The 56348-nt window shown below is 66.2% G+C and carries 48 protein-coding genes and 1 tRNA gene (2 of these 49 only partly in view); 29 read left to right on the forward strand and 20 right to left on the reverse strand.

Translation table 11 applies throughout. The features are described 5' to 3' along the window. The 3 genes in view from QZ471_RS18870 to QZ471_RS18880 are tightly spaced (at most 22 nt apart) and all read right to left on the reverse strand, a layout consistent with a single transcriptional unit that may run on beyond the window. Positions 1-142, reverse strand: partial view of an N-acetylmuramidase family protein gene (locus QZ471_RS18870; RefSeq protein ID WP_295466622.1) — the start only. The gene continues 671 nt to the left of window position 1, outside the view; only the first 142 of its 813 coding nucleotides appear in the window; its start codon is at positions 140-142; its stop codon lies beyond the left edge, outside the window. Beyond that, positions 139-453 (reverse strand): phage holin, lambda family, encoded by a 315-nt coding sequence (locus QZ471_RS18875; protein WP_295466783.1) that lies wholly within the window; start codon positions 451-453, stop codon positions 139-141. The genes QZ471_RS18870 and QZ471_RS18875 overlap by 4 nt, the downstream gene beginning before the upstream one ends. Before the next feature lie 22 nt (positions 454-475). Beyond that, positions 476-700, reverse strand: a complete 225-nt coding sequence (locus QZ471_RS18880) for a tail protein X (RefSeq protein WP_295466624.1) — start codon at positions 698-700, stop codon at positions 476-478. A 235-nt stretch (positions 701-935) separates the two neighbouring features. On the opposite strand from QZ471_RS18880, the gene QZ471_RS18885 reads away from it, so the two are divergent. After that, the gene (locus QZ471_RS18885) at positions 936-1208 is read left to right on the forward strand and encodes a HigA family addiction module antitoxin (protein ID WP_295466626.1); all 273 of its coding nucleotides are present in this window, start codon (positions 936-938) and stop codon (positions 1206-1208) included. Positions 1209-1716: 508 nt separating this feature from the next. Here the strand turns inward: QZ471_RS18885 and QZ471_RS18890 are convergent. After that, positions 1717-1790: transfer RNA gene (locus QZ471_RS18890), tRNA-Gly, on the reverse strand. A gap of 132 nt (positions 1791-1922) precedes the next feature. On the opposite strand from QZ471_RS18890, the gene QZ471_RS18895 reads away from it, so the two are divergent. Then, positions 1923-2984 (forward strand): M4 family metallopeptidase, encoded by a 1062-nt coding sequence (locus tag QZ471_RS18895; protein ID WP_295466628.1) that lies wholly within the window; start codon positions 1923-1925, stop codon positions 2982-2984. A 12-nt stretch (positions 2985-2996) separates the two neighbouring features. Next, positions 2997-3332 carry a protealysin inhibitor emfourin gene (locus QZ471_RS18900; RefSeq protein ID WP_017640065.1) on the forward strand — a complete coding sequence of 112 codons (336 nt, stop codon included), beginning with the start codon at positions 2997-2999 and terminating at the stop codon, positions 3330-3332. A gap of 4 nt (positions 3333-3336) precedes the next feature. Here the strand turns inward: QZ471_RS18900 and QZ471_RS18905 are convergent, their stop codons facing one another. Continuing rightward, positions 3337-4368, reverse strand: coding sequence for an MBL fold metallo-hydrolase (locus tag QZ471_RS18905; RefSeq protein ID WP_295466631.1), 1032 nt, complete (start codon positions 4366-4368; stop codon positions 3337-3339). Between the two features lie 50 nt (positions 4369-4418). On the opposite strand from QZ471_RS18905, the gene QZ471_RS18910 reads away from it, so the two are divergent. After that, positions 4419-5033, forward strand: a complete 615-nt coding sequence (locus QZ471_RS18910) for a pseudouridine synthase (RefSeq protein ID WP_295466633.1) — start codon at positions 4419-4421, stop codon at positions 5031-5033. 10 nt (positions 5034-5043) lie between these two features. On the opposite strand, the gene QZ471_RS18915 is transcribed toward QZ471_RS18910, so the two are convergent. After that, positions 5044-6009, reverse strand: a complete 966-nt coding sequence (locus QZ471_RS18915; protein ID WP_295466635.1) for a HAMP domain-containing protein — start codon at positions 6007-6009, stop codon at positions 5044-5046. 62 nt (positions 6010-6071) lie between these two features. Further along, positions 6072-6671, reverse strand: a complete 600-nt coding sequence (locus QZ471_RS18920) for a LysE/ArgO family amino acid transporter (RefSeq protein ID WP_295466637.1) — start codon at positions 6669-6671, stop codon at positions 6072-6074. Between the two features lie 98 nt (positions 6672-6769). Between QZ471_RS18920 and QZ471_RS18925 the strand changes: the two genes are divergently transcribed. The 3 genes from QZ471_RS18925 to QZ471_RS18935 all read left to right on the forward strand — a co-directional run bounded on the left by QZ471_RS18925 (position 6770) and on the right by QZ471_RS18935 (position 9872). Then, on the forward strand, positions 6770-7654 hold the full coding sequence (locus tag QZ471_RS18925; protein WP_295466639.1) for a LysR family transcriptional regulator ArgP: 885 nt from the start codon (positions 6770-6772) through the stop codon (positions 7652-7654). A gap of 82 nt (positions 7655-7736) precedes the next feature. After that, positions 7737-8681: an NAD(P)-dependent oxidoreductase gene (locus QZ471_RS18930; RefSeq protein WP_295466641.1), complete on the forward strand. Its 945-nt coding sequence runs from the start codon at positions 7737-7739 to the stop codon at positions 8679-8681. Between the two features lie 336 nt (positions 8682-9017). Then, positions 9018-9872: an ATPase gene (locus QZ471_RS18935; protein ID WP_295466643.1), complete on the forward strand. Its 855-nt coding sequence runs from the start codon at positions 9018-9020 to the stop codon at positions 9870-9872. Here the strand turns inward: QZ471_RS18935 and QZ471_RS18940 are convergent. The 4 genes from QZ471_RS18940 to QZ471_RS18955 form a co-directional block, all read right to left on the reverse strand. Continuing rightward, positions 9853-10911, reverse strand: a complete 1059-nt coding sequence (locus tag QZ471_RS18940; protein ID WP_295466644.1) for an ion transporter — start codon at positions 10909-10911, stop codon at positions 9853-9855. The genes QZ471_RS18935 and QZ471_RS18940 overlap by 20 nt on opposite strands. Continuing rightward, entirely contained in the window at positions 10908-11468 is a 561-nt protein-coding gene (locus QZ471_RS18945; protein ID WP_295466646.1) for a cob(I)yrinic acid a,c-diamide adenosyltransferase, read from the reverse strand. The genes QZ471_RS18940 and QZ471_RS18945 overlap by 4 nt, the downstream gene beginning before the upstream one ends. Before the next feature lie 19 nt (positions 11469-11487). Next, positions 11488-13509, reverse strand: a complete 2022-nt coding sequence (locus QZ471_RS18950) for an ATP-binding protein (RefSeq protein ID WP_295466648.1) — start codon at positions 13507-13509, stop codon at positions 11488-11490. Between the two features lie 203 nt (positions 13510-13712). Continuing rightward, the gene (locus QZ471_RS18955) at positions 13713-14627 is read right to left on the reverse strand and encodes a putative 2-dehydropantoate 2-reductase (protein ID WP_295466650.1); all 915 of its coding nucleotides are present in this window, start codon (positions 14625-14627) and stop codon (positions 13713-13715) included. Between the two features lie 123 nt (positions 14628-14750). On the opposite strand from QZ471_RS18955, the gene QZ471_RS18960 reads away from it, so the two are divergent. Beyond that, positions 14751-15230 carry a YajQ family cyclic di-GMP-binding protein gene (locus tag QZ471_RS18960; protein ID WP_059225930.1) on the forward strand — a complete coding sequence of 160 codons (480 nt, stop codon included), beginning with the start codon at positions 14751-14753 and terminating at the stop codon, positions 15228-15230. A 96-nt stretch (positions 15231-15326) separates the two neighbouring features. Continuing rightward, positions 15327-16199 (forward strand): mechanosensitive ion channel family protein, encoded by an 873-nt coding sequence (locus tag QZ471_RS18965; protein WP_295466651.1) that lies wholly within the window; start codon positions 15327-15329, stop codon positions 16197-16199. A 27-nt stretch (positions 16200-16226) separates the two neighbouring features. On the opposite strand, the gene QZ471_RS18970 is transcribed toward QZ471_RS18965, so the two are convergent. Continuing rightward, complete coding sequence (locus QZ471_RS18970; RefSeq protein WP_295466652.1) at positions 16227-17948, reverse strand: AmpG family muropeptide MFS transporter; 1722 nt, start codon at positions 17946-17948, stop codon at positions 16227-16229. Between the two features lie 28 nt (positions 17949-17976). Next, positions 17977-18315: an MGMT family protein gene (locus tag QZ471_RS18975; protein ID WP_295466654.1), complete on the reverse strand. Its 339-nt coding sequence runs from the start codon at positions 18313-18315 to the stop codon at positions 17977-17979. A gap of 236 nt (positions 18316-18551) precedes the next feature. On the opposite strand from QZ471_RS18975, the gene QZ471_RS18980 reads away from it, so the two are divergent. From QZ471_RS18980 to pncB, 10 genes are all read left to right on the forward strand, one after another. Continuing rightward, complete coding sequence (locus QZ471_RS18980) at positions 18552-19559, forward strand: DUF481 domain-containing protein (RefSeq protein WP_295466656.1); 1008 nt, start codon at positions 18552-18554, stop codon at positions 19557-19559. A gap of 151 nt (positions 19560-19710) precedes the next feature. Next, positions 19711-20169, forward strand: a complete 459-nt coding sequence (locus tag QZ471_RS18985) for an FxsA family protein (RefSeq protein WP_295466658.1) — start codon at positions 19711-19713, stop codon at positions 20167-20169. 189 nt (positions 20170-20358) lie between these two features. Further along, the gene (locus tag QZ471_RS18990; protein ID WP_007161933.1) at positions 20359-20652 is read left to right on the forward strand and encodes a co-chaperone GroES; all 294 of its coding nucleotides are present in this window, start codon (positions 20359-20361) and stop codon (positions 20650-20652) included. Positions 20653-20691: 39 nt separating this feature from the next. Then, positions 20692-22332, forward strand: a complete 1641-nt coding sequence (gene groL, locus QZ471_RS18995) for a chaperonin GroEL (protein WP_058763484.1) — start codon at positions 20692-20694, stop codon at positions 22330-22332. Between the two features lie 252 nt (positions 22333-22584). After that, positions 22585-23259, forward strand: coding sequence for a response regulator transcription factor (locus QZ471_RS19000; protein ID WP_295466663.1), 675 nt, complete (start codon positions 22585-22587; stop codon positions 23257-23259). A gap of 2 nt (positions 23260-23261) precedes the next feature. Then, entirely contained in the window at positions 23262-24551 is a 1290-nt protein-coding gene (locus QZ471_RS19005; RefSeq protein ID WP_295466665.1) for a HAMP domain-containing sensor histidine kinase, read from the forward strand. An 89-nt stretch (positions 24552-24640) separates the two neighbouring features. Next, positions 24641-25327, forward strand: coding sequence for a class I SAM-dependent methyltransferase (locus QZ471_RS19010; RefSeq protein WP_295466667.1), 687 nt, complete (start codon positions 24641-24643; stop codon positions 25325-25327). A 30-nt stretch (positions 25328-25357) separates the two neighbouring features. Beyond that, positions 25358-26056 (forward strand): lipopolysaccharide kinase InaA family protein, encoded by a 699-nt coding sequence (locus QZ471_RS19015; RefSeq protein ID WP_295466669.1) that lies wholly within the window; start codon positions 25358-25360, stop codon positions 26054-26056. After that, positions 26053-26271 carry a hypothetical protein gene (locus QZ471_RS19020; protein ID WP_295466671.1) on the forward strand — a complete coding sequence of 73 codons (219 nt, stop codon included), beginning with the start codon at positions 26053-26055 and terminating at the stop codon, positions 26269-26271. Before QZ471_RS19015 ends, QZ471_RS19020 begins: the two co-directional genes overlap by 4 nt. Positions 26272-26353: 82 nt before the next feature. Next, positions 26354-27556 carry a nicotinate phosphoribosyltransferase gene (pncB, locus tag QZ471_RS19025; RefSeq protein WP_295466673.1) on the forward strand — a complete coding sequence of 401 codons (1203 nt, stop codon included), beginning with the start codon at positions 26354-26356 and terminating at the stop codon, positions 27554-27556. 23 nt (positions 27557-27579) lie between these two features. On the opposite strand, the gene selO is transcribed toward pncB, so the two are convergent. The 3 genes from selO to QZ471_RS19040 form a co-directional block, all read right to left on the reverse strand. Next, entirely contained in the window at positions 27580-29040 is a 1461-nt protein-coding gene (gene selO, locus QZ471_RS19030; RefSeq protein ID WP_295466675.1) for a protein adenylyltransferase SelO, read from the reverse strand. A 185-nt stretch (positions 29041-29225) separates the two neighbouring features. After that, positions 29226-32570 (reverse strand): mechanosensitive channel MscK, encoded by a 3345-nt coding sequence (mscK, locus tag QZ471_RS19035; protein WP_295466677.1) that lies wholly within the window; start codon positions 32568-32570, stop codon positions 29226-29228. Between the two features lie 98 nt (positions 32571-32668). Further along, positions 32669-34408, reverse strand: a complete 1740-nt coding sequence (locus QZ471_RS19040) for a potassium/proton antiporter (protein ID WP_295466679.1) — start codon at positions 34406-34408, stop codon at positions 32669-32671. 129 nt (positions 34409-34537) lie between these two features. Between QZ471_RS19040 and rlmJ the strand changes: the two genes are divergently transcribed. Continuing rightward, on the forward strand, positions 34538-35374 hold the full coding sequence (rlmJ, locus tag QZ471_RS19045) for a 23S rRNA (adenine(2030)-N(6))-methyltransferase RlmJ (RefSeq protein WP_295466681.1): 837 nt from the start codon (positions 34538-34540) through the stop codon (positions 35372-35374). 65 nt (positions 35375-35439) lie between these two features. On the opposite strand, the gene msrA is transcribed toward rlmJ, so the two are convergent. The 4 genes from msrA to aceE form a co-directional block, all read right to left on the reverse strand. Next, positions 35440-36099 carry a peptide-methionine (S)-S-oxide reductase MsrA gene (gene msrA, locus QZ471_RS19050; RefSeq protein WP_295466683.1) on the reverse strand — a complete coding sequence of 220 codons (660 nt, stop codon included), beginning with the start codon at positions 36097-36099 and terminating at the stop codon, positions 35440-35442. A gap of 80 nt (positions 36100-36179) precedes the next feature. Beyond that, positions 36180-38786 (reverse strand): GGDEF and EAL domain-containing protein, encoded by a 2607-nt coding sequence (locus tag QZ471_RS19055; protein WP_295466685.1) that lies wholly within the window; start codon positions 38784-38786, stop codon positions 36180-36182. 270 nt (positions 38787-39056) lie between these two features. After that, the gene (gene aceF, locus QZ471_RS19060) at positions 39057-41042 is read right to left on the reverse strand and encodes a dihydrolipoyllysine-residue acetyltransferase (RefSeq protein WP_295466686.1); all 1986 of its coding nucleotides are present in this window, start codon (positions 41040-41042) and stop codon (positions 39057-39059) included. Positions 41043-41070: 28 nt separating this feature from the next. After that, entirely contained in the window at positions 41071-43713 is a 2643-nt protein-coding gene (gene aceE, locus QZ471_RS19065; RefSeq protein WP_059225911.1) for a pyruvate dehydrogenase (acetyl-transferring), homodimeric type, read from the reverse strand. Positions 43714-44043: 330 nt separating this feature from the next. Here aceE and glnE point away from each other — a divergent pair, with 330 nt between their 5' ends. The 9 genes from glnE to QZ471_RS19110 form a co-directional block, all read left to right on the forward strand. After that, a complete protein-coding gene (glnE, locus tag QZ471_RS19070) occupies positions 44044-47004 on the forward strand; it encodes a bifunctional [glutamate--ammonia ligase]-adenylyl-L-tyrosine phosphorylase/[glutamate--ammonia-ligase] adenylyltransferase (protein ID WP_295466687.1) in 2961 nt (986 codons plus the stop codon). Positions 47005-47116: 112 nt separating this feature from the next. Continuing rightward, on the forward strand, positions 47117-48151 hold the full coding sequence (gene waaF, locus QZ471_RS19075; RefSeq protein ID WP_295466688.1) for a lipopolysaccharide heptosyltransferase II: 1035 nt from the start codon (positions 47117-47119) through the stop codon (positions 48149-48151). Beyond that, complete coding sequence (gene waaC, locus QZ471_RS19080) at positions 48152-49159, forward strand: lipopolysaccharide heptosyltransferase I (RefSeq protein ID WP_295466689.1); 1008 nt, start codon at positions 48152-48154, stop codon at positions 49157-49159. It begins immediately after the preceding gene. Continuing rightward, complete coding sequence (locus tag QZ471_RS19085) at positions 49156-50274, forward strand: glycosyltransferase family 4 protein (RefSeq protein ID WP_295466690.1); 1119 nt, start codon at positions 49156-49158, stop codon at positions 50272-50274. The genes waaC and QZ471_RS19085 overlap by 4 nt, the downstream gene beginning before the upstream one ends. Beyond that, positions 50271-51077, forward strand: coding sequence for a lipopolysaccharide core heptose(I) kinase RfaP (gene rfaP / locus QZ471_RS19090; protein WP_295466691.1), 807 nt, complete (start codon positions 50271-50273; stop codon positions 51075-51077). The genes QZ471_RS19085 and rfaP overlap by 4 nt, the downstream gene beginning before the upstream one ends. Next, complete coding sequence (locus tag QZ471_RS19095) at positions 51077-51808, forward strand: lipopolysaccharide kinase InaA family protein (RefSeq protein ID WP_295466692.1); 732 nt, start codon at positions 51077-51079, stop codon at positions 51806-51808. Before rfaP ends, QZ471_RS19095 begins: the two co-directional genes overlap by 1 nt. After that, entirely contained in the window at positions 51805-52560 is a 756-nt protein-coding gene (locus QZ471_RS19100) for a lipopolysaccharide kinase InaA family protein (protein WP_295466693.1), read from the forward strand. The genes QZ471_RS19095 and QZ471_RS19100 overlap by 4 nt, the downstream gene beginning before the upstream one ends. After that, the gene (locus tag QZ471_RS19105) at positions 52557-53978 is read left to right on the forward strand and encodes a lipopolysaccharide kinase InaA family protein (protein WP_295466694.1); all 1422 of its coding nucleotides are present in this window, start codon (positions 52557-52559) and stop codon (positions 53976-53978) included. The genes QZ471_RS19100 and QZ471_RS19105 overlap by 4 nt, the downstream gene beginning before the upstream one ends. Positions 53979-54192: 214 nt before the next feature. Next, positions 54193-56348, forward strand: partial view of a membrane-bound PQQ-dependent dehydrogenase, glucose/quinate/shikimate family gene (locus QZ471_RS19110; protein WP_295466695.1) — the 5' portion only. The gene runs 247 nt beyond the window's last position; 2156 of the gene's 2403 nt are visible here — the first part of the coding sequence; the start codon lies at positions 54193-54195; the stop codon falls past the right edge of the window.

Genomic DNA, 56348 nt, shown 5'->3' on the forward strand with positions numbered 1-56348 from the left:
GGAAGGCCTGGACGGCGGCCAGGGTCGTTGCGTCGAAAGTGCCGCTGGCGACAAGAGCGAAACCTTGGGCGGCCAGTGCCTGCTGCAAGGCTTGCACTCCCGGGCCCTGGTCGCCCTGGCGCAAAGACGTGGCCGCACTCATTGCAGATCCACCTTGCGGTCGAGGTAGCGATCAGCCAGCTTGCGCACCCCTTCGACGCCGAGCAGGCCGATGATCCCGCCGAAGAACGGCGCCGTGGTGCTGGACAGATTGAACAGTTCGAAGCCGCCACAGGCGCTGACGGTGATCAGACCGCACAGTGGCGCCTCCAATAGCATCTGGCGCCAGCTGCCGCCGCCATAGGCGACGCGCAGGGCGGCGATGCCTGTGCCGATCAGGCCGGCATAGAAGGAGGGCCAGTGATCCTGGAACCAGGCGATCAGAAAGGCCCAGGTATCGGGGCGGTCGGGCATGTCGGGTTTCTCGCGCATGGGATCAATCCCAGAGGTTCACCGGCTGTTGCGCGGCGGTGCCGGCGGTGGCCGTGGTGGGGACATCTGGCAGGGTGACGGGGGTGCCGATGGGCAGGACCGGACCGAGTTCGGCCAGGCCTGGGTTGTGGTCGAGGGCGGCCTCGGTGACGCCGCGGGTGTAGCCGTAGTGCCGCAGGCAGACGAGGTCGAGGGTGTCGCCATGCTGGGTACGCAGAACGGTGGTCATCAGCGCAACTCCTCGGGACGCGGCCGGTTCGGACTGGAGAAAGGGAAAGGCGGAGTGGGGTTGGCCATGCCAGGGTCTCGCAGGCATAGGGGTAGTGCTGGTCATGGTCGAACGGCCACCGCGACGCGGCAACGCGCGGGGGTTGTAGGCCGGAAGGGGACAAGCCGCAGAGAGAGGCGTTACTGGGTGTAAACCCAAAGATCACACTTTCGACTACCACCGACACGGAGGCCCCATGGCCATGCATAGCCCCCCGCATCCCGGCGCCGTTTTGGCAACGGTGCTCGAGGAAACCCCGATCAAGATCGCCGAGGCCGCGCGCCGGCTGCACTTCAGCCGCGTCTACCTGTCCGGCGTGGTGCACGGCCGCAAGCCGATCCGCGCCGACCTCGCCGTGCGTCTGGAGCGTGCCGGCCTGTCCACTGCGCGCTTCTGGTTGTCGATGCAGGCCGCCTACGACCAGTGGCAGGCCGAGCAGCCGGCCGTCGAGCGCATCGCCGCCGCCTGAGCCGAAACGCAAAAGCCCCTGGCAGCCTGAACTGCCAGGGGCTTTTTCATGCCTGGGGATCGCACCGGGATAGGGGGTACGTACGCCGTTACCAGCGTTCCGATCCAGCCTCCGGTTGGGCGTAGACCGCGTCAGGCCTGGCTTCCAGCCCCTGCCGTCGTGCCGTTCCCTCAGCGTTCCCGCGCCCGTTCTCCAGCCGCGAAGCCGCTTGCCAGAGGGGTTCTGAAGAATCCTGAGTAACAGTCTATTTTGTTACTGCAGAACCTTGGATAACGGCCAGGGAACAGCCACGACAAACGGCTCAAAGCCAGGTTAGCCAAGGCGTACAAAGATTTTCGAGCGGTGGGTAACGGCGGTAACGCCAGCCCCTGGCCCGACCCTGAAAAGAGGCTGTTGGCAGGCGGGAGGGTGGATAGAGATCGGTGCAGCGCTGGAAGCCAACTGTCACCAAAACTGTCACCAGCTTGCCTGGCGACCGGCTCTCAACTGCTGAAAGCCGCATGAAATCTGGAGCGGGCGAAGGGAATCGAACCCTCGTCATGAGCTTGGGAAGCTCAGGTAATGCCATTATACGACGCCCGCGTGGGGTGCTTTGTACCAGAAGCTGGCGCCGGGGTGAAGAGGCGGGAGTCGTCTGGGTGTTTTGCGGTCCAAGGAATAGAGGCCGCACGCAGCGGTGACCGGGGACCCTGTCCCCAACGGAGGAGGGCGCGCATGTCTCGCAACCAGGGCACTATCCAGGGGGTGATTCCCCCCTACATTCTTGGCCGCATCATCGATCATGGCGACGAGCACCAGCGTTCCTGCGCCCTGACCACCCTCAGCCATGTCCAGAGCCTGCTGCACAATCCCGGCCGGCCGGGAGTGCGCCAGGCACCGGTCGGCGCCTTGCCGCGCACCGATGACGCCAGTCCGCAGCGCAGCATCTTCGATGCCGGCAATGCCATGCAGTTACCGGGGCGACTGGTCCGCCAGGAAGGGCAGGCGGCGGTCAGCGACGTGGCGGTGGACGAGGCCTACGATTACCTCGGCGCCACCTTCACCTTCTTCTATGAGGTATTCGGCCGCAACTCCATCGATGGCCAGGGCCTGCCCCTGGCCGGCACCGTGCACTATGGCCAGGAGTACCAGAACGCCTTCTGGAACGGCGAGCAGATGGTGTTCGGCGATGGCGACGGCGAGATCTTCAATCGTTTCACCATCGCCCTGGACGTCATTGCCCACGAGCTGGCCCATGGCGTCACCGAGAGCGAGGCCGGATTGGTCTATTTCAATCAGTCCGGCGCGTTGAACGAGTCGGTGTCCGATGTTTTCGGCAGCTTGGTCAAGCAATACCAGCTCAAGCAGACCGCGGCCGAGGCGGACTGGATCATCGGGGCCGGGTTGCTCACCGACCGAATCAACGGCAAGGGGCTGAGATCCATGGCCGAGCCCGGCACGGCCTACGACGATCCGACGCTGGGCAAGGACCCCCAGCCTGGCCATATGCGCGATTACATCGAAACCCGCGAAGACAACGGCGGCGTCCACCTCAACTCGGGCATTCCCAACCGCGCCTTCTATCTGGCGGCGGTGGCCCTCGGCGGCCATGCCTGGGAAAAGGCCGGTCCGATCTGGTATGACACCCTGTGTGACAGCCGCCTGGCCAACGACGCGGATTTCGCCGCCTTTGCTCGATTGACGGTATCCAATGCCGGTCGGCGCTTCGGGGCGGAGTCGGCTGAGGTGCGGGCTGTCGAAGAGGCCTGGGCTGGTGTGGGCGTTACCCTGAGTTAAAGGAGAACGGTGATGCGCGAATTACCTCCGCTGGGCAAGGACACCGTGGTCAGGCTCTCGCGACAGGGCGGCTTTGCCCCCTTGCATGCGCTGAGCAAACCGCGGGAGATCGAATTCGGCCAGTACGACAGCGCACAGCGCGGGCGCATCTGCTCGGTGCTGGAGCGCTGTCTGCCGGAATCCGGCGAGCCGACCCAGGTCGGGCGGGGTGATCAGCGCTATTTCAAGGTGGAGCTACGCTTCCGCCCGCAGCCCGCCGAGCAGGAAGACGAACTGACCCTACTGATCCCCGAAGACCGCGCGCCCAGCGAGCTGGTGCGCCTGTGGGACAAGGGCCTGGTCGAGTAGCCACTCAGGGCACCGACCAGACCTCGCCCGGCGTTGGCGCTCGAAAGTCCGCATCCGCCAGACCATGCAGCGCGCGCGCGTGAGCGAGGTCGCGAGGTGGGGCGAATTGCTCTTCGTCGCTGAGCGGAAAGGTGCCGAAATGGATACCCAGACTGCTACGCGCCTCCAGCACCTGATGGGCCCGTACGGCATCGTCCGGGTTCAGGTGGCTGTCCTTCATGAACCAGCGCGGCTCATAGGCGCCGATGGGGATGGCGGCGAAGCGGGGCGCCCCCAGACGTTCGCGGATCTCCGCAAAATGCGGGCCCCAGCCGGTATCTCCGGCGAAATAGATCGGTCCCTCCGGCGCTTCCAGCACGAAGCCACCCCAGAGCCGGCGATTGGTATCGAAGCGACTGCGCGCCGACCAGTGCTGGCCCGGTACCAGATGCAGGCGCAGCCCCTCCTTTAGCGGCAGGCTTTGCCACCAATCCAATTCAGTCACCGTGACGAAGCCGGTCTCGCGACGAATCAGTTCGGCGTTGCCCAGGGGTGTCACCACCGGCGTCAAGGGCGCGCGCTCGGCCAGGCGCCTCAGGGTCGCTAGATCCAGGTGGTCGTAGTGGCTATGGCTGACGAAGATCAGGTCCAGCGGCGGCAGATCATCCAGGGCCACGCCGGGGGCGTGATAGCGCTTCGGGCCGATGAAGGTGAAGGGGCTGACCCGTTTCGACCAGACTGGATCGGTGAGGATGTTGAGGCCCTGATGCTGGATCAGCAGGGTGGCGTGATTGATGAAGGTCACCCGTAGCTCGCTACCTTCGACCCGCGCAGGAGGACGCGTCGGCACGGCCGGGCCGTCCTGCCATGTCCATTGCGGACGTGTCCGGGTGAACTGCCACTTGAGCAATGTCCAGAGACTCTTGTCCTCGCGTGGTGCCAGATTGTAGAAGCGTTCACCGTCGAAATGGTCGGAGCGCGGACCTTCGTAGGCCGATGAGGCGCAGCCGGTCAGGGCAAGGAGGTGGATCAGCCACAGCGGACGAAAGATGCGCATGGGACCTCGGGCGATTAGACTGGACGGCCCAGCTTACCCCTTAGCTATCCATGCCGCGAAATCCTCGTTCCGCTGCCGGCCCCCGGCCCCGCCGCCAGGCCAAGGCGCCACCGGCCACGCCGCGGTTGCTACTGCTCAACAAACCCTTCGATGTGCTCACCCAGTTCGCCGACGCCGACGGCCGTGCGACCCTGAAGGCTTTCGTTGCAGTGCCAGGCGTCTATCCCGCCGGCCGGCTCGACCGCGACAGCGAAGGCCTGTTGCTGCTGACCAACGATGGCCAGCTGCAGGCGCGCATCGCCGATCCCAGGCACAAGCTGCCCAAGACCTATTGGGCCCAGGTAGAGGGCACGCCCACGGAAGCGCAGTTGCAGCAGCTACGTGAGGGCGTGGAGCTCAATGACGGTCCGACCCTGCCCGCCGAAGCCCGCTTGCTGGCCGAGGCGCCGGTGCTCTGGGAGCGCGATCCGCCGGTGCGCTTTCGCAAGAGCGTGCCCACCGCCTGGGTGGAACTGACCATCCGCGAAGGACGCAATCGCCAGGTGCGCCGCATGACCGCCGCCGTGGGGCTGCCGACGCTGCGACTGGTACGGGTGCGCATCGGTCCCTGGGCGCTGGATGGCCTGGCACCGGGTGAGTGGCGCGAGGTGCCGGCGTCTCTCTAAGTCCTGGGCGTCAGTCCTGACGTTGGGTGGCCGCGTCCTGCAGATCCCGGGCGACATCGGCCAGGCGCCGGCTGACGTCTTTCAGCGTCTGAGTGTCGATCTCCCGCGTTGGCTGGCCGGGCTCGGTCAACAGCTGGGCGGCCAGCAGGGCGCTCAGGGATTCGACTTCGGCGGCCTGGTGGCGCAGGTCGTGGGTGTGCTGCACGGCGGCGTCGCGCAGCAGGTTGGTGCTCTGGGTCAGGCGGCCCAGCTCGTCGTCCCGCCCCACCGGCAGGCGTTCGCCGAAACGCCCACGGGCCAGTTGGCCCAGTTGCCGGGCGCAGGCCACCAGTGGATCGACCAGGCGCCGCTCCACCAGCCGCACACCGAGGAACAGCAGGCCACCGCCGCAGAGCAGCAGCGCCAGGCCACCGAGCAGGATGTCGCGTTGCGCTTCGGCACGGATGGTGGCGACCTGGGCGGCGGTGCGGCCGTGCAGCTCGGCCACCAGGGTGGCGAAGCCATCGGCGGTCTCCCGATCGATCCCGCGGACCTCCGCATCGCCCCGTCGCGGATCGCGGCCATTGGCCAGATAGGCCGCGCGACCGGCGCGATAGCGCTCACCCAGGCGGGCATGCTGGGCACGCAGGGCGGTCAGGCGCGGGCGTAGATCTTCGTCGACGCTGGCAGCCAGGCGTTGCAGGCGCTGGTCGACCTCTTTCTCCTGGGTCAGGAACGCCTGCCAGTAGCGCTCGGCGGTGTCCGGATCGCTGCCGCGCAGCAGCAGGTTCTTCCATTCCTGCACCTGGATCTTGAAGCTCAGGTGGGTGTCATCGATCTCCACCAGCCGCTCCAAGGGCCCCTCGACCAGGCTCTGGTAGCGATTCAACTCGCGGGAGAGCAGGGCGAAGCCGGCCAGGGCGATCAGCAGCATCAGCAGCAGGCTGCCACCGAAAAGCAGCAGGCTCTGACTGCGGAGCGAGCGGGCGAAGGGCATGACGGATCTCGATACGGAAAGCAGAACCGCAGCTTAGGGCTCCCGCGCGGCTAAGGCCAGTCTCAGGCGGAGACCAGTAACTGGGCCGCCACGGCGAACATCACCAGTGCCACCAGCAGATCGATCAGCCGCCATACGTTTGGTCGCGCCAGGTAGGGCGCGGCCCAGGCCGCACCCAGGGCGAGGCCGAAGAACCACAGCAGGGAGGCGGTGGCGGCGCCGAATACATAGGCCAGGGGCGCCGTCTGCTGGCTGCCCAGCGAACCCACCAGCAGCACCGTATCGAGGTAGACGTGGGGATTGAGCAGGGAGACCGCCGCCGCGGCCAGCAGCGCCTGGCGCCGACTACGCGGATTCGCGGCTTCCAGACTGCCCAGGGCCGCTGGTCGCCAGGCCCGGCGCAAGGCCTGGGCGCCATACCAGATCAGGAAGGCGGCGCCGCCCCAGCGCAGGATCACCACCAGCAGCGGACTGTGCTGGATCAGCGCCGCCAGGCCCAGCACCCCGGCGGCCACCAGGATCACGTCGCAGGTCAGGCAGAAGGCGGCGATGGCCAAGTGGTGCTCACGACGCAGACCCTGGGCCAGCAGGTAGGTGTTCTGCGCACCCAGCGCCATGATCAAGCTGGCCATGGTCAGTAGCCCGGTGAAATAGCTGTTCATTGCGGAATGACGCCTTGTCGTCGTGGAATGGCTGCTACCTTGCCGGGTTCGGGGGTATAAGAAAAACCAATATTCCTTATGCAGCATTAGCCAAATCGATGATCGACTACAAATTGCTGGAAGCGCTGGCCGTCGTGGTGGAAGAGGGCGGCTTCGAGCGCGCCGCCCGACGGCTGGGCCTGTCGCAGTCGGCCGTCTCCCAGCGCATCAAGTTGCTCGAAGCCCGGGTCGGCCAGGCGGTACTGGTCCGGGAGACGCCACCCCAGCCCACCGCGCCGGGATTACGCCTGCTGCGGCATATCCAGCAAGTGCGCCTGCTGGAGGCCGACCTGGGTAGCGAGGTCCCGGGACTGGCCGAGGAGGTACCGCAACGCCTACGCATCGCCCTCAATGCCGACAGCCTGGCCAACTGGTGGCCGCTGGCAGTCGGCCCCTGGGTGAGGGCGCAGGGGGTGCTGCTGGATCTGGTGGTGGAAGACCAGGACGTGGTGCTCAGACGCATGCGCGCGGGCGAGGTGGCGGCCTGTCTCTGCGCCAGTGGCCAGCCCCTGGCTGGCGCCCGGGTCAGCGCCCTGGGCGCCATGCGCTATCGGGCCCTGGCCAGTCCGGACTTTCGCGCTCGGCAACTGGCTGGCCTGCCGGACCCCCTGGCGTTGGCGCGGGCGCCGGCCATCGTCTTCGGCCCGGACGATCGGCTACAGCACCGCTACCTGGAGCAGTTGGGCATCACCGATCCCTTCGACTATCACCTTTGCCCCTCCGCCGAAGGCTTCCTGCAGATGACCCTGAGCGGCATCGGCTGGGGCCTGCTGCCGGACATCCAGAGCGCTGCCGCCCGTGCCAGCGGCGCCCTGGTGGACCTGGCGCCAGGTCTCTGGGTGGACGTACCGCTGTTCTGGCACCACTGGCGCAATGGCGGCGCCCCGCTGCAGGCCCTGACACGGCATCTGGAGCGCAGCGCCGGCGACTGGCTGGTACGCTAGCGGCGCCCGTCCGGGGCTTTGGTTACACTGGCCGCCCGGTCGCCACGGCGCGGCCGCGGCACCTTTGGGGAATCCTAGCGACATGCGTATCTTGATCACGGGCGCCAGCGAGGCGCTCGGGGCAGGCCTGGCCTGCGATCTGCTCGACCGCGGCCAACTGGTGCGGGTGCACGGCCGTCCCGGCGCGACCCTGGATGCCCTGGTCGAGCGCGGCGCCGAATACCGGCCGGCACTGCTCGACCAGCCCGAGCAGGTGGTGGCCCTGTGCGACGACATCGATGCCATCGCCCACTGCGCCGACGTGGCGGGCGTACCCACCCCCGCGGCCCTGAGCCAGGGCCATGTGCTGATCGAGGCTTGCCTGCAGCAGCAGGTGGCCCAATTCGTCTACGTCTCTTCCGCTCGTGTCTACGAACGCGGCGGCGAAGGGCTCAAGGAAGACCAGGTACCGGCCAAGCCGCGGGGCAGTGAGGCCCAGCGACGCCTGCAACTGGAGCGCCTGGCCCTGGCCGCCGGGGAATTCGGCCCCCAGGTGACGATACTGCGCCCGGCGCAGGTGCTTGGCCTGGCCGATCGCGACTGGGCGCGCTGGCTGCTCGAGCGGGCCAAGGCCAAACAGCTCTGGCGGCGCGGCAGTGGCCTCAATCGTTGGGACTTCACCAGTGCCGCCAGTCTACGTCAGGCGCTGGTGACGCTGCTGCTGGAGCAACCGAAGGCGGCCAGCGGCAAGGTGTTCAACCTCAGCGACGGCCAGCCGCTGGTGTGCTGGGATGCGGTCAACTTCCTGCTGCGGCGCTTCGAGCTGCCGGCGGTGACCCAGGCGCCGGCCCTGAGTCCGCGCGCCCTCTATGCGCGCTTGCGCACCCCGCGCCAGGAGGCGCGCTGGCCCGCATTGCTGGACAGTCCCTTCACCCTCGACATCCGTGCCGCCCAGGAGGCCTTCGGCTTTCGCCCGGAAGCCGGTTCCTGGGCCGCCTTGGAAGAGTATCGACCACGCACGCGACCCGCGCGCAGCGGTCCCGCCTAGTGCGGTGTTTCAGAAGTTATCTGCACAATTTTGGCGGCGTTTTTTGTCCTTGGACGTCGTTGCCACTCCTCGCCATAGCCCTGCTATGACTCGTCGCGGCGCCTAGCCCATGAACAAAAATCACTCGCCAATTCTTGCGCGAACTTCTGAAACACCACACTAGATCGCGCCCCCCGTCCGGATGCTGCGCCCCTTGATGGCGTATTGATATCGATGCAGAGTGCGTGGCGGTGCACGATCCCGACATGAATCCGCGCCGCCTGCCCCTCGTCTCTCCAGACGTGGCCGCTATACTGGCCGCATTTCCGACTTCCGCTTTCTGGTCATAGGTCTGCCATGCGCAACGATCTTCTCGATGAAATGGACAATGTCCCGAGCCTGACACCGGAGCGCGACGACCGCCGCCCCGTTGGTCGCCGGCCGGTCGAGGCCGACGAGGTCTATCACGAGCCCGCCGCCGTTCATGCTCGCCCGGTCCGGCGCGGCCCTTCCACGGCGCCGCTGTGGGTGCTGGTCGCCGCCCTGACCCTGGCCCTGGCCGGCGTCGCCTGGTGGAGTCACCAGCAACTGGTGCTGATGCAGGAGCAGGTGGTGGCCACCCAGGAAAACTTCGCCCGCATCAGCGAGGATGCCCAGGGCCGGCTGCGTGATATCTCCGGCAAGCTGGTGGAAAGCGAGTCCTCCGGCACCACCAGCCGCGAGGCCTTGCTGCTGCAGGTCAAGACGCTGCAGACCAAGGTCGCCGAGCTCACGCGTCAGCAGCAGGGCGTGAGCGACAACCAGCAGGCTCAGGACAATCGTCTGCAGAACCTTTCCACGGCGCTGCAGACGGTGCAGACCGGCAGCAGCGAGGTGGACACGCGGCTGAAGGCGTTGGCCGACGAGCAGGCCGCGCTGAAGAACGGCGTGGCCCAGGCCGGCAACTTGGCCGAGCAGGTGGCCAGCCTGAACGCCCAGAACAAGGCGCTGCAGGCGGACATCGCCGCGCTGAAGAAGCCGAGCGCTCAGAGCCAGGCGCTGGGCGACATCCAGCAGGATCTGCTGGTGCTGCGCAGCGAGCTGGACGCCCGCCCGGTCGGGCCGGACAGCAAGGAGTTCGACGCCTTCCGCCTGCAGACCACCCGCAACATCACCACCCTGCAGAGCCAGGTGCAGAACCTGCAGCAGCAGATCAGCGCCGGGGCGCGTTGATCGGATCGATCTCGCTGCGCTGCCACTCCTGCGGCCAGAGCTCGCCATCGAGCTGATCGAGCCGACGCTGCAGGACCTTCTGCTTGAACACCTCGAGGATTTCCACCAGCACGTCGTCCAGGGCACTGTCCTGGGCGCCGCTGGGCAGGCTCTGATCGAAACCGTGGTCGGCCAGGCGACTGGCCAGGGCGCGGAAGTCGCGGGTACGCAGACTGGCCGCCGCCTCCCGCACCAGGCCGTTGACGATGTCGGTGAGCACCCCGTCCAGGGTGTCGGCCAGGCGCTCGCCCATGGGTAGCCGCTTGAGGCGGGCCAGGTCGGGATTGTCGTCCAGCGCACGTTGCACCACATCGCCTACCAGGCGCTCCAGGGTGGCGCGGTTCTGCGTGTAACCCTGTTCCACCATGGTCTGGATGCGCAGCGCCATGCCATCGATCAGCCGCTGCTTGCGCGGGCGGATGACACGGTCGATGACGCTCTGGGAGAAGTCGTCGCGGGTGTTCAGCTCGTCCTGCAATTCGCCGCAGATCTTGATCATCACCCGATCCGACAGGTCTTCCATGAGCAGCTGGTAGTAGTGGTCGAACAGCCGATAGGGCTGCCAGCGGCGCATGTCGATCAGCCCCAGGCGCTGCAGGCGCAAGAGCAGCGAGATGATGCGCAGCGCCCGCAGTAGGCGGAAGCCGCCCAAGGGGATGCAACCGAGCACGTCGTACCAATGGATGAAGGGGTAGTGGTACCAGCGGGCATGGCGGCGCTCGATCACCGCCACCAGCCAGCCGAGCAGCACGTCGGCGATGAAGAAGGCGACGAACACCAGGTCGATGCTGGTGAAGTGGGCGTGGATACGTTCGCCATAGAAGGCGTGGAAGCCCGGCAAGAGTGAAGCCAGGGCCCGGTTGAGCGGCCCCAGGGCATAGAGGCTATCGAACAGGATCAGCGCCAGGTTGACGCAGACCAGGATGAGGATCAGGCCGTCCCAGAGCGCCAGCAGGCCCTCGTGGCGACGCGGGGGCGGAGCGGCGGGCGCACTGGTCATGGCCGCGCGGCCTGCCAGAGCACCTCGCTCACGCCCTGGCGGCGGGCGACGATGCGTGCCGCGACGAACAGCAGGTCGGACAGCCGATTGAGATAGGCCAGGCCCTGGCCTTCCAGTGGCTCGACCGCGTGCAGGCTGCGGCAGCGTCGCTCGGCGCTGCGGGCCAGGGTGCGGCAGACATGGGCCTGGGCCACGGCACGGGAGCCGCCAGGCAGGATGAAATTCTCCAGCGGCCCCAGCTCGGTGTTCCAGCCATCGATGACCTGCTCCAGGCGTTCGATCTCCACCGCCTGCAGGGCGCGATAGCTGGGCATGGCCAGCTCGCCACCGAGGTCGAACAGGCGGTGTTGGCAGGGCGCCAGGACCTGGCTCACCTCGGCCAGGCGGGTATCGTCCGCCAGTTCGGCGAGCAGCAGGCCCAGGGCGCTGTTGAGTTCGTCCACCGCGCCGATGGCCTCGATGCGCGGATGGTCCTTGGGTACCCGGCTACCGTCGGCGAGACCGGTGTCGCCGGCGTCGCCCTGGCGGGTGTAGATCTCGGTGAGGCGAAAACCCATGGCGCGGCTCCTGTTGGGGTTAGGTCGATTCGACGTCGGCCTGAACGAGGGGCAGGCGCAGGGTGAAGCAGGTCCCTACGCCGGGCGTGGAGTGCACCTCCATCTGCCCCTTGTGGTTGTTGGTGATGATGAAATACGACACCGACAGGCCCAGACCGGTGCCCTGGCCTACTTCCTTGGTGGTGAAGAAGGGCTCGAAGATGCGCTTGCAGATGTCCTCGGGGATGCCGATGCCGTTGTCTTCCACCTGGATCTCCGCCCAGCCGCCGCGCAACTTGGTACGCAGGGTGATGCGGCCGTATTCGCCTTCCTCCTCGTCATCGCGCAGGTGGATGGCCTGGGCGGCGTTCTTCAGCAGGTTGAGCAGCACCTGCTCCAGCTCGTTGGCGATCACTGGCACCGGACCCAGGCTCGGATCGAATTCACGAATGATGGACAGGGTGCGGAAGTCGAAGCCCTCGGCCAGGTCGAAGTCGTTGCCGGCGATCTCGATGGCCTGGTCGATCAGCGGCGGCAGTTCGCTGGCCTCCATCTTGCGATGGCTGCGGCGGCTGAAGGCGAGCATGTGGCTGACGATCTTGGCCGCACGGCTGCCGGCTTGGTGGATGCCGTCGAGCAGGCGGGGGATCTGCCGGCTTTCCAGGTAGCAGTTCACCGCGTTGAGCTCCACGCCCGATTCGGCGGCCTGCTCCAGATTCTTCGGCAACTCCGGCGACAGTCGGCGGCGGATGTTCTGCACGTTGTGCAGGATGGCGCCCAGGGGATTGTTGATCTCGTGGGCCATGCCGGCGGCGAGCCCGCCCACCGAGAGCATCTTTTCCGACTGCACCATCATCTCTTCCATGTTCAGTCGCTGGGTGATGTCGTCGATGCGAATCACCACGCCGCGGCCGGCGCCGCCCATCAGCGGGTAGAAGGTGAGGGTGTAGTGGCGCGGGGTATCGGTCAGCGCCCAGGTCACCCGCTCCACCTTTTCCACCCGCAGCAGTTCGGCGGTGCGGCTGAGTTGCGGCAGGAAGGGCTTGAGCGAGGGGAAGGCGAGGAACACCGGCTGGTTCAGGGCCTCGTCCAACTGGGTGCCGGAAAGGTGGGTGGCCTCCTGGTTCCACTGGGTGACGTAGAACTGCTCGTCCACGGCGATCAGCGCCGAGGGCATGGAGTCGATTATGCTGTTGAGGTAGTTCTGGAAGCCGGTGAGCTTCTTCTCGATCTTGCCGCGGACCTGCACCTCCAGCTCCAGCTTGCGGTTGGAACGACGGGTTTCCTCGGCCAGGCTCTGGGCTTGCAGCACGGCGTACTGGGCATCGTCGCGGGCGCGCTTGAGCTGCTGCTCGCGGCCCTGGATTCGGCCGAGCATGGTGTTGAAGGATTCCGCCAGGCGCCCCAGTTCGTCCTCGCTGCCCTTGCTGGCGCGCAGCGAATAGTTTTCCTCGCGGGTCACCTGGCGCGAGAGTTCTTCCAGCTCGCGAATCGGCAGGGTGATCAGTCGCTTGATCTGCCGCGCCACCACCAGCCAGAGCAGGATACTGAAGGTGAGGATGGCCAAGCTGGCGGTCAGGGTGCCGCGGTAGAAGGCCCCGGGCAGCTCGCTGCTGGCCACCAGCAGCAGATGGCCGGGCGGGCCTTCGGGGCGCGGCAGCTCTACCAGCAGGTTGGTGCGGAATTCGCGCAGGCGCCAGGTCTGCAAGTCTTCGAAACGCTCGGGGACCTTCAGGCGATCGCCGTTGTGCAGCTCCGCCAGGCGCTGACCCTGGCTGTCGTAGACCACCGCCAGACGCAGCGGTGCATAGCCGTCCAGTTGCTGCAACTGTGCCTGGGCCGCCGCCGGCGAGGCCAGCACCTCGCGGCTCAGCACCGGGCTGGCGAACAGCCGGCCGAGGGTCTGCAACGCCTGGGGCGCCACGCTTTCCTGGGAGATCCAGTAGGCGGCGCTGATGAAGGTCACGTTGGCCACCACCAGCACCGCGACCATCATCACCAGCAGGGCGGCCAGCAACTTGCGGCCGACCGGGAGATTCTTCAGGCGTTTGGCGAGGATCATGAGGCAGCCGTTCCAGCGAGGGGACGGGCAGGGTAGCCCGCCAGGGTGGTGTTCTAGAAGTTCGCGCAAGAATTGGCGAGTGATTTTTTGGTTGGGGCAAGGCGCGGCGACGAGTCATAGCAGGGCTATGGCGAGGAGTGGCAACGCAGCTCCAGCCGAAAAAGCGCCGCCAAAATTGTGTAGTCAACTTCTAGAACACCACACTAGTCCACGGGCAATCCACGCTCCTCCAAGCGCGCCCGCAGGCGCTGGTGCAGGGCCTCCAGTTGCGGCACCGGCAGGCGCAGGCGCTGGGCGATGGGCAGAGCATGGCCGAGCAGGTAGCTCACCTCGGTGCGCTGGCCGCGCTCGACGTCCTGCAGCATCGAGGATCTGTTATTGGCGGTGGCGGTGATCACCGCCTCGACTTCCTGCTGCAGCCCCTGGGCCGCAGGCGCCAGACCCATGGCCTCCAGCAGCGCCGCCAGCTCGCTGCACAGGTCGGCGACCTCGCTGGCATGCTGGCGCAGTTCGCCGTTGCGACAGCGATGCAGCACGGTCAGCGGATTGATGGCGCAGTTGATCGCCAGCTTGCGCCACAGGCGGGCGTCGATGTCGTCCGTCCAGCGCAGGGTGAAACCCAGGGCGGTGAGGGTATCCAGCCAGGGCGGCGGGGCTTGGGTGCCAAGCTGGTCGCCGATCCAGGTCTGACCGGCGCCGGCCGCCACCACGTGGAAGTCGGTTTCGCGAAAGGCGCCTTCGGTAGTGCTGGCCCTCAGGCAGCGCGCCCGGGGTACCCGTGCCGCGACGGCATCCTGGCTGCCAAGGCCGTTCTGCAAGAGCAGGATCTCGGCGTCGGGTTCCAGGCGCGCGGCGACGCTGGCGATGGCCTCCTCGGCGTCGTAGCTCTTGCAGGCCAGAATCAGCCGGCGGATCGAATTGCCGGCCTCGGGCGCCTCGGCCGGCAGGGGATAGAGGCTGGTGGTATCGCCCTCGGTAAGGCGCAGCCCGCCGCCGGCGCGGTACTGCGCCAGGCGCGTGCGATCGCGCAGGATCAGCCGCACCGGCTCGCCGCCGCGGAACAGCCGCGCCGCCCACAGACCGCCCAGACTGCCGGCGCCCAGCACGTGCCAGCTCACGAGTGTGACTCCAACGTCGATTCCTTGCGCATGGTCGGATTCCTGAGGAAGAGGGCCAGTCGTTATAATGGTCGGTCAGGCTGCAGCGTCAAGGCTGCCCCATCGCAACCCAGGAGAAAACCCATGCCTTCCTTCGACGTGGTATCGGAGCTGGACAAGCACGAAGTCACCAACGCCGTGGACAACGCCGTCAAGGAGCTCGACCGCCGCTACGACCTGCGCGGCAAGGGCAGCTTCGAAGTCAAGGACCTCAGCGTGACCCTGACCGCCGAGGCCGACTTCCAGCTCGAACAGATGCTGGAGATCCTCAAGGTCAATCTGGCCAAGCGCAAGATCGACGTCCAGTGCCTTGAGGTCAAGGACGCCTACGCCTCCGGCAAGACCGTGAAGCAGGAGACGACCCTGCGCGAGGGCATCGACAAGGAGCTGGCGAAGAAGATCGTCGCCCTGATCAAGGACAGCAAGATCAAGGTGCAGGCCGCCATCCAGGGCGAACAGGTGCGCGTCACCGGCAAGAAGCGCGACGAACTCCAGGAAGTCATCGCCCTGCTGCGCACCCAGTCCCTGGGTATGCCGCTGCAGTTCGACAACTTCCGCGACTGAGGCGGATTTCGGAACCTCTGGAGCTACCGTCCGTCGCAGGTAAGGCGTGGCCCTGGCGCCACGCCTGATTTTTTCCTGTGCGTGGAGAGGTAGACGATGGATTTTAGTGCCCAGACCGATCACCTGCTGACGGCGTTCACCGCCTGGCTACCGGTCATCCTGCAATATTGCGGCAACGTGGTCCTGGCCCTGATCACCCTGTGGATCGGCTGGTGGGTCATCAATCGCCTGACCGGGCGCCTGGCCGCGCTGTTCACTGCCCGGCACATGGATCAGGCCCTGGAAACCTTTGTGGTGACCCTGGTCAACATCGGCCTCAAGGTGATGCTGGTGATCAGCGTCGCCTCCATGATAGGCATCGCCACTACCTCCTTCGTCGCCGCCCTCGGCGCCGCCAGTCTGGCCATCGGTCTGTCGCTGCAGGGGAGCCTGGCCAACTTCGCCGGCGGGGTGCTGATCCTGCTGTTCCGTCCGTTCAAGATCGGCGACTACATCGAGGCCCAGGGCGTGCAGGGCACCGTGGATTCCATCCAGATCTTCCACACCGTGCTGCGCACCGGCGACAACAAGACCGTCACCATCCCCAACGGCAACCTGTCCAACGGCATCATCACCAACCAGTCGCGGCAGGCCACCCGGCAGATCGTCTTCGACGTCAAGGTCGGCTACGACGCCGATCTGCAGAAGGCCAAGCAGGTGCTGGCCGACATGGCCAAGGACCCGCGGGTGCTGGACACCCCGGCGCCGGCCATCGTGGTAGCGGGGCTGGGCGAGACTTTCATCACCGTGTCCCTGCGCTGCTGGACTGCCAACAGCGATTTCTGGGGCACCCAGTTCACCTTCAACGAGCAGATCCGCGACCGGCTGCGCGCCGAGGGCATCGACATCGCCCTGCCCAGTCGGGTGGTCAAGGTGCTCGACGACAAGGGTGACGAACGCGCCGCGGCGGCGGCAGGCGGCGACGCCTAAGGGAGGCTGGGGCGGCTACCGGCCGCCTCAGTTGCTGCCGCTGGCGGAGTCGCTCGCCAGTGGGGTGCGCCGCTGGCGCAGCCAGAGCACCGCGATCAGCAACAGGGTGGGGATACCCATCAGTGCCGTCAGCGAGAAGAAGGAGCTGTAGCCGACGTGCTCCACCAGGGCGCCGGAGTAACCGCCCAGCAGCCGCGGCAGCAGCAGCATCAGCGAGCTGAGCATTGCGTACTGGGTGGCCGAGAACCTCAGGTTGGTCAGGCTCGACAGGTAGGCGACGAAGGCCGAGGTGGCCATGCCGCCACTGATGTTGTCGGCGCAGATGGTGGCGATCAGCAGCGGCACGTTGGCGCCGGAGGCGGCGATCACCACGAATAGCAGATTGGTCAGGGCCGAAGCGGCGCCACCGAGGAAGAGGATCGGCAGGATGCCCGCCCGGGTGATCAGCACCCCGCCCAGGCCGGCGCCCAGCAGGGTCATGAACACCCCGAAGATCTTGCTCACCCCGGCGATGGTTTCCTTGCTGTAGCCCACATCGATATAGAAGACGCTGGCCATCACTCCCATCACCGTGTCCGACAGGCGATAGGTGGAGATCAGCCCGAGCAGCAGCAGCGCCTGCCATTGGTAGCGCTGGATGAATTCGGTGATGGGTGTCAGCACCGGCGCCATCAGCCGGCGGCCGGGTGCGGTGAGGCAGAGCCAGGCGATCAGGGCGTACATCAGGCCGCGTGGCCAGTAGCCGCCGGCCAGCGCCGAGAGGCCGCCGGTGACGGCGACGATGAGCACGATCAGCAGGATCACCGAGACCATCTGGTGCACGAAGTCGAAGCGCGGCAATTCCTCGGCGTTGACCGCATCGCGCAGGCGCAGAGGTTCGCGCATGCGGCGTAGCAGGTCGCTCAGCGGCTTGGCGCAGTAGCGCCCCCAGGGCGACAGGCAGCCGAGGATGAACAGCCCGTAGAGCAGTGCCCGCGGCCAGGCGTGGGCGATGATGGCGTTGATGGCGGCGGGGATGGAAATCAGCATCACCAGCAGCAGGGCGACCGCCACCAGCTGGTGGTTGAAGCCGAAGCGCGATTCCGCCATGGCCATGGGTGCCACCGGCACCGGCTCGCGGATCATCAGACTGGTCACCAGGCCCGGCAGGACCAGCAGGGCGAACAACATATAGGTGGTGGCCCAGGCGCTCTGGCTGTAGTCCAGCTTGGACGAGCCAAGCTCCTCGGCAAGGAACAGGGCTCCGGCGCTGGCCAGCAGGGCGGCGATGCGATAACCGGTCATGTAGCAGGCGGCCAGGGCGGCCTGGCGCTCGTCGTCGGCGATCTCCAGGCGATAGGCGTCCACCGCGATGTCCTGGGTGGCCGAGGCGAAGGCCACCAGCACGGCAAGGGCGATCAACTGTTCCAGGTGCTGCTGCGGATTGCACAGCGCCATGCCGATCAGGCCCAGACCCACCAGGATCTGCGACAGCACCAGCCAGGAGCGCCGACGGCCGAGCTTGCCGATTAGCGGCAGCTTCCAGAGGTCGAGCATAGGCGACCAGACCCATTTGAAGGCATAGGCCAGGCCGATCCAGCTGGCGTAGCCAATGGTCTCGCGACTCACCCCCGCCTCGCGCAGCCACACCGAGAGGGTGGAGAACACCAGCATGGCCGGCAGTCCGGCAGCGAAGCCCAGCAACAGCATGGCCAGACAGGCCCTGGACTTGTAGGTGGTGACGGCTTCACGCCAGAAACGTGCAAACATGCCCTTGGGCTCGGAAAAAACGCGCACTCTACTCGACACCCTCAGCTGGATTCCACCGGTACCGACGCATGTCTACCCGGTCCTCGTACAGCATCACGCCCTCGGCGCGCAGCCGCTCGCGCTGCTCCCGCCCCGCTGGGCTGTCCAGGGGCAGGCTCGGCCGGCCATCCGCGGCGATCACCCGGTGCCAGGGCAGGTTGCTGCCCGCAGGCAGTCGTCCCAGCACCCAGCCCACCCAGCGCGCGCCACGCCCCAGGCCAGCGAGCGCCGCCAGTTGGCCGTAGCTCACCACGCGCCCGGCGGGGATGGCGGCCAGGGCCTGGAAGACCGCTTGGCGGCGGGGATCCGAAACAGCGGAGTCGCACATGATGCCTCGATGCCGTGGACAGAGTGCCAGTGTGCCGAAAAGTTTGGTTACGGTGGGAATGAAACGTGTCAGCTGTCCGCTTTCTGGCAATTCTCTCCGCCGTTGAGCCGGTATTTCCGAAAACTTGCGCAACTTTTACCCAGCAGCTGTTGCGCCAGGTCCTGCTACCCGGATAATCGCCACCCGCTCGTTTCGTTACCTTTCCACCCAAGTCCACCCAAGGTGTCCTGGTGCCCATGCGTTTTCGATTCCTTACCTCACTCGCGCTGCTGTCGCTCGTGTCCTTCGCCCACGCTGACACCGTCTGGCTCAAGAACGGCGACCGCCTGACCGGAACCATCAAGCTGCTCGACAGCAAGAAGCTGCTGCTGCAGACCGAGTACGGCGGCAACATTCCGCTGTCTTGGGACAAGATCAAGACCCTGCAACGTGACCAGCCCGTGATCGTCCAGCGCGGCAAGTACGAACCCGATTTCCCGGTGGAAAGCCTCAAGCCGGCCGACGACGGCCAGGTGGTGGTCAATACCGCGGACGGCCAGCAGACCGTACCGCTGGCGAGCATCACCCAGATCGTGCCGCCGCGCCCCTTCCTGCGTGACTTCGCCTGGAAGGGCAACATCGACGCCGGCCTGGATTACATCAGCTCGTCCCAGGACAGCGAAAAGTACGATATCGACTTCAAGACCCAGGCTCGGCACGGCATGTGGCGGCACAATGCCAACGGCAGCTATGACCGCTACGAAGCCGACGACGTGGTGTCGACCAGCAAGTACGATCTGCAATACGCCCTGGATCGCTTCTTCGACGAGAAATTCTTCTGGCAGGGCCGCGCCGAATACAAGCGCGACTGGATCCAGGATCTGGCCAAGCAGCGTATCGTCGGTACCGGTCCGGGTTACCAGTTCTGGGACAACGAACTGGGCGCCTTCTCGCTCACCGGCCTGCTCAACCAGAACCGCTACGAGTACCGCGATGGAGGTTCCAGCGACTTCCTCTCGGCGAGCATGAAGTGGGACTACAACCGTTATCTCTACGGTCAGACCATCCAGTTCTTCACCACCGGCGAACTCGGCCGGCCGCTGGACAACACCGCCGACCTGACCTTCGATGGCGACATCGGGTTGAGATACAAGGTCACCAACTGGGCGTCCCTGAACCTCAAGGCGTCCAAGGAACTGACCAGTGGCGCCGAGGGCAACGTCAACCAGACCGAGTACACCGCCGGTGTCGGTGTCTCCTGGTAACCCGATGTTTCCCTGACCGCCCGCAATACCCTCAAGGCCGCGACTTTCGCGGCCTTGTCGTTTCTGCCGGCCGCTCGGCGACAACCTTGAAATCGGCGTGTTCGCCTCCATCTGCTGTCTTTCAACCGGTTTCTACCGTGAAGGATCCGAGATGCGCGTGACCGCCTTACTCTTCTTGCTGTTCCCCTTTGTGGAACTGGCCGTACTCATCAAGATCGGCAGCGAAATCGGCGTGCTCGCCACCTTCGCCCTGTTGCTGCTGAGCTTCCTCATCGGCGTCGCCCTGCTGCGCATCGCCGGTTTCACCACCCTCTGGCGCATTCGCATGCGCCTGGCCCAGGGGCAGATGCCCGAGCAGGAAGTGGTCCAGGGTCTGACCCTGGCCATCGCCGGTGCCTTGCTGATCTTCCCCGGCTTCATCAGCGATTTCCTGGCGCTGATCTGCCTGCTGCCCGTCACCCGCAAGGCGCTGCTCGGCGCTGTGTTGGGCCGGGTGACCCGGCGGGCGCCCGGGGCCCAGGGCTACCAGCCCGGTCCGGGCTCCGCTACGCCCCATCGCCCCGAGGTGATCGAGGGTGAGGTCATCCATCGCGACGAGGAAAAGCGCTAAAAATTTTCCTGGCCACCCTTGAAATGCCTGGCGACAACCTCATGTAGCGGACACCGCAAGGTTGTCGCCGCAAGGCGAGCAGGTTTCGCGATCCGTCTCGGGCGGGCCGCACCCGGCGCAGCCGGTAAAAACAAACTGCCGATGCAGTCATCGGCGCTGGAAACACTTAGAACTTTGGGAGATACGACAATGGCGCTTCGTCCTCTGCATGATCGCGTTGTGATCCGTCGCAGCGAAGAAGAGACCAAATCCGCTGGCGGCATCGTGCTGCCGGGCTCGGCTGCCGAGAAGCCGAACCGCGGTGAAGTGGTTGCCGTAGGCACTGGACGCGTGCTGGACAACGGCGATGTCCGTGCCCCGGCAGTAAAAGTGGGTGACAAAGTGGTTTTCGGTCCCTATTCCGGCAGCAACGCCATCAAGGTCGATGGTGAAGAACTGCTGGTCATGGCCGAGTCCGAAATCCTGGCCGTCATCGAAGGCTGATCCCCGCTCACTTTTCGAATTTCTTAGAGGAAACAGAACATGGCTGCAAAAGACGTCAAATTCGGTGACTCCGCGCGCAAGAAACTGCTGACCGGTGTCAACACCCTGGCCGACGCCGTCAAGGCCACCCTGGGCCCGAAAGGCCGCAACGTGGTTCTGGAGCGTAGCTTCGGTGCTCCCCTGATCACCAAGGACGGCGTTTCCGTCGCCAAGGAGATCGAACTCAAGGACAAGATCGAGAACATCGGCGCCCAGCTGGTGAAAGACGTGGCCTCCAAGGCCAACGATGCGGCCGGTGACGGCACCACTACCGCCACCGTGCTGGCCCAGGCCATCGTCACCGAAGGCCTGAAGTCCGTGGCCGCCGGCCTGAACCCGATGGACCTCAAGCGCGGCATCGACAAGGCCACCGCTGCCGTCGTCGCCGAACTGAAGAACCTGTCCAAGCCCTGCGCCGACAGCAAGGCCATCGCCCAGGTAGGCACCATCTCCGCCAACTCCGACGACAGCATCGGCAACATCATCGCCGAAGCCATGGAGAAAGTCGGTAAAGAAGGCGTCATCACCGTCGAAGAAGGCTCGGGCCTGGAAAACGAACTGTCCGTCGTCGAAGGCATGCAGTTCGACCGTGGCTACCTGTCGCCCTACTTCATCAACAAGCCCGACACCATGTCCGCCGAGCTGGACAGCCCGCTGCTGCTGCTGGTCGACAAGAAGATCTCCAACATCCGCGAACTGCTGCCGGTGCTGGAAGCTGTCGCCAAGGCCGGTCGTCCGCTGCTGATCGTCGCTGAAGACGTCGAAGGCGAAGCCCTGGCTACCCTGGTGGTCAACAACATGCGCGGTATCGTCAAGGTCGCCGCCGTCAAGGCGCCCGGCTTCGGTGATCGTCGCAAGGCCATGCTGCAGGACATCGCCATCCTGACCGGCGGTACCGTCATCTCCGAAGAAGTCGGCCTGAGCCTGGAAAGCACCACCCTGGAGCACCTGGGTCAAGCCAAGCGTGTGGTCCTGAACAAGGAAAACACCACCGTCATCGACGGCGCTGGCGTCGAAGCCGACATCCAGGCCCGTATCAAGCAGATCCGTGCCCAGGTCGAAGAAACCTCTTCCGACTACGACAAAGAGAAGCTGCAAGAGCGTCTGGCCAAGCTGGCTGGCGGTGTTGCCGTGATCAAGGTTGGCGCTGCCACCGAAGTCGAGATGAAAGAGAAGAAAGCCCGCGTTGAAGACGCCCTGCACGCCACCCGCGCTGCCGTGGAAGAAGGCGTGGTGCCTGGCGGCGGTGTCGCCCTGGTGCGTGCCCTGGAAGCGCTGAAGGATCTGAAAGGCATCAACGAAGAGCAGAACGCCGGTATCAACATCCTGCGTCGCGCCGTCGAAGCGCCCCTGCGCCAGATCGTGACCAACGCCGGTGACGAAGCCTCCGTCGTGCTGGACAAGGTCAAGCAAGGCAGCGGCAACTACGGCTACAACGCCGCTACCGGCGAATACGGCGACATGCTGGAATTCGGCATCATCGACCCGGCCAAGGTGACCCGCAGCGCGCTGCAGGCCGCTTCGTCCATCGCCGGTCTGCTGATCACCACCGAAGCCATCGTGGCTGAGCTGCCGAAAGACGACGCAGCCCCGGCCATGCCCGACATGGGTGGCATGGGCGGCATGGGCGGCATGATGTAAGAGTCGCTCCGGCCGCACGGCCGAGCCCCAACCCCGGTGATCCTTGCGGACACCGGGGTTTTTTATGGCCGTCAGTTCTGTGCAGTTAACGGACGGCCCTCAGACTGGTACTGCACCAAGATCGCATCGGATGGTTTTCGCAAACGCTGATCTGTGGCCGCTGCGCTGGTCGCGGTCGGCCAGGGCGATTAGGCTGGGTGCCGAATAGCACAAGGCGGATTGCCTGGGCGGTCCGTGGAAGAGGTCAGCGACATGCGTATCCTGGTGGTAGAAGACAACAAAGACATCCTCAGCAATCTGCTGGACTACCTGAGCCTGAAGGGCTACAGCGTGGACTGCGCCCAGGATGGGCTCTCGGGTCTGCACCTCGCGGCGACCGAGCACTACGACCTGCTGATCCTCGACATCATGCTGCCTGGCATCGATGGCTACACCCTGTGCCAGCGCCTGCGCCAGGATGCCCGGCGCGACACCCCGGTGATCATGCTCACCGCCCGTGACCAGCTCGACGATCGCCTGGAAGGCTTTCGCTCCGGCGCCGACGACTACCTGGTGAAGCCCTTCGCCCTGTCCGAACTGGCGGCGCGGGTCGAGGCGGTGATGCGCCGCACCAAGGGCGGTGGACGTCGCCAACTGCAGGTGGCGGACCTCAGTTACGACCTCGATACCCTGGAGGTGAACCGGGCCGGCAAGTCGCTCAAGCTCAACCCCATCGGCCTGAAGATTCTCGCTCTGCTGATGCAGAAGTCACCCCATGTGGTGCGGCGCGAGGTGCTGGAAGAGGCGGTCTGGGGTGAAGACTATCCCGACAGCGACAGCCTGCGCAGCCATGTCCACCAGTTGCGGCAGATCATCGACAAACCCTTCGCGCAGCCGCTGCTGCGCACCATCCACGGCGTGGGCTACAAGCTGGTCGAGCAGGATTGAGCATGGAATACCACCTGAGCCTGTCGCGGCGGATCGTCATCGCCTTCGTGCTGATGACGTTCCTGGTCGGCGGGGTGTTTTCCCTGGGTATCGTCGCGGTGGTGCACACCGTGGAAGAGCGGCTGATCTCCACCGACCTGCGCAACGAGCTGGAGCGCATGGTGCAGCGCGACATGCGCCGGGGTGGGCAACCGGTGCTGGACCCCGACATGCGGCTGTACTACGTGCCCCTGGCCGAGGTGGCGCAGTTGCCCGAGCACCTGCGCGACCTGCCCGAGGGTTTCAGCGAGGTAGAGGAGGACCGGCAGTACTTCTATGCCTATGTGGCCGAGATCGAGGGCAATCACTTCGTTCTGCTGCAGAACCAGAGCGATTTCGAAGCGCGGGAACGGCTGCTCTACAAGGTGGTACTGGGTGGCTTCCTGATCAGCGTGGCCCTGGCTTGGCTGCTGGGCTGGGCCCTGGCGCGGCGGGTGATCGCCCCGGTGGTGCGGCTGGCGCGCCAGGTCCGCCGCCGCGACCAGATCCTCGATGTCACCCCGCCGCTGGCGCCTGACTATGCCAAGGACGAGGTGGGCGAACTGGCGGGCGCCTTCGACGACGCCTTCGACCGCCTGCGTGCCGCCCTGGCGCGGGAGCGGTTGTTCACCAGCGACGTCAGCCATGAGTTGCGTACCCCCTTGATGGTCATCAATTCCTCCTGCGAGCTGCTGGCCGCCACGCCCGACCTGCCGCCCCGGGCGCAGGGACCGCTGGAGCGCATGACCCGTGCCGCGCGGGAGATGCAGGAGCTGGTACAGACCTTCCTGGCGCTGGCCCGCAACCAGGGCGACGGCGATGGCCAGGCGCCACGGGCGTCCCTGGCCGCGGTGGCGCGGCGGCAGACCGGCGAATGGCGCGCGGCGGTGGAAGCCAAGGGCCTGCACTGGCGCCTCAGCGTGGCGCCCGAGGCGGATACCTATCTATGGCACGAGCCCTTTCTACGCTCGGTGATGAGCAACTTGCTGCGCAATGCCCTGCACTACACCGAGAGCGGCTACATCGCTCTGCAGGTCGGTGCCCACGGTTTCGTGGTGGAGGACAGTGGCGTGGGTATTCCCGAGGAACAGCGGGAAGCCATGTTCCAACCCTTCGTGCGGGGCGCCGAGGGACGCGGGGAAGGGCTCGGCCTGGGACTGTCGCTGGTACGGCGGATCTGCCAGCTACAAGGCTGGAGCGTGGCGCTGGGGGAGAGTTCGACCGGCGGTTGTCGCTTCGAGATAGATCTGGGGCACGAAAGGGTAACAGGCTAGCATTACAGAATTTTCACAATCGCTTGACCGGCGTTTGACAGGCTCCTGGCTAGGGTAGCGACATCTTCCTACTTCCAGGAGCCGCCCTCGTGAAAGCGCCCATCGATCTGCCTTTTTCGCAAAAATACGACGCTGACCACGCTCGCCAGTACTACCTGAAGCATCAGGACGGGCTGGCCCGGCGGCTGTCCAACTGGCGCGACCAGCAACTGGCGCGGCAGGCTCTGAGCATCGCCGGCCAGCCCAATCTGGTGCTGGACCTGCCCAGCGGTGCCGGTCGTTTCTGGCCGCTTTTGGCGGAGAAGCGCAATCGAGTGATCATCGGGGCCGACTACTCGGAAAACATGCTGGCCACCGCCTGCGCACAGCAGCCGGCGGATGTGGTAGCCCGGGTGCGGACGCTGCAGACGTCGGCTTTCGCTATCGACTTGTCCGACAATTCTGTAGATTGCATTTTCTGTATGCGGTTGTTGCACCACGTGGGCGAGTCGGCGGACCGCCTGGCGCTACTGCAGGAGTTTCACCGGGTGACCCGTGACAGCGTCATCCTCTCGCTGTGGGTCGATGGCAACTTCAAGGCCTGGCGGCGCAAGGCGCTGGAGCGCCGGCGCGAGGCCCAGGGTCGCGACCGCGGTGGTTATCAGAACAGATTCATCGTCGAGCGTGCGCAGTTCGAGGCGGAAGTCGCCCAGGCCGGTTTCGTGGTCGATCGGGCCCTGGACTTCTTGCCGGGCTACGCCATGTGGCGGGTCTATGTCCTGCGCAAGGCCAGCTGAAGTCGTTAGAGAATAAGAGAGAGGTAGTCGATGGGAGCCGTGACGCGGGGAGAAGGGCGTTTCGATCAGTGGTGGAATACCGCTGGCGACTGGGTGGAAGCGCCCAACGTGCGACGCGGTGGCGAGAGTGGCGTCCAGCGCCTGCGCCTGCCCGACGGTACCCTGGCCTACGTCAAGCGCCAGGTCGGCCACCTCTATCGCAGCCTGCGTCATCCCCTGGGGCGACCCACCGCCTTGCGCGAGCGCGATGCGCTGCTCGCTTTCCGCGATCTCGGTATTCAGGTCCCCGAGTTGCTGTTCTGCGATGCGCAACATGCCGCGGGCGGCTGGCGCGCGCTGTTGGTCAGCGCCGCCTTGGACGGCTACCAGGATCTCGATCACTGGTACGCGGAGGGCGGCGGCAGCCAACTCAGCGAGGCGGAACATGAGCGCTTCCTGGCCAGCCTGGGTGAAGTCCTCGCGCGGATGCACCGGCACCGCTGGCAGCACGGTTGCCTCTATCCCAAGCACATTTTCGTCGCCGAACGTCAGGGCGCCGAAGGCAAGGAATTCGCCATCGCTCTGCTGGATCTGGAGAAATGTCGGCAGCGGTTGTCGTTGGAGACGGCCGCCCGTCGGGATATGCTGCAATTACGCCGCCATTCGTCGTGGAACGCTGCGCAATGGCGAACTCTGATTTACGTTTATCAACAGGCGTTGGGGCGGAAAATCAGAGGGTTGGAGCCATGACTTCACAAATTACTCGAGGTTTGTTGATCGCGGCCTTCTGTGGCGTTACCACCCTGGCCTATGCCAGCTGGCTACGACCCGCAGCGGGAGTGGTCGGCAGCGAAGGGCTCGGCTACTGCCAGACCCCCGTCGCCCGCAGTCTGAGCACCTCCAACACCGGCAGCCATGACCTGCTGCTGTTCCTCTTCGGCATGACCCAAACCCACAACCGCTGACCCACGCGGGCGCCAAGGTCCTTTCACTCGTCAGGCAAGTTCGGCATGCTGTCGATCGATCCATAGCTGCCGAGTCCAGCCAATGATGGCCGATAGTTTTTCCGAGCGGGCAGTGCAAAGTCTGCTGGATACCGATTTCTACAAGCTCACCATGATGCAGGCCGTCCTGCATAACTATCCCAATGCGGAAGTCGAGTGGGCCTTCCGTTGCCGTAACGACGAAGACCTGCGGCCCTATCATCAGGCCATCCAGGCGGAAATCGACGCCCTCGCCGACGTCGCTATCAGCGACAGCCAACTGGCCTTTCTCGAGCGCATCCCCTTCATCACCCCCGACTTCATCCGCTTCCTGCGGCTGTTTCGCTTCAATCCATCCTATGTGTTCCTCGGCGAGGAAGAGGGTCGCTTCACCCTGACCCTTAAGGGTCCCTGGCTGCATCTCATCCTCTTCGAGGTGCCGATCCTGGCGCTGATCAGCGAGGTGCGCAATCGCCACCGGCATGCCGAGCTGCCGCTGCAGGTGGCCCGGGATCAGCTCTATCGCAAGTTCGACTGGCTGGCCCGAGAGGCGGGTGCCGACGAGCTGGCCGAATTCAAGATGGCCGACTTCGGCACCCGGCGGCGTTTCTCCTATGGCGTGCAGGAAATGGTGGTGCGCAGCCTGAGGGACGACTTCCCCGGTCGCTTCGTCGGTACCAGCAACGTGCATCTGGCCTGGGAGCTGGGTGTTGCGCCCCTGGGTACCATGGCCCACGAGTGGCTGATGGCCCACCAGCAGTTGGGACCGCGACTGATCGACAGCCAGATCGCCGCGCTCGACTGCTGGGTGCGGGAGTATCGCGGCCAGCTGGGTATCGCCCTGACCGATACCATCACCATGGACGCCTTCCTGCGCGATTTCGATCTCTACTTCGCCAAGCTCTTCGACGGCCTGCGCCACGACAGCGGCGATCCGCTGCAGTGGGCGGAGAAAGCTATCGCCCATTACCAGCAACTTGGCATAGATCCCCTGACCAAGACCCTGGTGTTCTCCGATTCACTGAATCTGGAAAAGGCGCTCGCCCTGTTCCGTGCCCTGCGCGAGCGGATCAACGTCAGCTTCGGCATAGGCACTCACTTCACCTGCGACATCCCCGGGGTGCAGCCGATGAACATGGTGCTCAAGATGAGTCGCTGCAACGGCCAGCCGGTGGCCAAGATTTCCGACGCCCCAGGCAAGTCCCAGGGGGGCGAGCCGGATTTCCTGCACTATCTCAGGCACGTCTTCCAGGTCGACGGCGCCTAAGTTCCGAGCGCCGCCGCTTGGGCTCAAGAGGAGCAACTGATCTCCAGATGCTTGCCCCAGTCCGGCGGCCGTTGGGCGAAGCGTTCCCGCCCGGGCTGGGCCTCGAAGGGGCGTGACAGCACCTCGTGCAGCAGCCGCACTTCGCTGTAGTCACCCGCTTCGGCCTGCTCGATGGCTTGCTGTGCCAGGTAGTTGCGCAGGATATAGAGCGGATTGACCGCATTCATGCGCGCGGTCCGTTCCGCCGCCGAGCCACCTTCGGCGTCCAGGCGAGTGCGATAGGCCTGGCTCCAGGCATCGAAGCCGTGCAGATCGATGAAGTCCTCCCGCACCCGGGCGAGCGCGGCGCCGGGTTCCTCTTCGCCCAGGTGGCGGAAGAACAGCGAATAGTCCACGCCGCCCTGCTGCATCAGCGCGAGCAGCCGCTCGACCAGCTCCTGATCGTCTTCCCGTGCTTCCTGCAGGCCCAGTCGGCGGCGCATCAGGTCCAGGTAGTGGGCCTGATACAGCGGCAGGAAGAGGGCGATGCTCTGCTGCAGCTCCGCCACCGTCACCTGGGGCGTCAGCGCCTGGGCGAGGGCCGCCAGGTTCCAGTGGGCGATGGGCACCTGGTTGCTGTAGGAGTAGCGGCCCGTGTGATCGGAGTGGTTGCAGATGATCTGGGCGTCGAAGTCATCGAGGAAGGCATAGGGGCCGAAGTCGAAGGTCAGGCCCAGGATGGAGAAGTTGTCGGTGTTCATTACCCCGTGGCAGAAGCCATAGGCCTGCCAGTGGGCGATCAGCGCGGCGGTACGCTCCACCACCTCGCGGAACAGCGCCGCCCAAGGTTGCGCCTGCCCCCGCAGGTGTGGGAAGTGCGCCGCCAGTACGTGCTCGCCCAGGCGCTGCAGCTGCTCGTGCTGGCGGGTGTAGTAGAAATATTCGAAATGGCCGAAGCGTACGTGGCTGGGCGCCAGGCGCAGCAGGGTGGCGCCGGTTTCCAGCCGCTCGCGGACCACCTGGGTCGAGGAGCCGATCACGCAGCCAGCACGCGTGGTCGGGACGCCCAGGGCATGCAGGGCCTCGGAGGCAAGAAACTCGCGGATGGAGGAGCGCAGCACCGCGCGGCCGTCGCCCATGCGTGAGAAGGGCGTGAGGCCGGCGCCCTTGAGGTGCAGGTCCCAGTGCTCGCCGCGGTCATTCACTACCTCGCCCAGCAGCAGGCCACGGCCATCGCCCAGGCGTGGATTGTAAGAGCCGAATTGGTGACCGGAATAGACCATCGCCCGGGGCTCGGCGCTGTCCCACAGCTGGGCACCGGCGAACACCTGGGTGAATTCGGGCATCTCGGCCACCGCCGGGTCCAGGTCCAGCAGCGCCAGGGCCGCCGGCGAGGCGACCACCAGCCGCGGATCGTCCAGCGGCCGGGGCTCGATGTGGGTGGAGAAGTCATCGCCCAGGCGGGCGAATCTGTTGTCGAAGGTCAGGTCGAGCAGCTGTTTCATGGGTATCCCAGGGGCTGTAGAGCCTGTTCATAATCTCGCGAGCTAGAGCCAAACAAGGCGAAGAGGCCTGAGGAAGCGGAGTTTACGCAGGGTAAATGAGCATTCCGACGGGGCTGGCCTTCCAGGGCCTTTTCAACGCCGTTTGGCCGACGCGCAGCAGATTATGGACAGGCTCCTAGTGGCCGTCAGGCCTTGGTTGGCTTGGGATCCTCGGCTTCCTGCTGGGCATCCCCTTCAGGTAGGAAAGACTTTTTGCCCAGTTGTTTCTCTGCGCCGTGACGATTCTTCAGGGTGATCTCCATCTGCGGCGTCGATAGCAGGTTGATGCCCGCGTCGCGTAGCAGCTGGTCGATGCGCCGGATCAGCTCGTCGGTGGCGGCGCTACGGTCGCCCAGTTCGCGCACATAGATGCGCAGTTCGTGGTCCAGGGTGCTGGCGCCGTAGTGGATGATGTACAGCGAGGGCTCCGGGTCGTGCAGCACCCGCGAGTTCTCCTTCACCGCCTGCATGATCAGCCGTTGCGCCTCGGCCAGGTCACTGCCGCGGTTGATGCCGAAGGTCAGCACGATGCGGGTGACGGTATCGGTCAGCGTCCAGTTGATCAGCTGGCTGGTGACGAAGGTCTTGTTGGGCACCACCACCGACTTGCGGTCAGCGTCGGTGATGTGGGTGGCGCGAATGCGGATCTTGTTCACCGTGCCGGTCACGTTGCCGATGGTGATGAGGTCGCCCACGCGCACCGGGCGCTCGAAGAGGATGATCAGGCCGGAGATGAAGTTACCGAAGATCTCCTGCAGACCGAAACCCAGGCCGACGGAGAGCGCGGTGGCCAGCCACTGCAGCTTGTCCCAGCTCACCCCGAGGGTCGCCAGGGTGGTGACGACACCGACCCCGACGATGACGTAGGAGAGCAGGGTGGTGGTGGCGTAGGCGCTGCCCTGGGCCAGATTGAGGCGCGACAGCACCAGCACCTCCAGCAGGCCGGGCAGGTTGCGCGCCAGGGCGACGGTGAGGCCGGCGATGACCAGGGCGATGATGAACACCCGCAGGGTCAGGGGCACCTCGGTGGCGGTGGCGCCGGTGCCGCTGGTGTACTGGTAGAGGGTGACGTTGTCCAGGTAGGAGAACACCGCCACCACGTCGGCCCAGACCAGGTAGAGCACGCCGAGGAAGGCCAGCAGCAGACTCAGGCGCAGCAGGCGCGAGGACTGCTGGTTGACCTGCTCCATGTCCAGGGTCGGCTCCTGCACCACCTCGACGCCCTCGGCGTCTTCCTGCTGCGCCTGGCGCTTCTGCAGGGCGCGCTGGTAGGCCAGGCGCCGCGCGGCCACGCTCAGGCCGCGGGTCAGGGTGGCTTCCAGGATGATCCAGGCCATCAGCACATAGAGGGTGTCCACCAGCCGATCGGTGAGCTTGAGTGCGGTGTAGTAGTAGCCGAACAGCACGGCGAAGAACAGCACGGCCGGGATGGCGGTGATCATCAGACCGAGCAGCAGGCGGAAGAACGGCAGGCGCTCTCGGGCGCTGGCGTTGAGCAGCGAGCGACCCAGCATCCAGGCCAGGCTGGCGTAGGCCACCAGTACGATGAGGATGCCCAGGACGTCGTCGGCGAGCCCCGCCAGCTGGCGTTCGGCAATGGCCACCACCGCCATCAGCGCCAGTGCCAGCAGGCCCACGCGGCGTACCAGGCGGCGCAGGGACTGGGCCTGGGGGCGAGCCCAGCGGAAGTGGGTCTCGGCCACGCCGCCGGAAGCCAGCAGGCGATACACCGTATAGAACACCAGCCAGCCGGCGGCGATCTCCAGCAGGGCCGCGCCGATGGCGGCGTTGACTCCGCGTTCGTCACCCTCCAGGGCGACACCGCCCAACCAGAGCACCAGGCTCGCCGGCAGGCCGAGCAGGACGGTGAGCAGGATGGCCTGGGGCGTGTGCAGCTGGCTATCGCGCTGGTAGTGACCGATGTCCCGATTGAGCTTGCGCACGCGGGCATAGAGCCGCGGGCGCTGCCAGATCAGGGTGGCGAAGGCCAGTACCAGGGGCAGCAGCAGCAGGGGCCGCTCGGCCAGGCCCACATAGAGTTCGTGCAGGCTGGAGCCCCAGGGCACGTCCCGCAGTTGTTGCATCAGCTTGAGCGGGGCGGTCTTGACCCAGTTCCAATCCAGCGGCTTGTTGCTGGGAATCCAGAACATCTGCTCGTCGAGGGTGCCGCGCAGATTGGTGATGGTGCTTTGCAACTGGCGCTGGTTGAGCTGTAGGTCGATGGATTCGCTGAGCAGGGCATTGAGCTCGGTATTCAGGCGCTCCTGCAATTCGCTGCGGGTCTTGAGCAGGTCGAGCAGTTGCTGCCGCAACTGGGGCGTGACCTTTTCCGGCGGCTGCTGGGCCAGCAGGTTGCTGACGTAGCTGTCGGGATTGGCGATCTGGGCACGCTGCTGGTTCAGCTCGAACTGATAGAGGCGCAAGTCGGCGATGTCGTCGGTGAGGTCCTTGTTCAACTTGACCGACGGCAGGGCGGCGCGCTGCTGGTAGAGCAGCTTGGAGAGCAGCACGCTGCCCTTGAGCACGCCGATCTGCTGCTCCATGGTTTCGCTGGTCTGCTTGAGCTGATCCAGCTGCTGGCGGGCCTCGAGGTTGCGCCGATTGAGGTCGTTGAGACGGTCGGTGGCGCGCAGCAGGTAGTCGGACAGCTGCAGATTGAGGCCGGTCTCCTGGGACAGGACATCATCGCCGGCGGTCTTCTCCGACTCCCGCGAGGCCTCGGCCAGGGTCTTCTCCGATTGCTGGCGGCGCTTGCCGCTGATCAGCGTCTGTAGGTCCAGGGTTTCCTGTTCGTAGCGCTTGACCTGTTCGGTGAAGAGTTCGCGGCGGATGGCGCCCAGGTCCTGCAGCACGCTGTTGCCAGCCAGCTCCTGGCGCAGCAACTGAATCTGGGCGGTGTCGGCGGCCTGCTCGGCGAGCAACTGGTTGCGTCGCTCGCTGGTCAGGGGCTTGTTGTTCTCGCGACCGCTCTTGAGCAGATCGGCGATCTGCTGCAGCCGAGTCTGCAGGTTGGCGATGTCCACCTGGGCGCGCTCGGGGCGGGTCTGGGCGTTAATCACCAGGCTGTTGGCTGCGTTGAGGTCGTCCTGCACGCTGTTGAGCGCCAGACTGGTCTCGCTCAGGCGCTGCTCCAGGGCCTGGGGCGTGGCCCCGGCGTAGCGCTGCTCGGCCGGCTTGACCGGTTCGGCGCGCAGCCGGGCGAGCTGGCGCTGGGCATCCTTGGTCTGCTGCGGCGCCTGGGCCAATTGCTGGCGCAGGTCGGCCAGCTGCTTGACGTACTGGTCGCGCTGGTCGAGCAGCTTCAGCGTCTGCTGCAGGCTATCCTGGGCGGCGGCCTGCTCGGCAGCGGGCAGCTTGCGCGCGGCCAGACCGTCCAGGCTCTGCTGGACCTGTTGCGCATCGGGCGGCCCGGAATCCTGGGCGACGACAGGGAAGGTGAACAGGCAGCTGCAGAGGGCGGCAGCGCGGAGCAGAGCGGACAGGCGATGCATGCGGCAGGCGTCGGGCAGTGGAAAGGCGCGAGGTTAAAGCGGTGCTGCCGAGGGCGCAAGGCGGCACCCTTCAAGCCGCGAACCCTGTTCATCCGCGGTTAAAGAAAGAGCGCGGGTCCGCTGCTCTGGCCTTCGGGAAACTTCACGCCGACCTTGCGCACGCGCTTGTTCTCGATGGCCGCGACGATCCACACCAGGCCGTTCCATTCCACCAGGTCGCCGACGATGGGTTCGCCGCCGATCTCGTGGGTGATGAAGCTGCCGAGGCGTTGGTTGCCGTCCACCTCGCCCAGTTGCAGGCCGTACAACGCGGCCACGGCGCTGAGTTCGGCGTCGGCTTCCAGGACGAAGTCGCCGAAGAATCTCTGGGTCTGCTGCGGCGCCTGGCTGAACAACCGGCCCAGGGCCGGCAGGTCGTGCTCGTGGCCGACCACGCAGAGGATGTCGCCGGCTTCCAGGGTGGTGCTGCCGGAAGGGTGCAGCAGCGTTTCACCGCGGAACAGCGCAGCGATACGGGTGCCCTCGGGCATCTTCAGCTCGCGCAGGGCGGCGCCGATGCACCATTTCTCGGCGCCCAGACGATAGATGAACAGCTCCCACTCGCTGGTGGGATGCACCTGCAGGCCGGCACGGGAGAAGGGCGCCGGTTCCGGGGGAACCGTCACCTTGAGCAGCTTGGCCGCCAGCGGCAGGCTGGAGCCCTGCACCAGCAGCGACACCAGCACGATGAAGAAGGCGACGTTGAAGAACAGCTGCGCCTGGGGCAAGCCGGCCATCATCGGGAAGACCGCGAGAATGATGGGTACCGCGCCACGCAGGCCGACCCAGGCGATGAAGGCCTTCTCGCGATCATGGAAGGCGCGGAACGGCAGCAGGCCGATGGCCACCGACAGCGGACGGGCGACCAGGATCATCCACAGCGCCAAGCCCAGGGCCGGTAGGGCGATGGGCAGCAGGTTGTGGGGTTCCACCAGCAGCCCCAGCACCAGGAACATGCCGATCTGCGCCAGCCAGGCCATGCCGTCGAGCATGTGCAGCATGCCGTGGCGGCTGCGGATCGGCAGATTGCCCATCAGCAGACCGGCCAGGTACACGGCGAGGATGCCGCTGCCGTGGGCGGCGTTGGTCAGGGCGAAGATCAGCAGACCACCGCTGATGGCCAGCAGCGGATAGAGGCCGTCGGCGAGGTGGATGCGGTTGATCAGCTGCAGCAGCAGCCAGCCCCCGCCGAGACCGATCACCCCGCCGATGGCGAATTCGCTGACGAAATGGCCGAGCAGACTCCAGCTGAAGCCGCTCTGGCCACTGGCGAGCATGTCGATCAGGGTGACGGTGAGAAACACTGCCATGGGGTCGTTGCTGCCGGATTCGATCTCCAGGCTGGCGGTGACCCGTTCGTTGAGGCCGCGACCGCCGAGCAGGGAGAACACCGCCGCGGCGTCCGTGGAGCCGACGATGGCACCGATCAGCAGGCCCTGCAGCAGGCTGAGATCGAACAGCCAGGCCGCGGCGACGCCGGTCAGGCCGGTGGTGATCATCACCCCCACGGTAGCCAGCGACAGCGCCGGCCAGAGCGCCACCCGGAAGCTCGACACCCGGGTGCGCATGCCACCGTCGAGCAGGATCACCGCCAGCGCCAGGTTGCCCACCAGGTAGGCCATGGGATAGTTGTCGAAGGCGATGTGGCCGGGACCATCTACCCCGGCGAACATGCCGACCACCAGGAAGATCACCAGGATCGGGATGCCGACCCGCGAGGAAATCGAGCTGACCAGAATCGACAGGCCGATCAGCACCGCACCGATCAAGAACAAGCTGTTGATGGTGACGGCGTCCAAGCGCGACTCCTGTAACAAAGGATTGAATAGCCTGGGGATTTAACCCGCTGGACGGCCAGGGTGTCAAAGCGCAGCGCCGCCGGTAGCGGAGGAAGGCGGTACACTGTAGGGCTGACGCTGGAGTATCCCATGAATTACCGACACGCCTTCCACGCCGGCAACCACGCCGATGTCTTCAAGCACCTCACCCTGTTGCGCCTGGCCGCGCTGCTGGCGCGCAAGGAGGCACCCTTCGTCTATCTGGACAGCCACTCCGGGGTCGGGCGCTACGACCTCGCCGGCGACCAGGCCAGCCGTACCGATGAGTGGCGGGAGGGCATCGGCCGGCTGTGGGCGCGAGACGATGCCCCGGCGGCCTTCGCCGGCTATCGGGAAGCGGTGGCGGCGCTCAACCCCGATGGCGCCTTGCGCTACTACCCGGGTTCACCCGAGTTGATGCGCCAGGCCCTGCGCGACCAGGATCGACTGCTGCTCAATGAGTTGCATCCCGAGGACGGGCGGTTGCTCAAGGAGAACATGGCGGGTGATCGCCGGGTGGCGGTGCATCAGAAGGATGGCTGGCTGCTACCGCGCGCCCTGCTGCCGGTGCCCGAGCGCCGGGCACTGCTGCTGATCGATCCGCCCTTCGAGAAGGCCGATGAACTGGAGCGTTGCGTCAAGGCGGTGCAGGAAGCCATCGGCCGCATGCGCCAAACGGTGATCGCCCTTTGGTATCCAATCAAGGACCGCCGTCAGCTCAAGAGATTCTATGCGGGGCTGCAGAACAGTGGCGCACCCAAGCTATTGAGGGCCGAACTGCTAGTCAATCCGGCGGACGATCCGACCCGGCTCAATGGCTCTGGGCTGGCTATCGTCAATGCGCCCTGGGGACTGGAGGAGGAGTTGCGTGACCTGCTGCCCTGGCTGGCCCAGCACCTGGCCCAGACTGAAGGCAGCAGCCAGCTGGACTGGTTGATTGCCGAATAGCGGAACCAGGGGCGGGCGGCGCCAGCGGACGAAAGGCCGTCCGGCAGCGCGCAGGGCCTCGCTGCCTAGCGCGCCAGGCTCGGCGGCAGGCAGACGCCGGTGCCGGCCAGGCCACAATAGCCGTTGGGATTCTTCGCCAGGTACTGCTGGTGATAGGCCTCGGCATAGTAGAAGGGCGGCAGTGGGGCGATCTCGGTGGTGATCTCGCCATAGCCCGCCTCGGCCAGCTTGGCCTGGAAGGCCGCCTGGCTGGCCTCGAAGGCTTCCCGCTGGCTGTCGTCGGCGTAATAGAGCGCCGAGCGATACTGGGTACCGACGTCGTTGCCCTGGCGCATGCCCTGGGTCGGATCGTGGGCTTCCCAGAACACCTTGAGCAGCGCCTCCAGCGAGGTCTGGGCGGGATCGAACACCACCAGTACCACCTCGGTATGGCCAGTCAGCCCCGAGCAGACCTCTTCGTAGGTCGGATTGGGCGTATAGCCGCCGGCGTAACCCGCGGCGGTGGTCCAGACCCCCGGTTGCTGCCAGAAACGGCGCTCGACACCCCAGAAGCAGCCCATGCCGACCACCAGACTCTGCAGGCCGGCGGGGAAGGGACCCTGCAGCGGATTGCCGTTGACGTAGTGGGCAGCGGGGACGGCCATGGGTGTCTCGCGGCCGGGCAAGGCTTGGTCGGCGGCGGGCAGGTGGCTCTTCTTGGTCAGAATTTCGGAACGCAGGACCATGGGTTACCTCGTGGGGGAAGGCCTGGCGAATACGCCTCGTTGGCAAGGTCGCCCAGGCAGGATCGGCGCCGCTCGGCGGTTCAGCGCACCGGCAGGTAGCGCGCCAGCGCGGTTTCGAGCTGCTCGGCCGGGATCGGCTTGTCGAACAGATAGCCCTGGCCGATATCGCAACGATGATGGCGCAGGAAAGCCAACTGCTCGGTCGTCTCTATGCCCTCGGCAACCACCTCCAGCCGGAGGTTGTGGGCCATGGCGATCACCGCGGAGGTGATTTCCATGTCGTCCTGGTTGTCCGGGATGTCCTTGATGAAACTCCTGTCGATCTTGATGATGTCGATGGGGAATTTTTTCAAGTAGCTGAGCGACGAATAACCGGTGCCGAAATCGTCCATCGCCAGACTCATGCCCAGGCGCTTGAGGGCCTCCAGGGTTTCGCGGGTGGCGTCGGTGGCGTCCAGCAGCAGGCTCTCGGTCAGCTCCAGCTCCAGGCGCTCCGGGGCGATGCGCTCTTCGTCGAGGATGGTGACGAAGGACTGTACCAGTTCGGGGTCGGTGAACTGCTTGGGCGAGAGGTTGATGGCGATCTGCAGATCGCCGAAGCCCATCGCGGCCAGCCGGTGCAGCTGGCGGCAGACCTCACGGATGATCCATTTGCCGATGGGAATGATCAGACCGGTTTCTTCGGCGATGCTGATGAACTGGTCCGGGCGGATCATGCCCTTTTCCGGGTGCTGCCAGCGGATCAGTGCCTCCAGGCCCAGCAATCGGGCGCGCTTCAGGCAGACCTTGGGCTGGTAGTGCAACAGGAGTTCGTTCTGTTCGAGGGCACGGCGCAGGTTGTTCTGCATGAACAGCTTGTTGCTGGCTTCGGCGATCAGCGCCTCGGTGAAGATCTGGACCTGGTGGCCACCATTGGCCTTGGCGCGATGCAGCGCGAGGCCGGCATGCTTGATCAGGGTCTGGGGATCGGTTTCGTGCGGGCGCGCGGTAGTCAGGCCGATCGAGCAGCTGATCAAGGTGGGGTGGCCGTCCACGTAGAGTGGCGGATCGAGGGCCACCAGGGTATCGCGGGCCAGGGCGGCGGCGGCAATGGCGTCCATTCCCTCCAGCAGCACGGCGAATTCGTTGCTGGCGATGCGGGCGATCAGCGCGCTCTTGCCCAGGGCGGTGCGCAGGCGGCGGGCCAGCCCGACCAGCAACTGGTCGCCGATGCGATGGCCCAGGCTATCGTTGACCCGCTTGAAGTTGTCGACGTCCACCAGCAGCAGCGAGTGTTCGCGGCTGGCGTTGGACTGCTCCAGACGTGCTTCCAGGCGAGCGATGAAATGGCTGCGGTTGGCCAGGCCGGTGAGGCTGTCGCGGAAGGCGATTTCGTCATTGTGCTGGTGGGCGAAACGCGTCTTGCTGGTGTCCTGGAAGATCCCCAGGTAGCCCTGCAGGTCGCCGCTGGGCTGCAGGATCTTGGAGATCGAGAGCAGGCCCCAGTAGCTTTCGCCGTCGCGCCGGTAGCAGCGCATCTCGCCTTGCCAGCTGTCCTGGTGCGCGAGGCGCTGCCAGGCTTCGTAGAGCAATTCGCTCCAGTTCTCCAGGGCCGGCAGGGAGTCGATGAGCATGCCCTGGGCCTGGGTGATGGGATGGCCGGTGATCCGGGCGAAGCTGTCGGTGGCATGTTCCAGCCGACCCTGGGCATCGAGCAGGAGGAAGGCATCGGTGCTGGCTTCCATGACCCGGGTGAGCGGGTGGGTCAGCTCCGGCGGGCTCGCTGCGCTGTGGATGAGTGCGGCCAGGCAATCGGCCAGGCTGCGGGCGAAGGCAACGTCTTCCGGCGTCCAGGTGGCGGCCTGTTGGCGTCTCAGACAGAGCACGCCGACCAGGTGCCCGTCCTGGAGCAGCGCCACGTCCAGGGCGGTTCCGCCACCGGTGTTGGGGGCCTGCAGTACCTGGCTCGCCTCTTCGATCACCTGCTGCTCACGCAACAGGCGGCGGTACTCGGTGCACAGCGCGGTGATCCGGTCATCACTGGTCAGACCGCTCAGACCATTGCCGTCCAGACGCCACAGGCCAACGTGGTCCACGTCGAAGGCCGCGGCTCCCTGGTCGAGGATGAGTTGCGCCAGCTCGGCGTCCGTCACGTCCTGGCACAAGGCCAGGCGGGACAGGCCGAGCAGCAGGTCCTGGCGGGCCTGGGCGATCGCCAGGCGGCGCTGGTGGTGATCCTGATTGTCCTGCAGCAGGGCGAGGCTGGAGCGTAGCGCCAGGGTATGGGCTTCCCACTGGCTGGAGAGCGCATCGTCATTGGCGACCCGCAGCAGATAGCCGCGCAGCAGTGGGCGGCCATGGCGCTGCAGGCTTTCGCCCACTTCGACGACCTGGCAGGGCGCGCTGGGGGAATGGAACAGGTAACGCACCTGGTAGCTGCCGTGTTCGGCGAGCTGCAACTGGATCTCTTCGTGCAGCCGGTGACGGACGCTGGGTTCCATCAGGCTGGCATAGGGCGCATCGATGAGCGAGCAGAGCGCCGGAGCAGGCAGGCCAAGGCTGGCATCGCAACGCGGATCGAGATAGAGCATCGCCCAGGAGGCTTCATTCAGACGCTCGAAGCGCAGCAAGCCCAATCGGGCAGGAGCACTGAGAGCGCCTGCCTGATCGGCTACCGCGGCATCGGCAGCGTCGGAATGAATACTCATGCGCGGGTTCGCGTCCTTGTGAAGACGGATAAGTGTCCTAGGGTTATCGGAAAGGATAGACAAATCATTAACCCTTTTTCCTTTCCGCCTCACTGGCGATATCGGATGACTAACAAGGTTGCCCGATCAGACCGGAAGGGCGCAAGCGCCTGCAGCCGATCGCCATCCTACCTCTTCTCCAGGACAAAAAAACAGGAACCCCGCGTGTGCGGGGTTCCCATTTTTTCAACCGTTGGCCGGTGATCGCTGGCGAACACCGGCCGTCGGCGGTTACAGCAGCAGGCCGCGGATCTCGGCGAGCAGATCGCCCAGGCGCTTGGTGAAGCGCGCGGCGGCGGCCCCGTTGATCACGCGGTGATCGTAGGACAGCGACAGCGGCAGCATCAGGCGCGGCTGGAAGGCCTTGCCGTCCCAGACCGGCTGCATGCTGGCCTTGGACACGCCGAGGATCGCCACTTCCGGGGCATTGACGATCGGCGTGAAGCCGGTGCCGCCGATGTGACCCAGGCTGGAGATGGTGAAGCAGGCGCCCTGCATGTCGTCGCCGCTGAGCTTCTTGGTCCGCGCCTTTTCCGCCAGCTGGGCGGCTTCGGCGGCGAGTTGCAGGAGGCTCTTCTGGTCGACGTTGCGGATGACCGGGACCAGCAGACCGTCCGGAGTGTCCACGGCGAAGCCGATGTGCACGTACTTCTTACGGATGATCGCCTTGCCACTGGGGGCCAGGGAGGCGTTGAAGTCCGGTAGTTCCTTGAGCACATGGGCGCAGGCCTTGAGCAGGAACGGCAGGATAGTCAGCTTGACGCCGGCCTTTTCCGCCACGGCTTTCTGACCGACGCGGAAGGCTTCCAGATCGGTCACGTCGGACTGGTCGAACTGGGTCACGTGAGGCACGTTCAGCCAGCTGCGATGCAGGTTGTTGGCACCGACCTGCATGAGGCGCGTCATCGGCACCTCTTCGATCTCGCCGAACTTGCTGAAGTCCACGGTGGGAATCGGCGGGATGCCGGCGCCACCGGTGGCCCCTGCAGCCGCGGCCGGAGCCGCCTTGCTCTTCTGCAGCTGATCCTTGACGTAGGTCTGGACGTCTTCCTTGAGGATGCGACCCTTGGGACCGGTCGGGGTGACCTCGCCCAGGTCGACGCCGAATTCGCGGGCGACCATGCGCACCGCCGGACCGGCATGGACCTTCTTGCCCTTGCCGGCGGCAGGTGCGCTGGCGGGAGCGGCGGCCTTGGCCGGAGCCTCGGCCTTCTTCTCGGGCGCCGGGGCGCTGGCAGCATTGCCAGCAGCCGGTTTGGCCGCCTGCTTGGGCGCGGCACCGGCCACCTTCAGGGTCAGGATCAGATCGCCGGTCTTGGCCTGGTCATTGACCTTGATGGCGACGCTTTCCACCACGCCTGCCTTGGGCGCCGGGATTTCCATGCTGGCCTTGTCGGACTCCAGCACGATCAGCGACTGCTCGGCCTTGACCTGGTCACCGGCCTTGACCAGCACCTCGATGACGTTGGCACTGCCGGTGGAGCCGATGTCGGGGACCTTGATCTCCTCGACCGATTCACCGGCCGGCTCGGCAGCGGCTTGCTCGTGCAGCTCGGGCTCGGCGGCTGCCTTGGCGGGCTTGTCGCCGGCCTTGGACTCGACACTCTTGCTCGGCTTGGCATTGGCGGCGCCTTTGAGCACCAGGATCAGATCGCCGGTGCCCACTTCGTCGCCGACCTTGACGGAAATGCTCTCCACCACGCCCGCGGCGGGGGAGGGGATTTCCATGCTGGCCTTGTCGGATTCCAGGGTGATCAGCGTCTGCTCGGCGGCGATGGTGTCGCCGGGCTTGACCGCCACCTCGATGATGCTGGCCTTGCCGCTGGAGCCGATGTCGGGGACGTGGATCTCCTGGGACTCGCCTTCGCCGGCGGACGCCGAGGCGTCCTCGTCGCCGGCCGGCGTCGGGGTTTCGCTTTCCTCGACCTGGGTCTGCTTGGACTCGGCCTTGGGTTCGGCGGCGGGCTCGCTGCCGGAGGCGGCGTCGTCGCCTTCTAGGTCGATCAGCAGATCACCGGTTTTTAGGGTGTCGCCGACCTTGATGTGTAGGGCGGCGATCTTGCCGGCCTTGGGGGCCGGAATCTCCATGCTGGCCTTGTCGGACTCCAGCACCACCAGGCTTTGTTCGGCCTCGACGGTATCGCCGACCTTCACCAGCAGCTCGATGACTTCGCCGTCGCCACTGCCGATGTCGGGTACGCGGATGGTCTCGCTCACAATTGTTTCCTCTTATCCGTGTGCCGCATCAGCAATCCAGGGGATTGCGCTTCTCGGTGTCGATGCCGAACTTGGTGATGGCATCGGCCACGACCTTACGTTCCAGCTTGCCCTGGTTGGCCAACGCCTGCAGAGCGGCGACGGCGACCCAACGGCGATCGACCTCGAAGTGATCACGCAGCTTCTTGCGGCTGTCGCTACGACCGAAGCCATCGGTACCCAGCACCTGGAATTCGGTGGGGACCCACTGGCGGATCTGGTCGGCGAACAGCTTCATGTAGTCGGTGGAGGCGATGACCGGACCCTGGCGCTCGCCCAGGCACTGCTCGACGTAGGTCAGGCGGCGCTCTTCCAGCGGGTGTAGGCGGTTCCAGCGATCCACGGCCAGGCCTTCACGGCGCAGTTCGTTGAAGCTGGTGACGCTCCAGATGTCGGCGCCGACGCCCATCTCGCGCAGCAGGCTCGCGGCAGCGCGGACCTCGTTGAGGATGGTGCCCGAGCCCAGCAGCTGGACGCGGTGCTTGAAGTCGCCCTTTTCTTCTTCCAGCAGGTACATGCCCTTGATGATGCCTTCCTCGACACCCTCGGGCATGGCCGGCTGCTGGTAGTTCTCGTTCATCACGGTGATGTAGTAGAAGACGCTCTGCTGCAGTTCCATCATCTGATGGATGCCTTCGCGCATGATCACCGCCAGCTCGTAGGCATAGGTGGGATCGTAGCTGCGGCAGTTGGGGATGGTGCCGGCCAGGATGTGGCTGTGACCGTCCTCGTGCTGCAGGCCTTCGCCGTTCAGGGTGGTACGGCCGGAGGTGCCGCCGAGCAGGAAGCCGCGGGTCTGGGCATCGCCCGCCGCCCAGGCCAGGTCGCCGATGCGCTGGAAGCCGAACATCGAATAGAAGATGTAGACCGGCAGCATGGGCTGGTTGTAGTTGCTGTAGGCGGTACCGGCGGCGATGAAGGAGGACATGGCGCCGGCCTCGTTGAGGCCTTCCTGGAGGATCTGGCCGTCCTTCTCTTCGCGGTAGTACATCACCTGGTCGCGGTCGACCGGCTCATAGAGCTGGCCGTGGGGCGAGTAGATGCCCAGCTGACGGAACATGCCTTCCATGCCGAAGGTACGGGCCTCGTCGGCGAGGATGGGCACGATGCGTTTGCCCAGGTCCTTGTCCTTGACCAGTTGCGACAGGATGCGGCCGAAGGCCATGGTGGTGGAGATCTCGCGATCGCCGGAGCCGTCCAGCACCGCCTTCAGGGTATCCAGCGGCGGGGTGGGGATGCTGATGCTGCGGGCGCGACGCTGGGGCAGGTGACCGCCCAGGGCTTCGCGACGGCTCATCAGGTACTTCATCTCGGCGCTGTCGTCGGCCGGACGATAGAAGGGCAGCTCGCTGAGCTGGGAGTCGTTCAGCGGGATGTCGAAGCGATCGCGGAATTTCTTCAGCGACTCAACATCGACCTTCTTGGTGTTGTGCGCGGTGTTCTTGGCTTCGCCCGCGCCAGTGCCGTAGCCCTTGATGGTCTTGGCCAGGATGACGGTGGGCTGGCCCTTGTGGTTGACCGCCTGGTGGTAGGCCGCATAGACCTTGTAGGGGTCGTGACCGCCACGGTTGAGCTTCCAGATCTCGTCGTCGGACAGGTCCTCGACCATCTTGAGCAGCTCGGGGTTGGCGCCGAAGAAGTGCTTACGCACATAGGCACCGTCCTTGGCCTTGTAGTTCTGGTATTCACCGTCGACCACGGCGTCCATGCGCTGCTGCATGCGGCCTTCGGTGTCGCGGGCGAACAGCGGGTCCCACATGCGGCCCCAGAGGACCTTGGTGACGTTCCAGTCGGCGCCACGGAAGATGCCTTCCAGTTCTTGGACGATCTTGCCGTTGCCGCGTACCGGGCCGTCGAGGCGCTGCAGGTTGCAGTTGATGACGAAGATCAGGTTGTCGAGGTTCTCGCGGCCGGCCAGGGAGATGGCGCCCAGGGTTTCCGGCTCGTCGCACTCGCCGTCGCCGATGAAGCACCAGACCTTCTGCTTGCCGGCGGGGATGTAGCCGCGGTTCTCCAGGTACTTCATGAAGCGCGCCTGGTAGATGGCGGTGATCGGACCCAGACCCATGGACACGGTCGGGAACTGCCAGAAGTCGGGCATCAGGTGCGGGTGCGGGTAGCTCGACAGGCCCTTGCCGTCCACTTCCTGGCGGAAGTTGTTCATCTGGTCTTCGGAGAGGCGGCCTTCCAGGAAGGCACGGGCGTAGACGCCGGGGGAAGCGTGGCCCTGATAGTAGATCAGGTCGCCGCCGTGCTCTTCGTTGGGCGCCTTCCAGAAATAGTTGAAGCCGATGTCATAGAGGGTGGCGCTGGAGGCGAAGGTGGAGATGTGGCCACCCAGATCCGGATCCTTGAGGTTGGCGCGCATGACCATCGCCAGGGCGTTCCAGCGGACCAGCGAGCGGATGCGCCGCTCCATGAACAGGTCGCCCGGCATATGGGCTTCCTTGGTCACTGGAATGGTGTTGCGATAGGGGGTATTGATGGAGTAGGGCAGCTGGGTACCACTGCGGGTGGCCAGTTCGCCCATGCGGGTCATCAGATAATGAACGCGCTCCTCGCCTTCGTGGTCGAGGACGGACTCCAGGGCGTCCAGCCATTCCTGGGTTTCGACGGGATCGAGATCTTGCATGGCTTGCTCCAGGGCGGAAAGGCTTCCAGAATCGGTCGCCTCAGGGTCGCCGCCGGCCTCTTGGGGGCAGCGAAAATTCTTGGATTTATGACCGGACGGTTCCGGCCGGCGTGTAGTTTTACTACAAATTCAAATCCGTTTCAGCTCCGAGCTGTAATGGAATAAAAAACAATTCGACGTTTGTCGTACGCTCTGTGCCAGGGCTCGCGAACTCCGAACCACGGACGTGGCGACGGTTCCCGCGTGGACCAGGTGGTCCGTCGGAATGTGCCTGAATGGAGGCTTCTGGCGGACTTGGCGAGGTTCGACCGTCCCTGCGCAGGACTGCCCATGATACCGCCCCTTCGTGACGAACTGCCTTCGACTCTGGTCGTAGCCGCCGAACTCGCCGATCGTCGCCTGGCCGATGCCCTGGCCGCCGATCCGACCGCTGCCGCCCAGCAGGCCGGCTGGTCCGCGCAGGTCCGCGAGGAGTGGCGCCGGGTGGCCGCCGTCAGTGATTTCATCGTCGAGCAGTTCTGCCGCTTGCCAGGGCCCTGCCTGGCCTTGCTCGACAGCGGGTTGCTGCACCGGGCGCTGGCGCCGGGCGAGATGGCGCAGCGTTTGCGCGAGGCTTTAGCGGACTGCCCGGACGAGGCGGAGCTGGGACGGCGCCTGCGACGCTTTCGCATGTTGCAGCAGGTGCGCATCGTCTGGCGCGACCTGACCCGCCAGGCCGACCTGGTGGAAACCTGTCGTGACCTGAGCGACCTGGCCGATGCCTGCATCGACCAGGCCTGTGCCTGGTTGTACGCCCAGCAGTGTGCCCAGTTCGGCGTGCCGACCGGCCGCCATAGCGGCCAGCCGCAACAGCTGGTGGTGCTGGGCATGGGCAAGCTGGGCGCGGGTGAGCTGAACCTGTCGTCCGACATCGATCTGATCTTCGCCTATGGCGAGGCGGGGGAAACGCATGGCGCGCGGCGCGAGCAGGACAATCAGGAGTTCTTCACCCGCCTCGGGCAGCGTCTGATCAAGGCGCTGGACGCCACCACGGTGGATGGCTTCGTGTTCCGTGTCGACATGCGCCTGCGACCCTACGGCAGCGCCGGTGCCCTGGTGCTCAGCTTCGCCGCCATGGAGCTCTATTACCAGGACCAGGGCCGTGACTGGGAACGCTACGCCATGATCAAGGCGCGGGTGGTCGGTGGCGACCAGGCCAGTGGCGCCGAGCTGCTGACCCTGTTGCGGCCCTTCGTCTATCGCCGCTACCTGGATTTCTCCGCCATCGAGGCGCTGCGCAGCATGAAGCAGCTGATCCGCCAGGAGGTGCGGCGGCGCGGCATGACCGACAACGTCAAGCTGGGCGCGGGCGGCATCCGTGAGGTGGAATTCATCGCCCAGGCCTACCAGCTGATCCATGGTGGGCGTGACCCGGCGCTGCAGCAGCGGCCACTGCTCAAGGTGCTGACCAGTCTGCGTGAGCGTGGCTATCTGCCGGCAGCGGCCGAGGCCGAATTGCGCGAGGGCTACTGCTTCCTGCGCTATGTCGAGCATGGGCTGCAGGCCGTCGCCGACCAGCAGACCCAGACCCTGCCGGTGGATCCCCTAGGCCGGGCGCGGGTGGCTTTCCTCATGGGCTACGCCGACTGGGAAGAATTCAATGCGGCGCTCGATGGCTGGCGTACGCGTGTCGACTGGCATTTCCAGCAGACCATCGCTGATCCAGAGGAGGAGACCCAGAGCGCCGAGCTGGAAGACAGCTGGTTGCCGCTGTGGGAAGACCTGCTCGACCCCGAGGAGGCTCTGGCGCGGCTGCGCGAGGCGGGCTTCCAGGCGCCGGAGCAGGCGCTGGAATTGCTGGCCAGCCTACGCGCCAGTGGTCAGGTACGCGCCATGCAGCGCGCCGGGCGCGAACGCCTGGATGCCTTCATGCCGCGCTTGCTGGACGCGGTCAGCGCCGACGAGCAGCCTGACCGGGCGCTGGAGCGGGTGCTGCCGCTGGTGGAGGCGGTGGCACGACGCTCCGCCTACCTGGTGCTGCTGAGCGAGAATCCACCAGCCCTGGCGCGGCTGCTGGAGCTGTGCGGCGCCAGCGCCTGGGTGGCCGAGCAGATCGCCCGTTATCCGGCACTGCTCGACGAGCTGCTCAACGAGGGGCGGCTCTACCATCCGCCGCAGAAGCCGGAGCTGGCCGCCGAATTGCGCGAGCGCCTCATGCGGCTGCCCGAGGAAGACCTGGAACAACAGATGGACGTGCTGCGCCACTTCAAGCGCGCCCATAGCCTGCGGGTGGCAGCGGCCGAGATCGCCGGCAGTCTGCCGCTGATGAAGGTCAGCGACTACCTCACCTGGCTGGCCGAGGTGATTCTCGAAGAGGTGTTCGCCCTGGCCTGGCGCCAACTGGTGCAGCGGCACGGCACGCCGCAGCGGCGCGATGGTTCGCTCTGCCAGCCGGATTTCATCATCGTCGGCTACGGCAAGGTCGGCGGCATCGAACTCGGCCATGGCTCGGATCTCGATCTGGTATTCATCCATGACGCCGATCCCCAGGCCGAGACCGATGGTGCCAAGCCGGTGGATGGTGCCCAGTTCTTCAATCGCCTGGGCCAACGCCTCATCCACCTGCTCACCACCACCACCCCGGTGGGCACCCTCTACGAGGTGGACATGCGGCTGCGGCCGTCCGGCGCGGCGGGGCTGCTGGTCAGCTCCCTGGAGGCCTTCGAGCGCTACCAGCGCAGTGAGGCCTGGACCTGGGAGCACCAGGCGCTGGTGCGCGCCCGGGTGGTCGCCGGCTGTCCGCGGCTGGGCGAGCGTTTCGCCGCCGTGCGGGCCGCGGTGCTGGCGCAGCAGCGGGAGTTGCCGGCGTTGCAGGCCGACGTGGCAGGCATGCGGGCCAAGATGCTCGACAACCTGGGGACCTCGGCGACCGCCGGTGGGCTGGGCGCCAATGCGCGGGCGGCGACCCAGAGGTTCGACCTCAAGCAGGATGCCGGCGGTATCGTCGATATCGAATTTATGGTCCAATACGCCGTTCTGGCCTGGTCGTGGCAGCATCCCGAATTGCTGCGTTTTCCCGACAATATCCGCATCCTGGAATCCCTCGAGGCGGTCGGTCTGCTACCGGCCACGGACGCCATCGCCCTGCGCGAGGTCTACAAGGTCTATCGCGCCGCGCTGCACCGCCTGGTGCTGCAGAAGCAACCGGGCAAGGTGCCGGCCGATGGCTTCCTCGCCGAGCGCGACGAGGTGCGCCGCATCTGGCACGCGCTGGGACTGGACATGGCGTCCGGCAATCCGGCTACTCTTTAGGCCGCCATCAGTAAGGAGAGGCAAGATGTCGATGTCCGAGCGGGACCTTTCGATCAGGCACGGCCTGGTCGTGCCGGAGCCGGCTGGCCGCTAGGTGCCGACGCCTTCGAGCATGAATATTCTGATCATCGGACCCAGTTGGGTCGGCGACATGGTGATGGCGCAGACCCTCTTCGTCTGCCTCAAGCGCCAGCATCCCGACTGCCAGATCGACGTCCTCGCCCCCGAGTGGAGTCGCCCGCTGCTCGAGCGCATGCCCGAAGTGCGTGAGGCCCTGAGCTTCCCCCTCGGCCATGGCGCCCTGGAACTGGCCACGCGGCGGCGCATCGGCCAGCAGCTGCGTGGTCGCTACGACCAGGCGATCCTCCTGCCCAATTCGCTGAAATCGGCGCTGGTGCCTTATTTCGCCGGCATTCCCAAGCGCACCGGCTGGCGGGGCGAGCTGAGATTCGGCCTGCTCAACGATATCCGCACCCTGGACAAGGCGCGCTATCCGTTGATGATCGAGCGCTTCATGGCCCTGGCCTATGCGCCGGGTGCCGACTTGCCCAAACCCTATCCCGAGCCGCGGCTGGCCATCGATCCGGCCAGCCGCGACGCCGCCCTGGAGCGTTTCGGCCTCACCCTGGACCGCCCGGTGCTGGCGCTCTGTCCGGGCGCCGAGTTCGGCGAGGCCAAGCGCTGGCCGGCTGGGCACTACGCTAAGGTGGCCGATGCCCGGCTGCGCCAGGGCTGGCAGGTCTGGCTGTTCGGCTCGCAGAAGGACGCCTCCGGCGGGGAAGAGATTCGCGAGTGGGTCACCCCCGGTCTGGACGACGACGTCTACAACCTCGCCGGGCGAACCTCCCTGGCCGAAGCCATCGACCTGTTGTCTTGCGCGAGCGCAGTGATCAGTAACGATTCCGGGCTGATGCATGTGGCCGCCGCCCTGGACCGCCCGCTGGTGGCGGTCTACGGCTCCACCTCGCCTGGCTTCACGCCGCCGCTGGCGAGCCAGGTCGAGGTGGTACGGCTGGGGTTGGAGTGCAGTCCCTGTTTCGACCGCACCTGTCGCTTCGGTCACTACGACTGCCTGCGCCTGCTGCAGCCGAGCCAGGTGCAGGAGGCGCTCGGCCGCCTGGTCGCCGATCCGGTCGAGGTGGGCTAGATGCGCGTGCTAGTAGTCAAGACCTCGTCCCTGGGCGACGTCATCCATACCCTGCCGGCGCTGACCGATGCGGCCCGGGCCATCCCGGGTATCTGCTTCGACTGGGTGGTGGAGGAGGGCTTCGCCGAGATCCCCGCCTGGCACCCGGCCGTAGGGCAGGTGATCCCGGTGGCGCTGCGCCGTTGGCGCAAGCAACCCTTTTCCGCCTGGGCCAGTGGCGAGTGGGGCGAATTCAAGGATCGCGTGCGCGAGCAGCGCTACGACCGGGTGATCGATGCCCAGGGCCTGCTCAAGAGCGCCTGGCTGACCCGCTACGCGGACGCGCCGGTGGCTGGTCTCGACCGCACATCGGCCCGCGAGCCGCTGGCCAGCCGCTTCTACGACGAGCGTTACCACGTCGCCAAGGGGCAGCATGCCTTGGAGCGGGTACGCCAGCTGTTCGCCCAGGCGCTGGATTATCCGCTGCCGGCGGGCGTGGGTGATTACGGCCTGGACCGGCAGCGCCTGGCCGGGCCCAACGAGACGCCCTATGTGGTCTTTTTGCATGGCACCACCTGGGTCAGCAAGCACTGGCCCGAGGCGCACTGGCGCGAGCTGGCCGAGCGCATGAGCCAGTTGGACTGGCCGGTGCGACTGCTGTGGGGCAACGAGGCGGAGCATGCCCGCGCCGAACGCATCGCCGACGGTCTCGACGGCGTCCAGGTGCTGCCGCGGCTGAATCTGGCCGGGGTGGCCAAGGTGCTGGCCGGCGCCCGCGCCTGCGTGGCGGTGGACACCGGCCTCGGGCATCTGGCCGCCGCCCTGGATGTACCCACCGTCTCCCTCTATGGCCCGACCAGTCCGAAGAAGGTCGGTGCCTATGGCCGCTCCCAGGTACACCTGAGCGCCGTGGGCCTGGACGGCACCGACGAGCCGCGTGACCAGCCGGCCGCGAGCCTGGCCGCCCTGACCCCGAAGCGCGTCGAACTGGAACTGGAAACCCTGCTGTTGGAAGACCTCCCCGCATGACCCTGGCTTTCGTGCTCTACAAGTACTTTCCCTTTGGCGGCCTGCAGCGGGATTTCCTGCGCATCGCCCAGGAGTGCCAGCGCCGTGGCCATACCATCCGCGTCTATACCCTGATCTGGGAAGGCCCGGTGCCGGAGGGCTTCGATGTGCGGGTAGCCAAGGTCAGCGCCCTGTTCAATCACAGACGCAACGAGAAATTCCACGCCTGGTTGCAGGCCGATCTGGCCCGCGATCCGGTGGATCGGGTGATCGGCTTCAACAAGATGCCCGGGCTGGACGTCTACTACGCCGCCGATCCCTGCTTCGAGGACAAGGCCCAGACCCTGCGCAATCCGCTGTATCGCCAATGGGGCCGCTATCGCCATTTCGCCGAATACGAGCGGGCGGTGTTCGCTCCCGAATCGCGCACCGAGATCCTGATGATCTCCGAGGTGCAGCAGCCTCTGTTCGTCAAGCATTACGGGACACCGGCGCCGCGCTTCCACCTCCTGCCGCCGGGTATCGCCGCCGATCGCCGGGCGCCGGCCAATGCCGCCGAGATCCGTGCCGACTTCCGCCGCGAATTCGGGCTGGAGGAGGGCGAACTGCTCCTGGTGCAGATCGGCTCCGGCTTCAAGACCAAGGGGCTGGATCGCAGCCTGCGCGCCCTGGCCTCTTTGCCCAAGGAATTGCGTAGGCGCACCCGGCTGTTCGCCATCGGCCAGGACGATCCCAAGCCGTTCATCCTGCAAGCCAAGGCCCTGGGCGTGAGCGACCGGGTGCAGATCCTCAAGGGGCGCAGCGACATCCCGCGCTTCCTGCTCGGCGCCGACCTGCTGATCCACCCGGCCTACAACGAGAACACCGGCACCGTGCTGCTGGAGGCGCTGGTCGCCGGGCTGCCGGTGCTGGTCACCGACGTCTGCGGCTATGCCCACTACATCGACGAGGCACGCGCCGGCGAAGTGGTACCGTCGCCCTTCGCCCAGGAGACCCTGGATCTGATGCTCGCCGAGTTGCTGGCCGATCCCGAGCGCCGCGCGGTGCAGGGTCGCAATGGCCTGGCCTTCGCCGACAGCGCCGATCTCTACTCGCTGCCCGAACGTGCCGCCGACGTCATCCTGGGGGTGGCATGACCCTGGAATTGCGCGAGCCCTTCGCCAGCCTCTGGGCCGGCCAGGACCCCTTCGTCGCCGTGGAGGCGCTGCAGGGCCAGGTCTACCGTGAACTGGACGGACGCCGCACCCTGCGCACCGAGGTGGCCGGGCGCGGCTATTTCGTCAAGATCCACCGTGGTATCGGCTGGGGCGAGATCGCCAAGAATCTGCTGCAGGCCAAGCAGCCGGTGCTGGGCGCACGCCAGGAATGGCAGGCCATCGAGCGGCTGCATCAGGTCGGCGTGCCGACCATGACCGCGGTGGCCTTCGGCGAGCGCGGCGCCAATCCGGCGACCCAGCACTCCTTCATCATCACCGAGGAGCTGGCACCCACCGTCAGTCTCGAAGACTTCAGTCTCGACTGGGTCCGTCAGCCGCCGGAGCCGGCACTCAAGCGGGCACTGATCGCCGAGGTGGCGCGCATGACCGGCGCCATGCACCGGGCCGGCGTCAACCATCGCGACTGCTATATCTGCCATTTCCTGCTCGATACCGCCCAGCCGGTCACCGTGGCCAATCTGCGGATGTGGCTGATCGACCTGCACCGCGCCCAGTGCCGTGCCCAGGTACCCCGGCGCTGGCGCGACAAGGACCTGGCCGGGCTGTATTTCTCCGCCCTGGGCATCGGCCTGACGCGGCGCGACTTCCTGCGCTTCCTGCGCGGCTACTTCCAGCGGCCGCTGCGCGAGATCCTGCGCGACGAGGCACCGCTGTTGGCGCGCCTGGAGCGCAAAGCCGCCGCGCTGTTGGAGCGCAAGGAGCGCTACGGGGATCTACTCTGATGGCTGACTGGCGGATCGATTCCAGCGTCGCCCATCTTCCCGAGTTCGCCACCCTCGAAGCGGTGTTCGCCCTCGAGGGTGAACGCCTGACCAGCGATCCGCTGTCGGAGGTGATCCGCATCGAGCGCGACGGTATCCGCTACTACGTCAAGCGTTACCACGGTGCCGGCAAGGGGTTGCGGCGCTACGTCGGGCGGCCGCGGGTCAAGGCCGAGTGGCAGAATCTCAAGCGCTTCGCCAAGTGGGGCATCGCCACGGCGCCGGTGGTGGCCTGGGGGATGGAGCGCTCGCCGCGGGGCTTCACCCGCGGCGCCATGATCACCCGCGAGATTCCCGACACCCTGGACCTCGCCGAACTGGCGCGGCGCGAAGATCCGCGGCTACGCGACCGGGTCTGGGTGGACAACGTCAGCCGCCAGTTGGCGGCAGCGACCCGTACCCTCCACGACCATCATTTCGTCCACAACGATCTGAAGTGGCGCAACCTACTGGTGGATGGCCAGGGCGTGCTCTATTTCATCGATTGCCCGGCCGGCGCCTTCTGGGTCGGCCACTGGCTGCGCTGGCGCATCGTCAAGGACCTGGCCTGCCTGGACAAGGTGGCCAAGTACCAGCTGTCGCGCACTCAGCGGCTCAGGTTCTATCTGCAGTACCGCGGGCGCACGCGCCTCAGCGATAACGACAAGGGGCGCATCCGCGAGGTGCTGGACTACTTCAAGGGGCGGGAATGAACGAGGTGTGGGCGGCCGAGGATCGGGCCGTGCTGGCCGGCCAGGGCCTGGACAGCTTCGAAGCGCTGTGGGCGCTGGAGCTGACCGCGGTGGACGAGCCCAACCAGGGGCGGGGCGGCTTCAGCCAGGTGTTTCGCCTGGACGTAGCCGGCCATGGCTACTACCTCAAGCGCCAGCGCGACTACCTGACCCGTACCCTGGCCCGCCCGCTCGGCGAACCGACCTTTGCTCGCGAAAGCCGCAACATCCGGCGCTACGCCGAGCTGGGCGTTCCGGCGCTCGAGCTGGCTTTCTACGGCGAGCGCCGTGACGACCAGGGCTGGCGCGCCATCCTGCTGACCCGCGCCCTGGACGATTGGCGCGACCTCGACAGCTGGCTGCGGGTCTGGACGCACCTGGCGCCGGACGAGCGCCAGGCGGTGCTGGTCGCCGTCGGTGAGCTGGCTCGCCAGCTACACGGTGCCGGCCAGCTGCACGGCTGCTTCTATCCCAAGCACCTGTTCCTGCAGCGCCAGGGCGAGGGACTGGTCGCGCGGCTGATCGATCTGGAAAAGACCCGGCCGCTGCTGTTCGGTCGGCGCGATCGCCTGCGCGATCTCGAACCCTTGCTGCGCCGTGCGCCGCAATGGAGCGAGCAGGACGTCGCCCAACTGCTGGCGAGCTATCTGGAGCAACCGCTGAATAGCGCGGCGGTGCGCGACTGGACGCGCCGCCTGGCCGGGCGGCGTCGGCACAAGGAACGCAAGGCATGACCCTGGAACAACTGGCCAAGGCCGGCCGCGCCCCGACGCTGCCGCTCGGAATCGAACTGCCCACCGGCGAGTTGGAATTGCTGTCGCTGCTGCGGGTGCTGCCCGGCCAGCGCTACGTCGGCGAGGCCCTCTGGCAAGGACGGCGGGTGCTGGCCAAGCTGCTGGTAGGCGAACGCGCTGCCCGCCAATTCGCTCGGGAGCGTGAGGGCTGCGCGCTGCTGGCGGCTGCCGCGGCCCCGACCCCGGCACTCTTGGAGAGCGGCGAGGCAGACGGGCAGGGCGCCTGGCTACTGTTCGACTTCATCGAGGCGGCGCCCAGCGTCGACCAGCTCTGGCAGCAGGTGGCCACCGAGCCACTCTTGTCGCCCGCGCAGGACGAATTGCTCGGCGCCGCCCTCGCCACCCTAGCGCGGCTGCACGCTCAGGGCCTCTGGCAGGCTGATCTGCATCTGGACAATCTGCTGGTCAAGGACGGGACCGTCCTGGTGATAGATGCCGCGGACATCCAGGCCGAGAGCATCGGCCGGCCGCTGTCCCAGGCACGGGTACAGGAAAACCTGGCGGTGTTCTTCGCCCAGTTGCCGGCGGCCTTGGATGCCCAGCTGGAAGAGTTGTTGATCCACTACCTGCTGGTCAACGCCGAGCACGCCCTGCGCCTCGACGCCCTGCTGGCGCGCACCGCCGAGATCCGTCGTTGGCGCCTGGCCGACTACCTGAAGAAGAGCGGCCGCGAGTGCACCCTGTTCGCCGTTACCCGTAGCGCCTTCGGCCTGATCGCCATTCGGCGCCGCTGGCTGGCCGCGCTGGAGGGCCTGATCGTCGATCCCGACGCCGCCCTGGCTGGCCTGCCGACCTTCAAGGACGGCGGTGCCGCCACCGTAGCGCGGGTGCAATGGCAGGGCCATGACCTGGTGCTCAAGAGATACAACATCAAGGGCTTCGGCCACTGGCTGACGCGCTTCTGGCGACCGAGCCGGGCCTGGCACAGCTGGCGCGAAGGGCATCGACTGCTGTTCCTTGGCATTCCCACCCCCGAGCCCTTGGCCGTGCGCGAGCGGCGCTTCCTCGGCCTGCGCGGACGCGCCTATTTGGTGACGCCCTTCGTCGAAGGTCCCAATCTGCTGGAGCGTTTCGCGCCCTATGTCGATTCCGCGCCGCCCGCAGCAGAACTGGACGCCCTGCTGGCACTGGTCGAGGCCCTGCGCCGCGAGCGCCTCGGCCATGGCGACTTCAAGGGCACCAATCTGCTCTGGCACGACGGCCGCTGGCTGGTGATCGATCTCGACGCCCTGCAGGCCTATGACAGCGACCGCGCCTACGCCAGCGCCTATGCCCGCGACCGTGCCCGGCTGCTGCGCAACTGGCCGGTTGGCAGCGCCCTGCACCGTCTGCTTGACGAGCGCCTGCCGCCGGCCTGAACGGCTCCGTTCGATAATCGACCCGTTTCGCTCGAGAATGAACTGACTAGTTAATTAGCTGGCTACCTTTGTGGCAAAATGCCGCAGCCTGAGGGGCCAGCCAGGGCGACCGACCCTTACGTTACGCCCGGCTTCCATAACGAGAACGAGATCCCTATTAGACGAACCCGCCAACGGCGGGCTTCTGGCGTGCATGTATTTCAAGGAGACAACGATGAGTGGCAACGGCGGCGCCTCGAGCGCCTGCAAATTCCTGGTATCCGCCTTGGGCGTACTGATCGCGCTGCTGGGCCTGGCGCTGGGCGGCGGAGGTCTCTACCTCGCGACCCTCGGCGGCAGCCTTTATTTTGTCCTCGGTGGCGCCTTGATGACCCTGGCCGGTGGCCTGATCGCTGCACGGCGGCCCCTGGGCGCCTGGCTGTACGGTCTGTTCCTCCTGGCGACCCTGATCTGGGCCCTGGCCGATGTCGGCCTGGTGTTCTGGCCGCTGGTGTCGCGGCTGCTGATGTTCGGTGCCATCGGCGCGGTGGTGGCCCTGGCCTATCCGGCGCTGGTGCGCAGCCGTGGCGGCGTGGCCGGCAAGGGCGGCTACGTGCTGGCCGGTCTGCTGGCGGTGGCTTGCGCGACGGGCTTCGCCTGGATGTTCAAACCGCAGCCGCTGGTGACTGCCACCACCACGCCGGCCATCACCCCGGTGACGCCCGAGACCGCCCAGAAGGATTGGCGGAGTTGGGGCAACACTACTGCCGGGACTCGGTTCGCCGCCCTGGACCAGATCACCAAGGCCAACGTCGGCGACTTGCAGGTCGCCTGGACCTTCCGTACCGGCGACGTGCCCCAGAGCAACGGTTTCGGCGCCGAGGACCAGGTGACGCCGCTGCAGGTCGGCAATAGCGTCTATCTCTGTACCGCGCACAACCAGGTGTTCGCCCTGGACGCCGACACTGGTGCCAAGCGCTGGTCCTTCGATCCCAAGGCCACCGCGCCCAACTGGCAGCGCTGCCGCGGGGTGGGCTACTACGAGGACGCCCCTGCCGCCCAGGCCAGCGCCGAGGCATCGGCCACTCCCGCCCAGCCGGCGGCCGTCTGCCAGAGACGTATCCTCACCACCACCATCGACGCCCGGCTGTTCGCCCTCGACGCCGACACCGGCAAGCCCTGCGCCGACTTCGGCGACAATGGCATGGTCGACCTCAAGGTCGGCATGGGCGAGGTCAAGCCGGGCTTCTACACCCTGACCGCCGCACCGCTGGTGGCGGGTGACCTCATCGTGGTCGGCGGTCGGGTGGCCGACAACATCGCGGTCAACGAGCCCAGCGGCGTGATCCGCGCCTACGATGTCCACACCGGCAAGCGCGTCTGGTTCTGGGACCTGGGCGGCGCGTCGCCGTCGACGCCGCTGCAACCGGGCAACGAATACCATCGCGCCACGCCCAACGTCTGGACCTCCATGGCCTATGACGCCAAGCTCGGGCTGATCTACCTGCCGACGGGTAATACCACCCCCGATGCCTGGGGCGGCGAGCGTACCCCGGATGACGACAAGTACAACTCCGCGGTGGTCGCCCTGGACGCCAAGACCGGTCAGGAGCGCTGGGTCTACCAGACCGTCCACCATGACCTCTGGGACTACGACCTGCCGTCGCAGCCGACCCTGGTCGACGTGCCGGACGGGCAGGGCGGGACCCTGCCGGGGCTGATCCAGACCACCAAGGCCGGCCAGGTCTTCCTGCTCAATCGCGAGACCGGCCAGCCCATCGCCGAAGTGCGCGAGCAGCCGGTCAAGGCGCCGGTGCCTGCCGTGGATGGCGAGCGTCATTCCCCGACCCAGCCAGTCTCCGTCGGCCTGCCCTCGATCGGCACCGAGACCCTCACCGAGTCGGCCATGTGGGGCGCCACCCCCTATGACCAGTTGCTCTGCCGCATCCAGTTCAAGAAGATGCGCTATGACGGCCTGTTCACCGCCCCCAGCACCGACGTCTCCCTGCAATGGCCCGGCTCCCTGGGTGGCATGAACTGGGGCAGCAACTCCATCGATCCCACCACTGGCTATCTGTTCGTCAACGACATGCGCCTGGGCCTGTGGACGCGACTGATCCCGCGCGCCCAGATGGAGAGCGACAAGGCCGGTGGCGTCGAGATGGGTGCCGCCTCCCAGACCGGCACGCCCTACGGCTCGCTGCGTAACCGCTTCCTCTCGCCGCTGGGCATTCCCTGCCAGGCACCGCCCTACGGCACCATGACCGCCATCGACCTCAAGACCCGCAAGGTCGCCTGGCAGGTGCCGGTGGGTACCGTGGAGGACACCGGTCCCCTGGGTATCAAGATGCACCTGCCGATCCCCATCGGCATGCCCACCCTCGGCGGTTC

Origin of the sequence: uncultured Pseudomonas sp. (assembly GCF_913774235.1) — a bacterium.
Classification (GTDB): domain Bacteria; phylum Pseudomonadota; class Gammaproteobacteria; order Pseudomonadales; family Pseudomonadaceae; genus Chryseomonas.

What these genes read in the sequence shown, in the direction of transcription:
- QZ471_RS18875 (WP_295466783.1), bottom strand. Translation starts at nt 453, where the DNA reads ATGCCCGACCGCCCCGATACCTGGGCCTTTCTGATCGCCTGGTTCCAG.
- QZ471_RS18880 (WP_295466624.1), bottom strand. Translation starts at nt 700, where the DNA reads ATGACCACCGTTCTGCGTACCCAGCATGGCGACACCCTCGACCTCGTC.
- QZ471_RS18885 (WP_295466626.1), top strand. Translation starts at nt 936, where the DNA reads ATGGCCATGCATAGCCCCCCGCATCCCGGCGCCGTTTTGGCAACGGTG.
- QZ471_RS18895 (WP_295466628.1), top strand. Translation starts at nt 1,923, where the DNA reads ATGTCTCGCAACCAGGGCACTATCCAGGGGGTGATTCCCCCCTACATT.
- QZ471_RS18900 (WP_017640065.1), top strand. Translation starts at nt 2,997, where the DNA reads ATGCGCGAATTACCTCCGCTGGGCAAGGACACCGTGGTCAGGCTCTCG.
- QZ471_RS18905 (WP_295466631.1), bottom strand. Translation starts at nt 4,368, where the DNA reads ATGCGCATCTTTCGTCCGCTGTGGCTGATCCACCTCCTTGCCCTGACC.
- QZ471_RS18910 (WP_295466633.1), top strand. Translation starts at nt 4,419, where the DNA reads ATGCCGCGAAATCCTCGTTCCGCTGCCGGCCCCCGGCCCCGCCGCCAG.
- QZ471_RS18915 (WP_295466635.1), bottom strand. Translation starts at nt 6,009, where the DNA reads ATGCCCTTCGCCCGCTCGCTCCGCAGTCAGAGCCTGCTGCTTTTCGGT.
- QZ471_RS18920 (WP_295466637.1), bottom strand. Translation starts at nt 6,671, where the DNA reads ATGAACAGCTATTTCACCGGGCTACTGACCATGGCCAGCTTGATCATG.
- QZ471_RS18925 (WP_295466639.1), top strand. Translation starts at nt 6,770, where the DNA reads ATGATCGACTACAAATTGCTGGAAGCGCTGGCCGTCGTGGTGGAAGAG.
- QZ471_RS18930 (WP_295466641.1), top strand. Translation starts at nt 7,737, where the DNA reads ATGCGTATCTTGATCACGGGCGCCAGCGAGGCGCTCGGGGCAGGCCTG.
- QZ471_RS18935 (WP_295466643.1), top strand. Translation starts at nt 9,018, where the DNA reads ATGCGCAACGATCTTCTCGATGAAATGGACAATGTCCCGAGCCTGACA.
- QZ471_RS18940 (WP_295466644.1), bottom strand. Translation starts at nt 10,911, where the DNA reads ATGACCAGTGCGCCCGCCGCTCCGCCCCCGCGTCGCCACGAGGGCCTG.
- QZ471_RS18945 (WP_295466646.1), bottom strand. Translation starts at nt 11,468, where the DNA reads ATGGGTTTTCGCCTCACCGAGATCTACACCCGCCAGGGCGACGCCGGC.
- QZ471_RS18950 (WP_295466648.1), bottom strand. Translation starts at nt 13,509, where the DNA reads ATGATCCTCGCCAAACGCCTGAAGAATCTCCCGGTCGGCCGCAAGTTG.
- QZ471_RS18960 (WP_059225930.1), top strand. Translation starts at nt 14,751, where the DNA reads ATGCCTTCCTTCGACGTGGTATCGGAGCTGGACAAGCACGAAGTCACC.
- QZ471_RS18965 (WP_295466651.1), top strand. Translation starts at nt 15,327, where the DNA reads ATGGATTTTAGTGCCCAGACCGATCACCTGCTGACGGCGTTCACCGCC.
- QZ471_RS18970 (WP_295466652.1), bottom strand. Translation starts at nt 17,948, where the DNA reads ATGTTTGCACGTTTCTGGCGTGAAGCCGTCACCACCTACAAGTCCAGG.
- QZ471_RS18975 (WP_295466654.1), bottom strand. Translation starts at nt 18,315, where the DNA reads ATGTGCGACTCCGCTGTTTCGGATCCCCGCCGCCAAGCGGTCTTCCAG.
- QZ471_RS18980 (WP_295466656.1), top strand. Translation starts at nt 18,552, where the DNA reads ATGCGTTTTCGATTCCTTACCTCACTCGCGCTGCTGTCGCTCGTGTCC.
- QZ471_RS18985 (WP_295466658.1), top strand. Translation starts at nt 19,711, where the DNA reads ATGCGCGTGACCGCCTTACTCTTCTTGCTGTTCCCCTTTGTGGAACTG.
- QZ471_RS18990 (WP_007161933.1), top strand. Translation starts at nt 20,359, where the DNA reads ATGGCGCTTCGTCCTCTGCATGATCGCGTTGTGATCCGTCGCAGCGAA.
- groL (WP_058763484.1), top strand. Translation starts at nt 20,692, where the DNA reads ATGGCTGCAAAAGACGTCAAATTCGGTGACTCCGCGCGCAAGAAACTG.
- QZ471_RS19000 (WP_295466663.1), top strand. Translation starts at nt 22,585, where the DNA reads ATGCGTATCCTGGTGGTAGAAGACAACAAAGACATCCTCAGCAATCTG.
- QZ471_RS19005 (WP_295466665.1), top strand. Translation starts at nt 23,262, where the DNA reads ATGGAATACCACCTGAGCCTGTCGCGGCGGATCGTCATCGCCTTCGTG.
- QZ471_RS19015 (WP_295466669.1), top strand. Translation starts at nt 25,358, where the DNA reads ATGGGAGCCGTGACGCGGGGAGAAGGGCGTTTCGATCAGTGGTGGAAT.
- QZ471_RS19020 (WP_295466671.1), top strand. Translation starts at nt 26,053, where the DNA reads ATGACTTCACAAATTACTCGAGGTTTGTTGATCGCGGCCTTCTGTGGC.
- pncB (WP_295466673.1), top strand. Translation starts at nt 26,354, where the DNA reads ATGATGGCCGATAGTTTTTCCGAGCGGGCAGTGCAAAGTCTGCTGGAT.
- selO (WP_295466675.1), bottom strand. Translation starts at nt 29,040, where the DNA reads ATGAAACAGCTGCTCGACCTGACCTTCGACAACAGATTCGCCCGCCTG.
- mscK (WP_295466677.1), bottom strand. Translation starts at nt 32,570, where the DNA reads ATGCATCGCCTGTCCGCTCTGCTCCGCGCTGCCGCCCTCTGCAGCTGC.
- rlmJ (WP_295466681.1), top strand. Translation starts at nt 34,538, where the DNA reads ATGAATTACCGACACGCCTTCCACGCCGGCAACCACGCCGATGTCTTC.
- msrA (WP_295466683.1), bottom strand. Translation starts at nt 36,099, where the DNA reads ATGGTCCTGCGTTCCGAAATTCTGACCAAGAAGAGCCACCTGCCCGCC.
- QZ471_RS19055 (WP_295466685.1), bottom strand. Translation starts at nt 38,786, where the DNA reads ATGAGTATTCATTCCGACGCTGCCGATGCCGCGGTAGCCGATCAGGCA.
- aceE (WP_059225911.1), bottom strand. Translation starts at nt 43,713, where the DNA reads ATGCAAGATCTCGATCCCGTCGAAACCCAGGAATGGCTGGACGCCCTG.
- glnE (WP_295466687.1), top strand. Translation starts at nt 44,044, where the DNA reads ATGATACCGCCCCTTCGTGACGAACTGCCTTCGACTCTGGTCGTAGCC.
- waaF (WP_295466688.1), top strand. Translation starts at nt 47,117, where the DNA reads ATGAATATTCTGATCATCGGACCCAGTTGGGTCGGCGACATGGTGATG.
- waaC (WP_295466689.1), top strand. Translation starts at nt 48,152, where the DNA reads ATGCGCGTGCTAGTAGTCAAGACCTCGTCCCTGGGCGACGTCATCCAT.
- QZ471_RS19085 (WP_295466690.1), top strand. Translation starts at nt 49,156, where the DNA reads ATGACCCTGGCTTTCGTGCTCTACAAGTACTTTCCCTTTGGCGGCCTG.
- rfaP (WP_295466691.1), top strand. Translation starts at nt 50,271, where the DNA reads ATGACCCTGGAATTGCGCGAGCCCTTCGCCAGCCTCTGGGCCGGCCAG.
- QZ471_RS19095 (WP_295466692.1), top strand. Translation starts at nt 51,077, where the DNA reads ATGGCTGACTGGCGGATCGATTCCAGCGTCGCCCATCTTCCCGAGTTC.
- QZ471_RS19100 (WP_295466693.1), top strand. Translation starts at nt 51,805, where the DNA reads ATGAACGAGGTGTGGGCGGCCGAGGATCGGGCCGTGCTGGCCGGCCAG.
- QZ471_RS19105 (WP_295466694.1), top strand. Translation starts at nt 52,557, where the DNA reads ATGACCCTGGAACAACTGGCCAAGGCCGGCCGCGCCCCGACGCTGCCG.